The 57,671-nt window shown below is 39.7% G+C and carries 54 protein-coding genes and 1 pseudogene (2 of these 55 running past the window's edge); 50 read left to right on the top strand and 5 right to left on the bottom strand.

Annotated features, from left to right (window positions below; genetic code table 11):
• The 5 genes from V7L95_RS04840 to tagH form a co-directional block, all read left to right on the top strand.
• Positions 1-1,168, top strand: partial view of an alpha-glucosyltransferase N-terminal domain-containing protein gene (locus V7L95_RS04840; protein WP_035389701.1) — the 3' portion only. The gene continues 299 nt to the left of window position 1, outside the view; 1,168 of the gene's 1,467 nt are visible here — the last part of the coding sequence; the start codon falls outside the window, past its left edge; the stop codon is at positions 1,166-1,168.
• 47 nt (positions 1,169-1,215) lie between these two features.
• Complete coding sequence (locus V7L95_RS04835; RefSeq protein ID WP_017359982.1) at positions 1,216-3,486, top strand: CDP-glycerol glycerophosphotransferase family protein; 2,271 nt, start codon at positions 1,216-1,218, stop codon at positions 3,484-3,486.
• Positions 3,487-3,668: 182 nt separating this feature from the next.
• Positions 3,669-6,035 (top strand): CDP-glycerol glycerophosphotransferase family protein, encoded by a 2,367-nt coding sequence (locus V7L95_RS04830; RefSeq protein ID WP_039956073.1) that lies wholly within the window; start codon positions 3,669-3,671, stop codon positions 6,033-6,035.
• A gap of 174 nt (positions 6,036-6,209) precedes the next feature.
• Positions 6,210-7,037 carry an ABC transporter permease gene (locus V7L95_RS04825; protein ID WP_008343200.1) on the top strand — a complete coding sequence of 276 codons (828 nt, stop codon included), beginning with the start codon at positions 6,210-6,212 and terminating at the stop codon, positions 7,035-7,037.
• Positions 7,038-7,056: 19 nt separating this feature from the next.
• Positions 7,057-8,661 carry a teichoic acids export ABC transporter ATP-binding subunit TagH gene (tagH, locus tag V7L95_RS04820; protein ID WP_046344607.1) on the top strand — a complete coding sequence of 535 codons (1,605 nt, stop codon included), beginning with the start codon at positions 7,057-7,059 and terminating at the stop codon, positions 8,659-8,661.
• A 27-nt stretch (positions 8,662-8,688) separates the two neighbouring features.
• Here tagH and galU read toward each other — a convergent pair whose 3' ends face one another.
• On the bottom strand, positions 8,689-9,570 hold the full coding sequence (gene galU / locus V7L95_RS04815) for a UTP--glucose-1-phosphate uridylyltransferase GalU (protein WP_008343198.1): 882 nt from the start codon (positions 9,568-9,570) through the stop codon (positions 8,689-8,691).
• A gap of 268 nt (positions 9,571-9,838) precedes the next feature.
• Between galU and wecB the strand changes: the two genes are divergently transcribed.
• The gene (wecB, locus tag V7L95_RS04810) at positions 9,839-10,978 is read left to right on the top strand and encodes a UDP-N-acetylglucosamine 2-epimerase (non-hydrolyzing) (protein ID WP_017359979.1); all 1,140 of its coding nucleotides are present in this window, start codon (positions 9,839-9,841) and stop codon (positions 10,976-10,978) included.
• Positions 10,979-11,011: 33 nt separating this feature from the next.
• On the opposite strand, the gene V7L95_RS04805 is transcribed toward wecB, so the two are convergent.
• A complete protein-coding gene (locus V7L95_RS04805; RefSeq protein WP_008348305.1) occupies positions 11,012-11,932 on the bottom strand; it encodes a LytR family transcriptional regulator in 921 nt (306 codons plus the stop codon).
• 182 nt (positions 11,933-12,114) lie between these two features.
• On the opposite strand from V7L95_RS04805, the gene V7L95_RS04800 reads away from it, so the two are divergent.
• From V7L95_RS04800 to V7L95_RS04730, 15 genes are all read left to right on the top strand, one after another.
• Positions 12,115-12,438: a hypothetical protein gene (locus tag V7L95_RS04800; protein ID WP_035701604.1), complete on the top strand. Its 324-nt coding sequence runs from the start codon at positions 12,115-12,117 to the stop codon at positions 12,436-12,438.
• Between the two features lie 25 nt (positions 12,439-12,463).
• Positions 12,464-14,572 carry a SpoIID/LytB domain-containing protein gene (locus V7L95_RS04795; protein ID WP_008348301.1) on the top strand — a complete coding sequence of 703 codons (2,109 nt, stop codon included), beginning with the start codon at positions 12,464-12,466 and terminating at the stop codon, positions 14,570-14,572.
• Between the two features lie 22 nt (positions 14,573-14,594).
• A complete protein-coding gene (locus tag V7L95_RS04790) occupies positions 14,595-16,085 on the top strand; it encodes an N-acetylmuramoyl-L-alanine amidase (protein WP_008348299.1) in 1,491 nt (496 codons plus the stop codon).
• Positions 16,086-16,217: 132 nt separating this feature from the next.
• On the top strand, positions 16,218-17,708 hold the full coding sequence (locus tag V7L95_RS04785) for an N-acetylmuramoyl-L-alanine amidase (protein WP_340968294.1): 1,491 nt from the start codon (positions 16,218-16,220) through the stop codon (positions 17,706-17,708).
• A 135-nt stretch (positions 17,709-17,843) separates the two neighbouring features.
• Positions 17,844-18,422, top strand: a complete 579-nt coding sequence (locus tag V7L95_RS04780; protein WP_223255607.1) for a hypothetical protein — start codon at positions 17,844-17,846, stop codon at positions 18,420-18,422.
• Positions 18,423-18,620: 198 nt separating this feature from the next.
• A complete protein-coding gene (locus V7L95_RS04775) occupies positions 18,621-19,280 on the top strand; it encodes an exopolysaccharide biosynthesis polyprenyl glycosylphosphotransferase (protein ID WP_008348294.1) in 660 nt (219 codons plus the stop codon).
• Positions 19,281-19,298: 18 nt separating this feature from the next.
• On the top strand, positions 19,299-20,750 hold the full coding sequence (locus tag V7L95_RS04770; RefSeq protein ID WP_046344602.1) for an MOP flippase family protein: 1,452 nt from the start codon (positions 19,299-19,301) through the stop codon (positions 20,748-20,750).
• The gene (locus V7L95_RS04765) at positions 20,747-21,931 is read left to right on the top strand and encodes a glycosyltransferase (RefSeq protein WP_046344600.1); all 1,185 of its coding nucleotides are present in this window, start codon (positions 20,747-20,749) and stop codon (positions 21,929-21,931) included. The genes V7L95_RS04770 and V7L95_RS04765 overlap by 4 nt, the downstream gene beginning before the upstream one ends.
• Before the next feature lie 75 nt (positions 21,932-22,006).
• Positions 22,007-23,344 (top strand): UDP-glucose/GDP-mannose dehydrogenase family protein, encoded by a 1,338-nt coding sequence (locus V7L95_RS04760; protein ID WP_048001926.1) that lies wholly within the window; start codon positions 22,007-22,009, stop codon positions 23,342-23,344.
• Positions 23,345-23,358: 14 nt separating this feature from the next.
• Positions 23,359-24,288, top strand: a complete 930-nt coding sequence (locus V7L95_RS04755) for an NAD-dependent epimerase/dehydratase family protein (RefSeq protein ID WP_065461165.1) — start codon at positions 23,359-23,361, stop codon at positions 24,286-24,288.
• 39 nt (positions 24,289-24,327) lie between these two features.
• Positions 24,328-25,794, top strand: a complete 1,467-nt coding sequence (locus V7L95_RS04750; protein ID WP_008348285.1) for an O-antigen ligase family protein — start codon at positions 24,328-24,330, stop codon at positions 25,792-25,794.
• 61 nt (positions 25,795-25,855) lie between these two features.
• Entirely contained in the window at positions 25,856-26,533 is a 678-nt protein-coding gene (locus tag V7L95_RS04745; RefSeq protein ID WP_017357858.1) for a hypothetical protein, read from the top strand.
• Positions 26,534-26,557: 24 nt separating this feature from the next.
• Positions 26,558-27,313 (top strand): glycosyltransferase family 2 protein, encoded by a 756-nt coding sequence (locus tag V7L95_RS04740; RefSeq protein WP_008348281.1) that lies wholly within the window; start codon positions 26,558-26,560, stop codon positions 27,311-27,313.
• Positions 27,282-28,529 (top strand): glycosyltransferase, encoded by a 1,248-nt coding sequence (locus V7L95_RS04735; protein WP_017357859.1) that lies wholly within the window; start codon positions 27,282-27,284, stop codon positions 28,527-28,529. The genes V7L95_RS04740 and V7L95_RS04735 overlap by 32 nt, the downstream gene beginning before the upstream one ends.
• A gap of 134 nt (positions 28,530-28,663) precedes the next feature.
• A complete protein-coding gene (locus tag V7L95_RS04730) occupies positions 28,664-29,731 on the top strand; it encodes an MraY family glycosyltransferase (RefSeq protein WP_007499956.1) in 1,068 nt (355 codons plus the stop codon).
• Between the two features lie 37 nt (positions 29,732-29,768).
• Here the strand turns inward: V7L95_RS04730 and V7L95_RS04725 are convergent, their stop codons facing one another.
• Together V7L95_RS04725 and V7L95_RS04720 are read right to left on the bottom strand one after the other, a co-directional pair.
• The gene (locus tag V7L95_RS04725) at positions 29,769-30,866 is read right to left on the bottom strand and encodes an LCP family protein (RefSeq protein WP_007499958.1); all 1,098 of its coding nucleotides are present in this window, start codon (positions 30,864-30,866) and stop codon (positions 29,769-29,771) included.
• Positions 30,851-31,519, bottom strand: coding sequence for a YigZ family protein (locus tag V7L95_RS04720; protein WP_017357860.1), 669 nt, complete (start codon positions 31,517-31,519; stop codon positions 30,851-30,853). The genes V7L95_RS04725 and V7L95_RS04720 overlap by 16 nt, the downstream gene beginning before the upstream one ends.
• A gap of 221 nt (positions 31,520-31,740) precedes the next feature.
• Between V7L95_RS04720 and V7L95_RS04715 the strand changes: the two genes are divergently transcribed.
• From V7L95_RS04715 to V7L95_RS04595, 25 genes and pseudogenes are all read left to right on the top strand, one after another.
• The gene (locus V7L95_RS04715; RefSeq protein WP_003213166.1) at positions 31,741-32,916 is read left to right on the top strand and encodes a sensor histidine kinase; all 1,176 of its coding nucleotides are present in this window, start codon (positions 31,741-31,743) and stop codon (positions 32,914-32,916) included.
• A gap of 64 nt (positions 32,917-32,980) precedes the next feature.
• Entirely contained in the window at positions 32,981-33,670 is a 690-nt protein-coding gene (gene degU / locus V7L95_RS04710; RefSeq protein WP_008348273.1) for a two-component system response regulator DegU, read from the top strand.
• 211 nt (positions 33,671-33,881) lie between these two features.
• Positions 33,882-34,724, top strand: coding sequence for a DegV family protein (locus V7L95_RS04705; RefSeq protein ID WP_007499966.1), 843 nt, complete (start codon positions 33,882-33,884; stop codon positions 34,722-34,724).
• 371 nt (positions 34,725-35,095) lie between these two features.
• Positions 35,096-36,223 (top strand): DEAD/DEAH box helicase, encoded by a 1,128-nt coding sequence (locus tag V7L95_RS04700; protein WP_076821192.1) that lies wholly within the window; start codon positions 35,096-35,098, stop codon positions 36,221-36,223.
• A gap of 64 nt (positions 36,224-36,287) precedes the next feature.
• On the top strand, positions 36,288-36,581 hold the full coding sequence (locus V7L95_RS04695; protein ID WP_017357862.1) for a competence protein ComFB: 294 nt from the start codon (positions 36,288-36,290) through the stop codon (positions 36,579-36,581).
• Positions 36,542-36,745, top strand: a pseudogene (locus V7L95_RS04690) (hypothetical protein); the annotation flags it as partial. The gene V7L95_RS04695 and the pseudogene V7L95_RS04690, both read left to right, overlap by 40 nt.
• A gap of 51 nt (positions 36,746-36,796) precedes the next feature.
• Positions 36,797-37,264, top strand: a complete 468-nt coding sequence (locus V7L95_RS04685) for a ComF family protein (protein ID WP_017357863.1) — start codon at positions 36,797-36,799, stop codon at positions 37,262-37,264.
• Between the two features lie 56 nt (positions 37,265-37,320).
• Complete coding sequence (locus tag V7L95_RS04680) at positions 37,321-37,740, top strand: TIGR03826 family flagellar region protein (RefSeq protein ID WP_017357864.1); 420 nt, start codon at positions 37,321-37,323, stop codon at positions 37,738-37,740.
• Between the two features lie 79 nt (positions 37,741-37,819).
• Entirely contained in the window at positions 37,820-38,083 is a 264-nt protein-coding gene (flgM, locus tag V7L95_RS04675) for a flagellar biosynthesis anti-sigma factor FlgM (RefSeq protein ID WP_003213252.1), read from the top strand.
• An 18-nt stretch (positions 38,084-38,101) separates the two neighbouring features.
• Entirely contained in the window at positions 38,102-38,584 is a 483-nt protein-coding gene (locus V7L95_RS04670; protein ID WP_017357865.1) for a flagellar protein FlgN, read from the top strand.
• Between the two features lie 15 nt (positions 38,585-38,599).
• Positions 38,600-40,120: a flagellar hook-associated protein FlgK gene (gene flgK, locus V7L95_RS04665; protein ID WP_008348259.1), complete on the top strand. Its 1,521-nt coding sequence runs from the start codon at positions 38,600-38,602 to the stop codon at positions 40,118-40,120.
• Between the two features lie 8 nt (positions 40,121-40,128).
• Entirely contained in the window at positions 40,129-41,040 is a 912-nt protein-coding gene (gene flgL, locus V7L95_RS04660; protein ID WP_008348257.1) for a flagellar hook-associated protein FlgL, read from the top strand.
• Between the two features lie 46 nt (positions 41,041-41,086).
• A complete protein-coding gene (locus V7L95_RS04655; RefSeq protein WP_017357866.1) occupies positions 41,087-41,665 on the top strand; it encodes a DUF6470 family protein in 579 nt (192 codons plus the stop codon).
• 28 nt (positions 41,666-41,693) lie between these two features.
• The gene (gene fliW, locus V7L95_RS04650; protein ID WP_017357867.1) at positions 41,694-42,128 is read left to right on the top strand and encodes a flagellar assembly protein FliW; all 435 of its coding nucleotides are present in this window, start codon (positions 41,694-41,696) and stop codon (positions 42,126-42,128) included.
• Positions 42,122-42,346 carry a carbon storage regulator CsrA gene (gene csrA, locus V7L95_RS04645; protein WP_008348252.1) on the top strand — a complete coding sequence of 75 codons (225 nt, stop codon included), beginning with the start codon at positions 42,122-42,124 and terminating at the stop codon, positions 42,344-42,346. Before fliW ends, csrA begins: the two co-directional genes overlap by 7 nt.
• Positions 42,347-42,499: 153 nt before the next feature.
• The gene (flaG, locus tag V7L95_RS04640; RefSeq protein ID WP_007499987.1) at positions 42,500-42,841 is read left to right on the top strand and encodes a flagellar protein FlaG; all 342 of its coding nucleotides are present in this window, start codon (positions 42,500-42,502) and stop codon (positions 42,839-42,841) included.
• A gap of 16 nt (positions 42,842-42,857) precedes the next feature.
• Entirely contained in the window at positions 42,858-44,384 is a 1,527-nt protein-coding gene (locus V7L95_RS04635) for a flagellar hook-associated protein 2 (RefSeq protein WP_017357869.1), read from the top strand.
• A 17-nt stretch (positions 44,385-44,401) separates the two neighbouring features.
• The gene (fliS, locus tag V7L95_RS04630) at positions 44,402-44,806 is read left to right on the top strand and encodes a flagellar export chaperone FliS (RefSeq protein WP_008348247.1); all 405 of its coding nucleotides are present in this window, start codon (positions 44,402-44,404) and stop codon (positions 44,804-44,806) included.
• Entirely contained in the window at positions 44,803-45,144 is a 342-nt protein-coding gene (locus V7L95_RS04625; RefSeq protein ID WP_008348246.1) for a flagellar protein FliT, read from the top strand. Before fliS ends, V7L95_RS04625 begins: the two co-directional genes overlap by 4 nt.
• Before the next feature lie 13 nt (positions 45,145-45,157).
• The gene (locus V7L95_RS04620) at positions 45,158-45,538 is read left to right on the top strand and encodes a hypothetical protein (RefSeq protein ID WP_008348244.1); all 381 of its coding nucleotides are present in this window, start codon (positions 45,158-45,160) and stop codon (positions 45,536-45,538) included.
• Positions 45,539-45,571: 33 nt separating this feature from the next.
• Positions 45,572-47,257 (top strand): methyl-accepting chemotaxis protein, encoded by a 1,686-nt coding sequence (locus V7L95_RS04615; protein WP_017357870.1) that lies wholly within the window; start codon positions 45,572-45,574, stop codon positions 47,255-47,257.
• 189 nt (positions 47,258-47,446) lie between these two features.
• Positions 47,447-48,010 carry a ribosome-associated translation inhibitor RaiA gene (gene raiA / locus V7L95_RS04610; RefSeq protein ID WP_007499992.1) on the top strand — a complete coding sequence of 188 codons (564 nt, stop codon included), beginning with the start codon at positions 47,447-47,449 and terminating at the stop codon, positions 48,008-48,010.
• A gap of 198 nt (positions 48,011-48,208) precedes the next feature.
• The gene (gene secA / locus V7L95_RS04605) at positions 48,209-50,734 is read left to right on the top strand and encodes a preprotein translocase subunit SecA (protein ID WP_008348240.1); all 2,526 of its coding nucleotides are present in this window, start codon (positions 48,209-48,211) and stop codon (positions 50,732-50,734) included.
• Positions 50,735-50,801: 67 nt separating this feature from the next.
• A protein-coding gene (prfB, locus tag V7L95_RS04600) for a peptide chain release factor 2 (RefSeq protein WP_098680723.1) occupies positions 50,802-51,903 on the top strand; the annotation gives its coding sequence in 2 pieces (ribosomal slippage) (positions 50,802-50,873 and positions 50,875-51,903; 1,101 coding nt in all).
• A gap of 124 nt (positions 51,904-52,027) precedes the next feature.
• Positions 52,028-53,821: a M3 family oligoendopeptidase gene (locus V7L95_RS04595; RefSeq protein WP_017357871.1), complete on the top strand. Its 1,794-nt coding sequence runs from the start codon at positions 52,028-52,030 to the stop codon at positions 53,819-53,821.
• A gap of 214 nt (positions 53,822-54,035) precedes the next feature.
• On the opposite strand, the gene V7L95_RS04590 is transcribed toward V7L95_RS04595, so the two are convergent.
• Positions 54,036-54,770, bottom strand: a complete 735-nt coding sequence (locus V7L95_RS04590) for an alpha/beta family hydrolase (RefSeq protein WP_017357872.1) — start codon at positions 54,768-54,770, stop codon at positions 54,036-54,038.
• 189 nt (positions 54,771-54,959) lie between these two features.
• Here V7L95_RS04590 and V7L95_RS04585 point away from each other — a divergent pair, with 189 nt between their 5' ends.
• The 4 genes from V7L95_RS04585 to ftsX all read left to right on the top strand — a co-directional run.
• The gene (locus V7L95_RS04585; RefSeq protein ID WP_007500000.1) at positions 54,960-55,808 is read left to right on the top strand and encodes a YitT family protein; all 849 of its coding nucleotides are present in this window, start codon (positions 54,960-54,962) and stop codon (positions 55,806-55,808) included.
• 48 nt (positions 55,809-55,856) lie between these two features.
• Positions 55,857-56,186, top strand: a complete 330-nt coding sequence (gene cccB, locus V7L95_RS04580) for a cytochrome c551 (RefSeq protein WP_007500002.1) — start codon at positions 55,857-55,859, stop codon at positions 56,184-56,186.
• 382 nt (positions 56,187-56,568) lie between these two features.
• Positions 56,569-57,255 (top strand): cell division ATP-binding protein FtsE, encoded by a 687-nt coding sequence (gene ftsE, locus V7L95_RS04575; RefSeq protein WP_008348229.1) that lies wholly within the window; start codon positions 56,569-56,571, stop codon positions 57,253-57,255.
• Positions 57,248-57,671, top strand: partial view of a permease-like cell division protein FtsX gene (ftsX, locus tag V7L95_RS04570; protein ID WP_017357873.1) — the start only. 467 nt of this gene lie beyond the right edge of the window; only the first 424 of its 891 coding nucleotides appear in the window; its start codon is at positions 57,248-57,250; its stop codon lies beyond the right edge, outside the window. Before ftsE ends, ftsX begins: the two co-directional genes overlap by 8 nt.

The raw sequence follows: 57,671 nt of genomic DNA, 5'->3' as shown, positions 1-57,671 counted from the left end.
CATTCTGCCAGAGAGCGGAAGTAAAAGGTATTATTCGGAGTTTATTGCGGGTGAAGTACCTCAATCCATCAATGAAGCAGTTATCCCGGCAGATACATCGACCATTCAGGTGACGAGATATGAACTGCCTTCTTCCCCAATCTGTATGATTGATCAATATAATGAAGAGCAGCAATTAGTGAAGAGAGAAGAATACAATTGGCAGGGAGCTTTACGCAGAGTTCAAAGCTTTGTTCCTCATACAGGTGCTCTCTATTTAGAAGAATTGATCAAGGACGATGGCAGCATTTTTATGGAGATCATCTATGCTGGTGATGCAAAAAAGAATCCAGTCCGTCACATTAATTGGTATAAAAAAACAGGAATTCAAACATTTACAAAGAAGACGGATATAAAACAACAATGGCTATCCAGCATTCAATTACAAAATGACCGGTTAAAACTGATGGTCACAGAGGACCGGGACCAGGACCGCCATTTGTTTAAAATAGATCAACCGGAATCAACTTATTATGCTGCTTTTGTGCATGAAGCCCATTATGAGGAAAATCCGCACCATATCAATTCTCAATATGGAGAATTATTTAAACAAATAAGAAAACAGCAAGTGGATGCCGTCTTCTTTGGCGATACTAAGCATAAAGAAGATGTTGAGAAGGTTTTAGGAGAACAAACTTATTTCTACCATGTGCCTTCTGATGAAATGTCAGCTTGGAAAACAGTACTTCATCAGATGCTGGAAAACCGTATACGTAAAGATGAGCTGAGAAAGATCGTGGATCGCACGAAATGGGTGCTGCATGATCTTAGCTCTGAACACCATGTTCTTCATCTTCAGCTTAAGATGACAGACGAAATGAGCCAAGCGGATCATGTGGAAATTGATTTTGCAGGATATGATCGAGTGAATGGAGCTAAAATCATTTCTCAAACAATTGATGAGAATGATCAAGTCAGTTTCCCAATTGGTCATTTTCAAACAAAGAAAAACATCGAAACCAACCAAACAAAATTTGTGGATTTTTACATCCGCTTTAAAACAGAAGAACTTCAAGAAGTTTTGCAACGTCTAGAAGTAGAGGGAGAGCTCCTTACCAATAAACCATCTTCAATTGATGGTTGGTCGTATCAAACGAAACAGGGGAACTATTCTTGGAAAGTAAAATAATGATACAAATAACGGTAAGATTTTTGAACAGAGGAGATTAACGATTAATGATTGAAGAGGGAATCCATAAGAAGAGTGTCGTTGAAGGTTTAAAAAATCATCATGAAAAATTGGAAATGCTCGTTCGCATCTACGATGACATGCCATTAGCAGATAGAGAGTTTTATCTGTTTATGAGGGAAAGGGTCTCAAAACAAGAACTATTCCTCCCGCTTGTTCATCAAGAAGAGAATCTATTCAAATTGGTACTGAGTGAAGCATCGCTTCCGCTTGCGTTAGAGCAAGGCCAGACATACAACTTATATGTCACGGACTATCTGAGCGCAAACAAAGAAGAGGACGAAGACGAGCTCGAAGACTCAGCCTATGATTCTGATTCGGAAGAAGAGGATGAAGACGCAAAAGAAGCGGATACCAGCGCGACTTCCGAAATAGAAGAAAAAACACCATATTATAAACGTCGTTTGAAAATGGAAATTGAAACGCCAGAGCTGACATTTTTAGAAAATAAAGAAGCGCTGTTGTATGTTATTCCATATCGTACAGACAAAGGCAATGCTTCATTGAAAATCAAACGGGAGCTCAAAGTTGTGAAATTCCATCACATCGAGCTCAACAAAGAATGCACGCTATCTTTATCTGGGTATGCAGGCGTTCTAAGTGCAGAGCATCCTTATCAGATCAAAGAAGTAAAGCTTCTATTGAAGAAAAATGGTGAGGAACCAGTTGAGCATCGTTTTCCTGTCAAGATGACACATAAAAAAGATGAAGTCATTCAATATCGTGACGACCATCAAACACCACAACTGTATCAATTTTCAGCAGAAGTTCCTTTAGAGGAGTTAACTTATTCCTTAAACAAACGGTTTGTCTATCGCTTCTATTTTGAGTTTATTTGCGATGTTAACGGAGTGGAAGAAACGTTAACAACAACTTCTTTAGTGCTTGGAGATCGTTCAAACAAACTCAAAGGACTTGTTCAAATTCATAAAAGAAACGATGTACCAATTCGATATGAAGTGTACAGAAAGAAAAAAAGACAAACTTTAGGCATCCGAATAAATGATTACACCATGAAGACACGTGCTAAGTACTACGTAAAAAGCAAGTGGAAGAAATTCAAGAAGCAAGTGGGTAAGATTAAAAAAGTTCGCAATCGCCTTGTGACAAGTACTTTCCAAACGACCTTTACACTGGCGAGTAAACTGTCCGTCAAAAAGAAAACCGTTATTTTTGAGAGCTTTAATGGGAAACAATTCAGCTGTAACCCGCGTGCTATTTATGAATATATGAAAGAAAATCACCCTGAATATACGCTGATCTGGAGTGTTAAAAAAGGTCATGAAGCACCATTTAAAGAAAAAGGCATCTACTATATCAATCGTCTGTCATTGAAATGGATTTTTGCAATGGCAAGAGCTGAGTATTGGGTCGTAAACAGTCGTTTGCCGCTATGGGTTCCAAAACCAGAACACACCCAATACTTACAAACATGGCACGGCACGCCATTAAAACGACTGGCGATGGACATGGACGAAGTGCATATGCCTGGAACAAACACGAAGAAGTACAAAAAGAATTTCACGAAAGAAGCATCGAATTGGGATTATCTGATTTCTCCTAATGCATACTCGACCGAAATTTTTACCCGTGCGTTCCAATTCCAAAAGACCATGATTGAGTCAGGATATCCGAGAAATGATTTCCTTCACAATCAAAACAATGAAGAAACAATGAGAGCGCTCAAACAAAAAATGAACTTGCCGCTTGATAAAAAATTGATTTTATATGCACCGACATGGAGAGACGATCAATTTTATAAAAAAGGGCAGTACAAATTTGATTTAGACCTTGATCTGCATGAGCTACGAGCATCTATCGGAGAAGAATATATCATCATCCTTCGTATGCACTATTTAGTAGCGGAAAACTTTGATCTCGGACCATATGAAGGCTTTGCCTATGACTTCTCTCATTACGAAGACATTCGAGACCTTTATATGATTTCCGACCTACTCATTACAGATTACTCTTCCGTGTTCTTTGATTATGCAAACCTTAAACGTCCGATGCTGTTCTATGTACCAGACATCGAAACATATCGTGACAAGCTCAGAGGATTCTACTTCGACTTTGAACAAGAAGCACCAGGACCACTTGTAAAAGAAACATCACGCGTGATTGAATGGGTAAGAGAAACAGAACAGCCGACATTTACATTACCACCTTCATTTACGCCGTTTTATGAAAAATTCTGCTACCTAGAGAGCGGAGAGTCATCGAAGCGTGTGGTGGAAGTAGTGTTTTCTGAAAAATAGTAAAAAAAGTACCGTTCCTCTCATGTAGAACGGTACTTTTTTGTTTTTTTTATTCCATTGTACACATATTTAAAAGTAATGGTAAAAATAAAAAAACATAGAAATTTAACAGTAAACATGCTAAATTTAGATAAGATTATCCGGTATTGTAAATATGCTGAAAATAATATAGAGGTGCTTCAATGTACAAACTTTATCATAATTTTATAGAAATTCTAAATTTAGATGAACATAAGCTAGTAATATATATTGACGAAATAGAGAAGTTGTCCACTTTTGAATTTAAAGAGTTAAATGTAAACGATTCAAAGTGGATTTGTAAAATTGATGTAAAGGATCAAATGATTTTTGAATCCACAATAGATCATTCTAATGAAATGATTTATCTCTATGCTAAGGATCAAAATTTGTATATCTTGAAAGAAAGCTCTGACATGATTCAGCCAAAACAAATACATTCAATTGAAATTAACAATCAATTTGAAAAAATCTATGTTAAACAATTAGGATTAGACCGCTATGGCTTGTACAGTGGAGAAAAGGAACTGTTGTTATTCTCAGGGCTGCTAAATGTAGATGAGATCAATCAAAATTACAAAATGGATTTAGCCATTGATGGAGAAGAAAAAAGATTTGTGGACATCTCCTTTATCATATATGGTCTTTTCCACTTTGTTATTACGTACGATTGTCAAAATAAAGAACTAAATGTTAGAAAAATCTTGTTTGATGTGATGCAGGAACATAAAGATATTGAAGTGACTGTAAATAACCGTAATCAAATCAAAATTCTAAATAAGGTAACTGAGCAAAAGAAAATCGTCAACTTTAGACTCGTTCCTACATATCAGCCGCTTAAGATTTTCGGTAAAGATACATTAGAGCAATTCAAAGAAGATAACATTCTTAATATTCTAGTGATAAATAAACAAAGATATTACATATATGTAAGAACAAATGGTGTTTATTTAGTAAGAGGAAATCCATATCTTGTCACAAAACACACTTCTAGATTACGTATTTTTAGTTTGTTTAATAGCTTCTATGTTTATGGAAGACTGACTCATTACGCATATAATTCAGACCAGAAGTATGAATATCTTTATATTAGAAACTCTGAGCACCAATTGGCGAAATTTACAAGACCATTTAGAAAGATCAAGTTTCTGAAAAGATATGGCTTCTTTAAAATTTCGTTAAATGATCTTGATTTAGATAGCAGAATCCACAATAACTTGTTCGTAGGAAATGATCACCGGATTATCCATAGTTTAAGATTGAAAAAAAGAGATAAAAAGGTTAAGACATATATCACGAAAAAGAATGGGGACAAGCTACAAGTACTAAGAACAAATCTTTTTGGAAATGTCACGTCAACTATTATTCCTTATTCTGAGGAATATTCTTTATTTAGTAAGGTCAAAATAAAAGTAGCGAGCATTTTATCATCGTTTTATAAAGACAAAAAATATGGTGTCAATTTGTTTTTTGAGAAAAAGAGTGACAAAGCAGATGAATCAGCTATTAGGGTTTATGACTATGTTCAAGAGAATTGTCAAACAGACTCAAAGAATTACTTTATTCTCAATAAGAAATCCAGTGCATATCCAGCATTGAAGGCGAAATATGGAAAAGGAATCATTCCGAAATATAGTCTGAGACACTATTTAAGTATTTTTAATGCCAGTTATTTTATTTCAAGTGAGCTATCTAACCATGTTCTGAATGATAGACTATATATTGATCATCTTAGAGAGAGAATCATGAGTGTTCCGCTCGTATTTTTACAGCATGGCATTATGTTTGCTAAGCCAGTTGATAATCCAATGGCTTTTGGATTCCATAAAGACAAGAACCAATACAATATTTATAAATCAGTCATCAGCTCTGAATTAGAAGCCGGTGAGTTTTATAAAATGAACTATGACCGTGATGATTTAATTTTGACCGGGCTTGCGACCTTTGACCATGCAAAGTTAGTAAAGGGTGCAGATAAGATTGCCTTCATGCCAACTTACCGATATTGGGAAGAGGGGCTTATTTATACGAATAGAATTGAGGAAACCTCTTATTATAGAGTTCTAATTAAAATCATTAAAAGCTTTGAAGAAGCAGGCTTGCTTGATCGTCTTTTACTTGTACCGCATAATAAATTTTCACAATATGTGTATCAGAATTTACCGCAGTATAAACATATTATTTCTGATAACCCTTCAGAAGCGCTAAAAGTGTCGAAAGTGTTTATTACAGATTATTCTTCTGCTATTTATGATGCGCAATATAGAGGAGCCTACCCGATCTTTTATTGGGAAGAGAAAGATTACTTAATTAGACAGTACAAGGCCATTCCGCCTGTGAACGAAGAGAATGCACCAGGTCCAATTGCATATAACACTCAAGACCTGATTCGTATTGTCAAACATGCAATCGATCATCAGTATGTGGTAGAAGATGAGTATAAAGAAAAATATTTGAAGATCAATAGCTTTAACGATAATCAAAATACAAAAAGAATTACTGATTTCTTAAAAGAGCATCAAATCATCTAACATCTGAGGGGCCCCCTGAATCTACGATCGCAAGGATTCAGGGGGATTTTTAGTTTCTTGAATAAATGATACGACTTTTGTTATAAGATGAAATGTGAATCGTTATCTGTTACAATTATGAGCGGTGCTTTTTAAAAAAGTGATCCCAAAAACTTATATCTAAGGAAGATTAGAATGAACGCAATGTTGACGATACTGAAGGAGCAAATCAGCTCATTTTCGCTGATTATGCGACTTGCTGTTTATGAAACAAAATCAAAATATCAGATGAATTATTTAGGTGTTTTATGGCAGTTTTTAAATCCATTGATTCAAATGCTGGCTTACTGGTTTGTTTTTGGTTTAGGCATTCGCGGAGGACAGCCAATTGTCATTGGAGGCATGGAGGTTCCATTTATCATCTGGATGCTTGCTGGATTAATACCGTGGTTCTTCATTAGTCCGACGATCCTTGATGGATCAAACAGTGTGTTTAAACGCATTAATATGGTATCAAAAATGAATTTTCCGATTAGTGCGCTGCCGTCTGTGGTCATCATGTCCAACTTGTTCAGCTATTTTGTCATGATGGGTGTCTATCTTATTGTGCTGATTTCTTATGGCATATATCCTGACGCGCATTGGCTACAATATATTTACTACCTTATATGTATGATCGCGTTTATGTTTTCGTTTAGTTTGTTTAATTCAACAATTAGTGTACTCGTAAGGGACTATCAATTTCTTTTACAATCAGTGACACGTTTACTTTTCTTTTTGCTGCCGATTTTTTGGAATATCTCAGAGAAGCTCACTGGAGACAAAGCATGGATAGGAGATATTTTAAGATTAAATCCTCTTTTCTACATTATTGATGGTTTCAGAAATAGCTTGTTAAAGGGAGAATGGTTCTTCCATGATGTGAAATATACGCTTTATTTCTGGCTGATTACGCTTCTTTTTTTAACAGTCGGTTCATTGCTTCATATGAAATTTAGGGATAAATTTGTCGATTTTCTTTAAAAAGTAAGGAGATTATACGATGAAACTAAAGGTTTCGTTTCGAAACGTATCCAAGCAATACGTCTTATATAAAAAGCAGTCTGACAAGATCAAAGGGCTGTTTTTTCCTAATAAAAATGAAAAAGGTTTCTTTGCCGTTCGTGATGTGTCGTTTGATGTCTATGAAGGAGAGACGATTGGTTTTGTAGGGATCAACGGTTCTGGGAAATCCACGATGTCGAACCTTCTAGCGAAAATCATTCCACCGACAAGTGGTGAGATTGATATGGACGGCCAGCCATCGTTAATTGCCATTGCGGCAGGGCTGAACAATCAGTTAAGCGGTAAAGACAACATTCGTTTAAAATGCTTAATGATGGGTCTGACAAATAAGGAAATTGACGATCTTTATGAAAAAATCGTAGAGTTTGCGGATATTGGAGACTTTATAGACCAGCCTGTAAAGAGCTATTCAAGCGGAATGAAATCCCGTCTTGGTTTTGCTATTTCAGCACATATAGATCCAGATATCCTCATTATTGATGAGGCACTGTCTGTAGGAGACCAAACCTTCTATCAAAAATGTGTGGATCGCATCACCGAATTCAAAGAACAAGGAAAGACGATCTTTTTTGTCAGTCACTCCATTAGTCAAATCCAAAAAATCTGTGATCGGGTTGCTTGGATGCATTATGGTGAACTTCGTATGTTTGATGATACGAAAAAGGTTGTGAAAGAGTATAAGGAGTTTGTTGATTGGTTTAACAAGCTTTCCAAGAAAGAAAAAAAGGAATACCAATTGAAGCACAAAGAAGGTCGAAAAGGCGTACAAAAGACAGAGAAGGTGTCTCGTTATCATGAGAACGAGAAACGACGTTCATTTTTTGGACCAGCGTTTCAAGTGACCATGATAGCTGTTTTAACCATCTTACTTGCCCTTTCAATGTTTTCGGATCGCCCGCTTCGTACACTTGCGACATTTGGTGCAATTCCTTCAGGTAAAACAGAGGCGCCCCAGTCAACGAACCATGAGACAAAAGGTGCCCCTGATGATATGAAAAAGATTGATCAACAGGCCATAGTTAAGGCAGATCCAATGACGGTTTATACAGACAGGGCCATGAAAGAAAAGGCAGACGTCACATTATCGTTTGGACAAGAAGTAAAGGCTGTGGCTAAAAATAAACAAGCCGTTCAAATCAAAACAGCATCAGAGACGTATTATGTGAAACCTGATGCGCTACAAAACGCAGATGAATTGAAGCCGTTATCCATCGGACCAGCACAGTTCAATTCCTACGTATCACCCGCATCTGCGGGTTCGTATGAGTACTTACTTTCTTTCCTTGGAAAAGAAGAGTCTGTGCTGAAGCAAAGAATGCAAACACTTAGCTCGGTCAAAAGTGAGCAAGGTGATACCGTTGAGCGGCTGACCACTGAGAAAACCGATTATGTGATTCAAAATGGCCAGGCAAATACGATGGTGTTCCGCGAGATCATGCCTATCTCTCCTTCAACACTTGGACTGACAGAACAGAATGTCTGGATGAATGAGAAACAAACGAAGTTCGCAGTAAAGGGCGAACATAACCTGTTTGTCATTGATAATGAACAGCATACGCTGACCGTTTCAGCGATCAAATAAAAAAGCTGCCGATGCCGGCAGCTTTTTTTAATTCACTTCTTCTTTTTCAAGAAGTTGTTTCATAAATGGAATGAGTTTTTTCTTGAGCTCTTCATCTTGAAGGGCAAACTCTAGCGTCGTTTCAATGAAACCTTGCTTCTCTCCGACATCATATCGTTTTCCTTCAAAATCATAGGCAAATACACGCTGGATGTCATTGAGCTTTTGAATGGCATCTGTCAGCTGAATTTCTCCGCCCGCACCAATTTCTTGTTGATCAAGGTACATAAAGATCTCAGGCGTGAAAATGTAGCGCCCCAAAATGGCTAAATTGGATGGTGCTGTTCCTTGCGGCGGCTTTTCAACAAAGTTTTTCACTTGATAGCGGCGTCCTTCTTGGGTAAGAGGATCAATGATTCCATAGCGATGCGTATCGCTGTCTGCTACCTGCTGAACACCGATCACGGACGAAAGGGTTTTTTCATATTCATCCATCAGCTGGCGAAGTCCAGGTGTTTCGGCTTGGACAATATCATCACCTAATAAAACAGCAAAGGGTTCATCACCGATAAAGTTGCGTGCGCACCAAACGGCATGTCCTAAACCTTTTGGTTCTTTTTGGCGGATGTAATGAATATCTGCAATATTAGAGGACTTTCTCACTTTTTCTAAAAGTTCACTTTTTCCTTTTTCTTCAAGGTTGCGCTCAAGCTCTGGCGCAAAATCAAAATGATCCTCAATGGCTCTTTTTCCTTTTCCAGTGACAATAATAATGTCTTCAATTCCTGATTCAACAGCTTCTTCAATAATATATTGAATGGTTGGTTTATCAACGATTGGCAGCATTTCTTTAGGCATAGCCTTTGTGGCAGGGAGGAAACGTGTTCCGAGACCTGCTGCTGGTATTATGGCTTTACGTACTTTTTTCAATGAACTTTGCACCTTCCTTACATAGATAACCGATTTAATAATCAATGTTAGTTCTTGGTCGTCTTTATAAAGTGTAACTTACAAATCATAGGAAAGACAAATGATTTCACTAAAAATGATTTTTAGATAGTTTACATTTTATATTTTAAATGTAAAGGAGGGTGAATGATAACGTTAATTCAATGTAAATTTCTTTTTTATATCATTAAATTTATCCTCCAAATTGTGTATAATTGAAAGTATTATACTAGGAAAGAGGCATAAACAAGTGAAAAAACTAAATGTAATGACTATTTTCGGTACTAGACCTGAAGCAATCAAAATGGCTCCACTTGTCCTTGAACTTAATAAACATCCACAAATAAATTCAATTGTCACTGTAACAGCTCAGCATAGAGAAATGCTAGATCAAGTTCTTGAGGCATTTTCTATTACGCCAGACCATGATCTAAACATCATGAAGCAGCGCCAAACATTATCTGAAATTACATCAAATGCATTGTTGAAACTAGATCAATTATTCCAAGAGGAAAAACCTGATATTGTCCTTGTTCATGGAGACACCACTACAACCTTTGCAGGAAGCTTGGCCGCATTCTACCACCAAATTTCTGTCGGTCACGTTGAAGCGGGTTTAAGAACACACAATAAATACTCGCCGTTCCCTGAGGAATTGAACCGACAAATGACAGGCACGATTGCCGATATTCATTTTGCTCCTACAAATGAGGCGAAACAGAATCTTTTAATTGAAAATAAAAAAGAAGAGACGATTTGTGTGACGGGGAATACAGCGATTGATGCATTGCAAACAACGGTTACAGAGCAGTATCAACACCCTATTTTAGAGAAAATAGGCACAGATAAAATGATTTTGTTAACGGCTCATCGCAGAGAAAATCTCGGCCAGCCGATGAAAAACATGTTTAGAGCGATTAGACGTATTGTAGAAGAGTTTGAAGATGTTCAGGTTGTATATCCTGTACATTTAAACCCTGCTGTTCGTGATGCGGCTCAGACAGAATTCAGTGATCTTGATCGTGTGCACTTAATTGAGCCGCTCGAAGTAGTTGATTTCCATAACTTCGCTGCTGCCTCGCACTTTATTCTAACGGATTCTGGCGGTGTACAAGAGGAGGCGCCTTCTCTAGGGAAGCCAGTACTAGTGCTGCGCGATACAACAGAACGCCCTGAAGGTGTGAAAGCTGGTACGCTGAAGCTCGCAGGTACAGATGAAGAGACCATTTACAACATGGCAAAACAGCTTCTAGTCGATCAGAAAGAGTACGACAACATGTCAAAGGCGTCTAATCCATATGGTGATGGACAAGCGTCAAAACGAATTGTCGAAGAGCTTCTCCATCGTTATGGTTTAAGTGATGAAAAACCAGCCCCATTCCAATCATAAAAAAAGAAGACTACATTCCTGTAGTCTTCTTTTTTACTGCTCCAAACTATCCTTCAATTCCTTCTTCACTTTCGCTAAACTGCTGTCATCAAGCTGATAGTAATAAATATTATTGATTCGTGCGCCTGTACCTTTCAGCTCGTGCTGTTTCACATTTTGTCTTGCATCACGATAATCATTCATCATCGTCCACATGTCGTCAAAGGACATATTCGTTTTCATGTTGTTTTCAACGACTTTAAACATATCGCCGAATTTCGTAATAGATGAAATGTTAGCGCCTTTTGCAATGATGCCTTCAATGACTTGACGCTGTCTTTGCTGACGGCCGAAATCACCTTTAGGATCTTGCTTTCTCATTCTTGTATAGGCAAGGGCTTGATCGCCGTTCAGGTTAATTTCTCCTGTACCAAATGAATGGCCATCATAGCTGAAAGCAAACGTGCTGTTCACCGTAATGCCGCCAAGTGTATCGACAATGTCTTTGAAACTTTCCATATTCACTTTCACAAAGTAATCCACAGGTACATCAAGCAGTTCCTCTACTGTATCTGCAGCCATTTGTGTACCACCGAAAGCATAAGAGTGGTTGATTTTATCCATTGTGCCTTTTCCGACAATTTTTGTATACGTATCACGGGGGATACTCACCATTTCAGTTGTTTTCGTTTTCGGATTCACTGTCATGTATATTAATGTATCTGCACGGCCTCGGTCATTCTTTCTTTCATCGACACCCATGACTAAAATGGAGATCGGGTCTTTTTTACTTAAATCGACATCTTTGTCACGCTTATCTGACTTCTTTAAGTTCTCTTGAATGCCTGCGACAGTGGATGCGGCTGTATTCCAAAGATGATACGCGTATCCGCCAGTGGCTAATACGAATAAGCCAATAATCGATAAAACAATCCAAAGAACCTTCTTTTTCTTTCTTTTTCTCTCAGCTCTCATAATGTCCCTCACCTTTTCTATGATTCTTCCATGATTATAGGTTTACGAATCTTGATAAACAAGTTATTTTTTTACTCTGAACCTAGATATAGACGTTGTAACAAAAAAAAGGTTTCAAAAAACCTTAAATTTACCTTAAAATATTAAGTTATAAGACGATACAAAGACATGAGGTGAAAAAAATGAAGAAAATCGTCGTTTTACCGTTCTTAATACTACTACTAGGTATCGTGCTCACAGCATGTGGAACGGCTGAGCAATCCTCAGGAGAAAACAAGACAAGCAGTTCAACTCCTCAGGTGCTGGAAGAAAAAGCTGAATTTATTGGAATGGCTGATGCACATACAGTCGAAGTGAAAAAAGTGAATACGACCTTAAGCTATGAATTTACGGATAATTTTAAAGATGTATTAAATGAATTTAAACCAGGTGACAAAGTAGAAATCTCTTACTTTATCAATGACAGTGGTCAAAAAGAAATTCAGAAGATTGAAAAACAGAAGTAAAAAAAGATGGGCGGGATGAACAAAATTGAAGAAAACAGGCATTACACTTATCGTTCTCATGACACTGACACTACTAATTGCACCTTTTCAGTCTGCCATGGCCAGCTCGACAATTTCAGTAAAACTGTCTAACTATATCGGAAACAAAAACAGCATGGATTTCTCAACAACGGGGGAATACAAACTATCAGGATCAAATGTCGCTGTGACGAAAAGATACGACGGCAAAAATCGTTACGAAGTAGCCAATAGTATTGCTTCTGCAGGATGGAAAAATCCTTCAACCGTTGTGATTGTGAGCCGAGATGCTTTTGATCATGCCATTTCTGTATCGCCGTTAGCATACAAATTAGGCGCCCCAATTTTGTACACGAACATTGAAAAGCTAACGAAGACAACTGAAAATCAGTTGAAAAAGATGAATCCTGATAACATCTTAATTGTCGGGAATACGAAAAGTATTTCAACAGCTGCTGAGAAATCAATCAAAAAGTATGGAAAAGTGAGACGCATTAGTGGGAAAGACAAATTTGAAATTTCCCAAAAAATCGCCAAAGAAATGGGTAACTATAAGCAAGCAATTGTTGTCGGCGGGAACTCATTCATGAATGGGATTGCAATTGCATCCTATGCATCGAGAAAAGGATACCCAATCCTATTAACAAAAAAAGATTCCATTCCGTCTTATAAAATGCCAAGTAAAGTCATTATCATCGGCAGTACAAAAAGTACGGGACAAAAAGTAGAAAATCAAATCAAGAAAACCTCACAGGTGACACGAATCAGCGGTGCCAATCGCTACGAATTATCTGTGAATATCATTAAAAAATTAAACATTAATGCAGATAAAGTGTACTTGGCAAAAGCCTCTAGCTATATTTATGCAATGCCTTTGTCGCAATTGGCTGCAAAATCTAACAGTACCGTTGTGTATGTGAAGCCGGATTCTGTCACAGCGTCATTAAAAGCATTGCTGAAAGAAAAAGGTACATATGCTTACCATCTTGCTGGTAGCACAAGTGCGATTACAGATAGTTTAAAAAATTCTTTAGCCAAACAAGTCTATCTGAAAAAAAATCAAAACTACCAATTGAATATTTCTAACGGAAAAATTTCATTAAAAGGCATTAAGACGTATAACACATTAAGAGTTGTTCCTGAGAAATATTCAACCAAAAATGTCCTTCAAATCGCAGGGAAGCCTTACTTAGGTAACGTCAACTTTGCCATTGAATCAGGATATATCAGGCCGACTAATGAAAATATTCCATTTGAAGACTATCTAAAAGGTGTTGTGCCAAACGAAATGCCTGCGAGCTGGCATGTTGAGGCATTAAAAGCACAAGCTGTTGCCGCTAGAACGTATTCAGTGAAAAGTATTGGAAAAGTCGTACCTGATACAACAGCCTTCCAAGTATATGGAGGATATAACTGGTACACAAATTCGACAAAAGCTGTGGATGCCACAAAAGGCAAGGTTCTGAAATACAACAATCAACTTATTTCAGCCACCTATTATTCTAGTAATGGCGGATACACTGAGGCGAGTGAAGAAGTATGGGGGAATGCACTGCCATACTTAGTCGCCAAAAAAGACACAAAAGATCCTGTCAATGCGTGGACACTGAAGTTGTCTAAAAAGCAATTAGGCACTACGTTGACTGCAAGTACAGCAGCTTCTGAGTGGTCTAAGGCAAAAGAAGCCAATGCTGCCGACCTTGCTGGTCTAAAATCATGGCTGTTGAAAAATAAAGAAACAGCTGCATCTGACATGAGAATTGCATCTATTTCAAGCCTGACATTCTCAGGAAAAACAAAAGGTCAGCGTGCGAAGACCGTTTCAATCAAGCTGAATTACCATCTGAAAAACAAAACAGGTACGTATACAGTGAACAAAAGTACAACGGCAAGTATGAAAATGACAGAGTTTAGAACAGTCATGGGCGCAACAAAGGTGAAAAGTACGTTTGCGTCAGTAAAGAATAATACAAATGATTTCACGATTTCAGGAAAAGGCTATGGTCACGGCATTGGTATGAGTCAATACGGCGCCAAAGCTAGAGCTGAATCTGGAAACTCGTATTCTTCTATACTTTCGTTCTACTATCCAGGTACAAAACTAACAAACTATTAAAAGTTAAGGGAGGACACAGAAGATGCGCTCAATGATCAAAACAGCCATCCTCAGCCTCATCGCCATTTTCGTTATTGTTCCAACAGCTTCAGCAGATAACTCGGTCTCCCGAATTGATGGTGGGAGCCGGTATGCTGTAGCAGCAAACGTAGCGAAAAAAGGATGGGGAACAGCAAGTACAGTTGTTTTAGTGGGGAAAACTGCATATGCAGATGCAACAGCAGGAATTCCACTGGCACATCAAAAAAATGGACCAGTTCTTTACACAAATAGTACAAGCCTTTCTGGAGATACAAAAAAAGCCTTAACGGCTTTAAAAACGAAGACAGTTATTGTTTTAGGCAGCACATCAAGTGTGTCAAACAACGTGGTCAATCAAGTAAAGAAAATGGGCATCTCTACACAACGTATTTCAGGAAAAAACCGATATGAGCTATCGGCAAATATCGCGAAAAAAATGAAAACGCCAGCTGGCGTCGTTGTGGTTGAAGGGTCATTCTATGCACATGGAATTGCCATTGCACCTGTAGCGGCACAAAAAGGGTTCCCAATTCTATATACAGATAAAAAGGGCCTTCGTTCTGAAATCGCTTCTGTTGCAAAAGCAAGCAATGTGAAACAAACCATTGTCGTAGGCGGAGAGAATTACGTCACAAAAGCAGCTTATAATCAATTAAAATCTCCAACGCGAATCAAAGGCTCTACTCGTTATGACGTGGCTGCGAATATTGTGAAAAAATACAATATGAGCACAAATAATACCTATGTAGGAAGAGGGTTTGGCTATGCCACTTCATCTTCTGCGGCAGGAATTGCAGCAAAGCAAAACAAAGCATTGCTCCTAACGAATGAAAAGACGCTGCCAAAGGTAACAAGAGCGACGATTAGCAGCAAAAAAATCACCAAATTTACTGTCGTTGGCAGTACAAATACAGTGACACCAACTGTCGTGAATCAATTGAAAAATCCTGTCGTTGGCAAAAAAGTATTCATTGACCCAGGTCATGGCGCTCATGATTCAGGAGCGGTAGGCTACGGATTATATGAGAAGAACTTAAACTTAGATGTAGCCAAACGTCTAAATACAAAGTTAAACAACGCAGGTGCACTTGTGACGATGTCAAGAACATCAGACACATTCGACAGTCTTCAAACACGGGTGAGCAAAGGTGCGTCAGCAAATGCAGATATCTTCATCAGTGTCCATGCGAACTCAAATGATAACAGCAGTGCAAATGGAACTGAAACGTATTATGACAAAACATATGCGGCAACAAACAGCTTGAAGCTCGCGCAAAATATTCAGCCTAAAATGGTCAGTGCATTAGGCACAAGAGACCGTGGCGTGAAGACAGCTGGTTTCTATGTGATTAAATATTCTAAGATGCCAAGTGTTCTCTTAGAAACTGGTTTTGTTTCCAGTCCAGTTGATTCAAATATTTTGAAATCTGCTACTTATAAAGATCGATTAGCGTCAGGTATTTCAAGCGGTGTTTCAGGCTATTTTAGATAAGAAAACATACAGATGAGGGGTGCCTAAGATACACCTCTTAGGCTGCTCGAGAAACGACTCTCGGCAGCCTTTTTTCAAAAGTACATGAAGTGTTTCCGGGGTGAAGGGTTCAAAACCAAGGAGGTTGACTTCATGCGTTCTTATATCAAATGTTTTGTTTTGATTGTGATTTCACTATGTTTATATGCACCATCAGCATTTGCGCAGCACAATGTATCGAAGATTGAGGGAAGTAATCGATATGAGGTGGCAGTTAACGCTGCAAAACGAGGCTGGTCGGCAGCTCCTACAGTTGTTTTAGTAGGCGGTGAAGCTTATGCTGATGCGCTAAGTGCTGTGCCGTATGCCTTTCAGCAAGGAGCCCCAGTGCTGTTAACGAATACTAGCAGTCTTTCAGGTGCAACTAAGTCAGGTCTTCAGCAGTTGAAAACGAAGCGTGTCATCATTCTTGGCGGAACCGCAAGCATTTCGCAAAAAGTCGTAGCGCAGCTAAAAGCAATGAATCTATCCGTATTGCGAATACAAGGAAAGAATCGATATGATTTGGCGGCAAACGTTGCTAAGCAAATGAAGAGTGTTGATACAGCTGTGATTGTGAATGGTTCTGCTTATGCAGATGCTGTGGCGATTGCTCCGTATGCTGCAAAACAGGGCTTTCCTATTTTATTAACCGATGCAAAAGGGCTGCGGCAGGAAACAGCCAATCTATTAAAAAGCAAAGCGGTGAAACGGACGATTGTGATTGGCGGGGAAACAAGTGTCAATCAAGCAGCCTATCAAAAGCTGCCATCACCCGTGAGAATCAGTGGAGCTAATCGGTATGAAGTGGCAGCCCGAATTGCGAAAACATACCCGATGAAGACAACCCAAACGTATATGAGTAACGGCTATGCATATGCCGATGCGGCAGCTGCGGCAAGTACGGCAGCCAAGCAAGGGCAAACCCTTCTTCTTACAGATGCTCAATCTGTGCCAGATGCGATTCGTCGTGTCATTGGGTCTAAAAAGATTTCAACATTTACAGTGTTGGGCGGAACATCAACCATACGAACCAGTGTGATCACACAGCTGAAAAATCATGTGTTAGGTGAAACCATCTTTATTGATCCAGGTCATGGTGCACAGGATGCTGGAGCGGTAGGAAATGGGCTGTTTGAAAAAAACGTTAATCTGGATGTCGCGTTAAAACTGCAAGCAAGGCTCAAACAAGCGGGTGCGCTGACGGTCATGTCTAGAACATCTGATACATTTGATTCCTTGCAAACACGTGTAAGCAAAGGATCACAGGCTGGTGCGGATGTGTTCATCAGCATCCATGCCAATGCAAATGATTATAGCGGTGCAAATGGAACAGAAACGTATTATGATGCGACGTATGCTTCGGCCAATAGTTTAAGGCTGGCACAAAAGGTACAGCCCCAGATGGTGAAAGCCCTTGGCACAAGAGATCGCGGTGTGAAGACAGCAGGATTCTACGTGATCAAGTATTCAAAAATGCCCAGCATCTTGCTTGAAACGGGGTTCGTAACCAGTCCGATTGATGCCAGTATATTAAAATCAACGACTGCCAAGGAGCGGCTGGCTTCAGGAATCGCAGCAGGTGTATCTCAATATTTTGAATAAAATAGATCGGATGAATGATATGTCAAGTTAAAAATACATTTCATTTCAGGTTATTTTTGTTATAATCGAAACATAGAGGGTGGATTTTTCACGTATTTGCCTTCCAATGACAGCAAATCGACAAATCATGAAGAGGTGACGATCTTGAAAAAATTAATCACAATGCCGTTTTTAGTCTTACTTCTAGGAGTAATGCTCACAGCATGCGGCACATCAAATCAGTCAAACGATAACAATACGGATAACAGCAAAAAAGAAACAACTGAAGCAGCAGATCAAAAGAAAGAAAATGCAACAGACGAAAAGACGGAAGACAAGTCTGCAAGTGAAAAAGCAGATGATGAAAGCAAAGAAACAGCTGCTCAAACAGAAGACCAAGCAGGTCAATCTGATGAAGATGCAAAAGAAAGCTCAAGTAAGGAAATCACAAAAGAAGAAACGACAAATGATCAGTCAAAAGCTGAATCTAAAACAAAAAAAGAATCTACAACGAAGAAAAATGAAGTAACCAAAGAAGGCACATATGTCGGTTTGGCTGATGGACATACAATTGCTGTCAACATTGATGGAAAAGAAGTAGCCATTCAATTCGGAAATACATTTTCTAAACAAGTGAACAGCCTAAAAGAAGAATCAAAAGTGAAAGTAACTTATACAAAAGATGCAAACGGAACGCTTAGACTGAAGACGATCGAATCCGTAAAGGCAAAATAAAAAAAGACACGTAGACCCGCAGAAATGCGGGTCTTTTTTACGTTTAAAAGGGCATAACTTGATATAAGGGCACATTCTTAACACACTTTTACAAGACTTAACAGCCCATTTACATTTGCTTAATGTTGCTCTGCTAAACTGACTTTCATAGAACATCTCTTTACACAACAACTACTTTGAATGGTGAGGTGCAGGTCAGTGAGCGCAGAGAAAGCGATGAACCTTTACAGAGAATATGAAGTGAGACGAAACCACTCTTTTGCTTTAACAGAACATATGGTTCGATATTTATTTGCAAAACGTTTCATAGATGTCGTGTTCTCGTTCATCGGATTGATGTTGAGTACGCCAATCATTTTACTGTTTGCCCTTTTAATTAAGCTAGAAACACCAGGGCCAGCCTTTTATATGCAGGAAAGGGTCGGAAAAGACGGTGTCTACTTTAAATTATGGAAGCTCAGATCGATGAGAACCAACGCAGAAAGCGGAGGAGCGAAATGGGCGCAAAAAAATGACCCTCGTATCACCAAAGTGGGGGCATTCATCAGAAAAACAAGAATTGATGAACTGCCGCAGTTTATCAACGTGTTAAAAGGAGAAATGAGTATTGTAGGTCCACGTCCTGAAAGACCAATGTTTACTGCCGAATTTAATCGGACGATTCCAGGCTTTACAAAAAGACTGACAGTGAAGCCGGGGCTGACAGGTCTTGCTCAAGTAAATGGGGGATATGAAATGAGTCCAAGTGAAAAATTATCACACGACTTACAGTATATTCAAAACTTGACATTTTCTCTCGACACGAAGATTATGGTAAAAACGTTAAAAGTCATCGTGACTGGTGACGGAGCCAGATAAGTAAAGTAGGGAAGAGAAATGGCAAGTATGAAAAATCGCCTGCTGGGCGGAGCAAAATGGACAAGCTTGTCCGCATTGATCATTACCATCATCCAAATTGCACAGTTCGCCTTTTTAGGGAACGTAATGTCACTGAAAGAATTTGGACTCGTTGGCATGATCACAACTGTCACAATATTTACACAGATTTTACTTGATCTAGGCATCGGTGCTGCGATCATTCAAAAGGAACAAACGACGGAACGTCAATTATCTACATTATATTGGATCAACTTGCTGACGGGAATTCTCTTGTTTTGTGTATTGATCCTCGCAAGTCCCTTGATTGCCGCCTTTTATGCCAGACCTGAGCTGGAAGGCTTGCTCAAGTTATTATCAATCATGTTTCTCATTGCACCAATTGGTCAGCAATACCAATATATGATGCAGAAAGATTTAGCCTTTAAAACCTTAAGTACGATTGAGACGATAGCGACGATCATTTCGCTGATTGTTCTACTTATCCTAGCCTTTTTTATCAATCCAATTGTGGCCTATGTGGTCTCTCAAGTGCTGCTTCAATCAGGAAAAGGTCTCATGTATGCAGCGGCTTATTGGAAGAAGTGGCGCCCAGCACCCGTTTTCGCATTAGGGGAAGTGAAAGAGTTTTTCTCCTTCGGGGCTTTCCAGCTTGCGTCAAGGCTTGTCAATCGGGCAGGCTCAAATATCGACATGATTTTAATTGGACGGTTTCTTGGAGCAGAGGCATTAGGGATTTACAGCCTGGCTTATCAAATCGTCACAATCCCGGTGCTGAAAATTAACCCGATTGTGACGAGAGTGGCTTTCCCAGTTTTCGCAAAAAGTCAGCGTGATCACTCTAGGCTGCGTGAGGGCTTCCTCAGTATGACGAATATGCTCGCACTCATTAGTTTTCCACTACTCATCGGTCTTGCTGCCGTATCAGATAGCTTTATAGAAGTAGTGTTTGGAGAGAAATGGCTAGTGGCGGTCCCGGTTTTGAATATTTTGTGCATTGTCGGTCTACTTCGTGTGCTGATGAATCCAAATGGTTCCATCCTTCTTGCAAAAGGGAGAGCGGACTTAGCTTTTTATTGGGATACAGGCATGCTCATCGTATATGGATGCGCCTTATATGCAGGAGTCCATACCGGAAGTATATTGACTGTAGCTTGGGTCTACTCAGGGGTCAGCCTGCTGAACTTCATTGTCGGCAGATGGCTGATGGCTTACGTCATTCAGCTAGATATGAAGATGTATGTAAAATCACTCGTAAAGCCTGCTGTCATGACGCTATTAATGGCCGGCTGCGCAGTAGCTGTTCATCAAGGGATGAAGCTGACATCAGCGGATATACTGCTTCAATTACTACTGACAATTTGTTTAAGTGCGGCTTTATATAGCTTGCTGCTTGTCAAAATGTATCCGCAGGTGACAGGGAAATTATGGAGAAGAGGTCGTTCGTCATGAAGGTGCTATGGCTGACAAGTGTATATCCTAGTGAAAAACATCCAAGTGAAGGCGTCTTCCATGAAACGCAAGTGCAGGAGCTGGTCAAACAAGGCGTAGAAGTGAGCGTGATTTGTCCTACCCCTGTCAATCCGCCCATCTTACGGATGCTTAAAGCTTCCTATCGTCAGAGAAAAGATCTTCCCCAGCAGGAAGTGAGGTGCGGAGTACCGGTTTACAGACCGCCTTATACAGCACTGCCTGGACAGCTAAAATGGGCTCAGCCGAGTAAACGAATCGCAGCTTCTGTCCTACGCACAATGGAGCGTTATGATCTGTCACCGGATTTCATCCATGCGCACTTTGCCATGCCGTCTGGCGGCGCAGCAGCTGTGATCCAAAAGGAAGCGAGCATCCCTTATCTTCTGACCTTACACGGCAGTGATGTGAACATCTATCCAAACTATAGCAAAGGGGCGCTTGCAGCCTTTAAAGCAGCAGTAAAACAGGCGTCTGCTGTTCTCACAGTGAGTGAAGAGCTGGCAAAGAAAACACATGACATGACAGAGGTGGATGCACAATGTCTTCCGCTGGGAATTCCGCTCAAGTCATTTTCTAGAACACCAGAGGATCAAACAGCCATCAGAAAGCAGATTGGTTTACCGCTTCACGACAAGCTCGTCGTTTTTGTCGGCCGTTTAGTCAAAGAGAAAGGTTTGCTTGAATTAGCGGAAGCTGTCAGCGGGATGGAGGGTGTAAAAGCCGTCTTTGTCGGAAAAGGCCCCCTCGCAAAGGAGCTGGCCGAACGGGCGGGAGAATCCATTATACTCCCGGGGCAGGTGCCGAATGAACAAGTCAAACATTATTTAATGGCAGCTGACCTGTTTGCCCTTCCATCCTACAGTGAAGGAATGCCGACTGTCGTCCTTGAGGCGCTCGCTTTAAAACTGCCTGTCATCGCAACACGGGTTGGTGGTCTCCCATCACTATTTTCTACCTATCAACATCTGCTCATTGAACCGCGTTCAACGAGTCAGCTAAAAGAAGCGATTCACGCTTATCTTTATGAAAACAGATGGAACGAGCAAGTGAAGAACGATCTTCACCACATCGTCCATACAGATTATTCATCATCACATAATGCTACGCTTCTGATTCAGCAATATGAAAAGGTGCTGAATCAATCAACTTCCACCGTTTAAACAGGATGAAATGTGCAAAGACTGATAGATAAACAGTTTGGAACGACCAATATGCTTTTACTGAGAGGATGAAACATGTTGAAGAAAATTGCTGTGATTGGAACAGGATATGTCGGGTTAGTATCGGGTACTTGTTTTGCTGATATCGGAAATCGCGTCATTTGTTGTGACATCGACGAATCAAAAATCAACAGCTTAAAAAGCGGTCTCGTTCCAATTTATGAACCGGGCTTAAAGGAATTGATTGAGAAGAATACAGAAGAGGGAAGATTGTGTTTTACAACCAATATTCCCGCTGCAATTCGAGAATCAGAGATTATTTATATTGCTGTAGGAACACCAATGACATCTCAGGGGGAAGCGGATTTAACATTCGTGAAAGCTGTGGCTCAAACGGTTGGGGAACACCTGAATGGCTACAAAATCATCGTGAATAAGAGCACAGTGCCAGTTGGAACAGGACGTCTTGTTCAAGCCATTGTTCAAAAGGCTTCACGCAGTAAATATCCATTTGACGTCGTCTCCAATCCAGAGTTTCTGCGGGAAGGTTCAGCTATTCAAGATACGATGAATATGGAGAGAGCGGTCATTGGCTCTACAAGCGCACATGCATCCACGATCATTAAAAAATTGCATGATCCGTTTCAAACAGAAGTGGTTGAGACCAATCTAGAAAGTGCAGAAATGATTAAGTATGCGGCAAATGCCATGCTCGCCACAAAAATCTCATTCATCAATGACATTGCGAACATTTGCGAGAGAGTTGGTGCTGATGTGGAAAAAGTCAGCGAAGGCGTTGGGTTAGACAGCCGGATCGGGCATAAATTTTTAAAAGCAGGCATTGGATTTGGTGGTTCTTGTTTCCCAAAAGATACGATGGCTCTTCTCAAAATTGCCGAAACAGCTGGCTACCGGTTCAAGCTGATCGAATCTGTCATTGAAACTAACAACCACCAAAGAGCCCATCTTGTCAGCAAACTGATGAGTGTGTTCGGTGATATTAAAGGAAAAACGATTTCCGTTTTAGGGCTCGCATTTAAACCAAATACAAACGATATGCGTTCAGCCCCAGCACTAGATATTATCCCAATGCTGAGAGAGCTCGGAGCTTTTGTCAAAGCCTATGATCCAATTGCTTATGTAGAAGCAGAAAGAGAGCTTGGCCCGCAGGCGGTCTTCAGCAATGATCTCTATGAAACAGTGAAAGATACAGATGCTTGTCTTATCTTAACGGAATGGGATGACGTACAGAAGATGGATAAGGATCAGATCAAGCAGCTGCTTCGTTCTCCCATTTTAATTGATGGAAGGAATTTGTTTGATCCAGCAGAAATGAAAGAGAGAGGATTTATTTACCAGTCCATCGGCCGCCCAGGCGTATGGGAAACAGAATTGGTATCGAAGGCACAATAATAGGGGGAACTTGGATGAAGAAAGTATTGGTAACTGGGGGAAGTGGATTTATAGGATCTCATACGGTAGAGGCTTTATTAGAGAAAGGTTATGAGCCCATCGTTCTTGACAACTTTTCAACTGGATCGAAGGAAAATATCGCTCATCTTTCCGTACAATGCATTGAAGCAGATGTCACAAAATCAGAAACGGTCGATTTGATCAAACACATTGCACCAGATTATATCATTCATCTTGCAGCGCAAGTGAGTGTAGCCGTTTCGGTTCAACATTTCGTCTACGACGAAGAGGTCAATATTAAAGGTTCGCTGCATGTGATCAAAGCAGCGGCTGAAGCCGGGGTGGAGAAAGTGGTGTTTGCCTCATCGGCAGCAGTCTATGGAGACCCAGTCTATCTGCCGGTCGACACAGCTCATCCACTGCAGCCTGGTTCACCTTATGGCTTGTCGAAACTGACAGTTGAACGATACTTAGAGATGGCGAAATCACTCTATGATGTGGACTATTGTATTATGCGGTACAGCAATGTATATGGTCCGCGCCAAGACGCACTTGGTGAAGGCGGTGTTGTCTCAATTTTTTCTGATAAGTTTGCAAAACAGGAGGCACCTTTCATCTTCGGAAACGGGGAACAAACAAGAGATTTCATCTATGTAGGTGATCTAGCCGCAGCGAATGTTGCAGCTTTAACAGCTCAATCAAACGTTTGTTTAAATATCTCATGTGGTCATTCCATCACGGTGAATGAGCTGTTTCAAACGATGAAGCGAGTCACGAGATCAGATCTTGAACCGATTTATAAGCCTCAGCGCGCAGGAGATATTGTGCATAGTACATTGGAAAATGAGGAAACGAAACAAGTCTTAACATGGGAGCCTGTTGTGACTTTACAAGAAGGTTTGGCTCGCACCATTTCCTACTATGAACAGGAAGTAAAGGCTTAATCCCTCAAATCGGATGGGTTGCTTAGGAGGAAAATGGGTATGAGTGTGAAACAAACAGCATGGCAAATCATAATCGGATGTATTTTATTAATAGCAGGTATCGGGCTTGTACAAATGGCATCCGCACAGTCTATCGGGTTAAAGAAGATGGTGGTCATTCCGGTTTTGATTGTGGTGCTCATGGTGGCTGCTATATATATGAAGCTCTACATGAATGGTGAGCACATATTCATGTCAGCCATTTACCTTTTAATTGCACTAACATTTCTCAATAACGCTTTCTTCTCTATTAGTGCCGGGTTCTTTAGTCTCTTTCTCTACCGCATCATGCTCTTGGCTGTCTTTGCTTTATTCATATGGCGGATGAGAGACAAAGGAACGTACATATCCCAGTGGCAGCAAATTCGTGTTAAAGGCATTCTTGGTTTTTTCGCTGCATGGTTTCTTTACGGGCTCATCTCACTGCTTTGGGCTCATTCGGTCACAGACGGGCTGAAATATATGTCTCTTCTTGCGATGGGAATGGGTTTTGTCTTTCTTGTGGTCATGTACATTCAGCGAATGGATCAGATCGTGACTTTTTATAGTATTTGGCTAGTCATGACTGTATTTGTGATGGGAATCGGGTTCTATAATCACTTGACCTTGAATCATTTACCGAATACCTCATTGTATCTTGGACCAGCGTATAAACAGCACTATCCTACGGCTGTCTTCTTTAACCAAAATGACTTTGCGACGTTTTTATCTATTAGCTTTTTCTTATATGTGGCGTGCATGCGCCAAATGAAAAATGGTTATATCAAAGCGTTCGGATTACTAGGAGCCATCTTAGCGCTGTATCTTATTTTGTTAACAGAATCGCGCGCCAGCTTGCTTGGCATATTAGCCGGAGCGGCAATCTATGTATGGCTGCTGATGCCTCGCTTTTTAAAAAAGTGGTCCATCATGGCAGCAGGCGGTCTTGTTATCATCTGTATCGCCATTTTTTCAGCCAAAATCTATTCTGTCTTTTATGACTTGTTTCTCGCTTCTCAGGTCGCTCATTCTTTTAGCGAACCACTTCCGTCCAACATTGCCCGGGCGAATTTAATCAAAAACGCCTGGCATTTCTTTACGAATTCATACGGTTTCGGAGTCGGAGCGGGCAATGTGTCTTATTACTTAGCTCACTTTTCTATCTTTGATACAGATCAGGTCGTTGAAGTTCACAATTGGCTGCTAGAGGTAATGACGAATTTTGGGTTTGCCGTCATGCTAGGTTATATCTCAGTGTATGCCTATCTCATGTTCTCACTGTACAAACAATACCAATTGGCTGACACGAGATCAGCCAAGATGATCATTGAAGGTCTATTTGCTGCCATGCTGAGCTTTCTCGTCTCAAGTATCAGTCCTAGTTCCGTCTCGAATTTATATTTCCACTGGGTGTTTCTAGGGCTGGTGATCGCAGCGGTCAATATCATGAAAAATAAACAGCGCTTCAAGCCGTGGGCAAACGTGTGATGCTGATTTTGTATGGCTACACTAGTGAAAAAGCAAATACGTCAATGTTGGGAGAATGAGCATGTCTGGTTTTATGTTAAGAATAGGGAAGCGAATGAAAAAATATATCGTCTGGCTTGTGCTGCTACCTGTCGCATTAGCTGCTTTTGGTTTCTTTTTTGCCAAAGGGACAGTAGACCAGTCTAGTTACACAGCTGCTGTGACCTTGACGCTTGGGAAATATGACGACGGTGTGTATAACAATCTGTCAGAAGTGACATCTCTATTAAAAAGCGATGCATTTCTGAATCAAGCACTCCGTGATGTAAAGGAAGAAGAAAGGCAGGATGTGAAAAATCGTTTGATTCTCACTAACCAGTCCGATACACAATTGCAGTTGTCGTTTACAGATGCTGATCAAGCTCGAGCTTTGGCGGTAGTGAAACAAGTGTCAGATACATTTTTAAAGCAGGACAAAGCCTTATTTACGAAAAGACAGCAAGTCATTGAAAGGAGACTATCCGCTCTTGAAGATGAATCTGTCAGCAATGACTCCAAAGTCGATAAAGAACGATTTTTATATGAATTGGAATCGACAAAGCTCGGGATGAAGCAGGCAAAGATTGTCGATCCTGCCCAAGTACTTGATGAAGGGAACAAAGGTATGTCAGCGAAAAAACGAGCACTGCTTGGACTTGTCATTGGCCTTAGCATCTCGCTTATGTTTGTGGTGTTACCTGAAGTGTTCAAAGAATCTTAATGATGAACTGGAGATGAGTCTTAGGTGAACAATCAACCGTTAGTATCAATTATTACACCGGCGTATAATGCGGAACGTTATTTAACGGATACAGTTCATTCCGTCCTTGCCCAAACCTATTCCAACTGGGAGCTGATCATTGCAGATGATTGCTCAACAGATGGCACAAGGAAGTTGTTAGGGGAATTAAGTCAGACGGACGACAGAATCAACGTCATTTATTTAGAGGAAAACGGGGGAGCCGCTATTGCTAGAAACACAGCCATCAAACAGGCGAAAGGCCGCTTTATCGCTTTTTTAGATAGCGATGATATGTGGAAACAGACAAAGCTCGAAAAGCAGGTCAAGTTTATGTTAGAAAATGATCATGCCTTTACTTTCACGGCATATGACATCATTTCAGAAAATGGAGAGCCATTACAAAAAACCGTCACAGCGCCGGCTCAGTTGAACTACAATGAAGCTTTAAAAAATACGATTATCGGCTGTTTGACGGTGATGCTCGATCTTCAACAAGTAGGACACGTGGAAATGCCAAACATTCGAACAAGGCAGGACTTAGCCACATGGCTCTCTATTTTAAAAAAAGGATTTACTGCCTATGGAATGAGTGAGCCGCTCAGTGAATATCGCATCGTGGGAAACTCGATTTCTAGTAACAAGTGGAAAGCAGCGAAAAAAACATGGTTTGTCTATAGAGAAATTGAGCAGCTTCATTTTGTGAAAGCATCTTGGTGTTTTATGCACTATGCCACAAATGCTGTCAAAAAGCGCTTATAAACAGAAGGGAAAAAAGGTGATAAAGGTGAAAGCAGAGTCGACCATACATGTGATTGTCGCAACGGGAGAATGGGGACACGATGGCCTAAGGTACAGACGGCATCGACTGGCGGAATTTCTTGCATCTGATCCAGAAACGAAAGAGGTCATCTGGGTATGCCCATCTGCCAATCGTCATTTAGCTCCCTTTCAGCCTATAACGGATCGAATGAAGCAAATGACCATTCCTGATGTGCTCAAGAGCAAGTTTTTTCGCTTTGGTCGTTATCAAGATATGTTTTATTTCCATAAATTATCTCCTCTTCTTGAGCATTTGCGTCAAGAAGAAAAGCAGGGCATAGCCGTCTGTTTATGGTATACGTTTCCGGGATTTCCGCTCTTATCTTCTTTATTTGAATGGAAACATATTGTGTATGATTGCAGTGACCTGTGGGGAGAGCCCATCAGCGGAAAAAACAACATTCTCTCTTATATGAGACAGCGAGTCATTGTAAAAGCAGAAAACCGCATTATTAAATATGCACACAGCATTACGTGCTCTTCACAATACTTACATGATCAAATCAAAAAAAGGCTCATGGGTGAACCGAAAGATGTCTTTACAGTCGAAAATGGCGTCGAGTATGATGTGTTTGCAAAAAGCAACCTCCCTAGCAGGGAAGACGTGCTAGAGGGAAGAGAGGGAACGGTTCTTGGCTTTATAGGTGGGATCAAGCCGAAGCTCGATTTTGACATGATCGCTCAAGCTGCTCGCATGCAGCCAGATTGGACATTTTTATTTGTCGGTCCGGATGGAACGAATGGAGATCCATCTTTTCAGCATGCACTCAAACTGCCCAATGTCCTATGGACAGGAGCAGTCGCACCAGAAGAAGTGCCTGCTTATATGAAATTAATTGATGTAGGGATGATGCCATACAAACAGTCTCCTTACAATCAAGCGGTTTTTCCGCTCAAGCTGTATGAATTTTTAGCTGCCGGAATCCCTGTTGTTGGTTTAAATCTTCCATCAACGGAAAGGCTAAAAGAGAATGATGTGTATGAATATGTAGAGGGCGAAGATCCAGCTCTCTTCGTAGAAGCCTGCCAGAAAGTGATCAGTAAAAAAGATGACATGACATGCAGACATCTAAGACAAAGCCGGGCAAAGAAAAAAGATTGGCACGCACTGTTCACAAACATGGTGGAATTAACGAATATTAAAGAAAACGCATAATTCATTCAGGATTGTGCGTTTTTATTTGTTTCTTCTTCTTAGGGGGAGCTTGTGATCATCCTATATTCAATTGTATAATGGAAAGAGCGGCCAATATACAAAATACAGATTTCAATTTAGAAGGAGACTGACCTATGGATTACGAACGCGCCTTATTAGCGTTTTTTGTCTCTCTGGCTACAGTTTTAATTGTGACACCAATCGTCAAAAAGTTTGCAATTAAGATTGGTGCAGTGGACCAGCCGAATAAACGAAAAGTTCATGATAGAGTAATGCCTCGAATGGGCGGTTTGGCGATTTTTATTGGGGTAGCGGCTGGAGCACTAGCAGGCGGGCTGTTTCTACATAATAAAATTACAGCTATATCAGTTGGCGCTGTACTCATCGTCATTTTAGGTATATTTGATGATAAATATAATTTAAGTGCAAAATTTAAATTTCTTGTGCAAGTTCTCGTTGCTTGCTTAATCGTGAGCACGGGCTTAAAAATGGACTTTTTCTCTGTTCCTTTCTTAACAGATCGACTGGAGTTAGGATGGATGGCGTATCCCCTGACTGTACTATGGATTGTTGGGATTACAAATGCGATCAATTTAATTGACGGATTAGATGGACTGGCTGCCGGAATTTCGGTTATCGGTTTAACCACGATTGCCGTCATGGCATTTTCTGCGGACAAGATCCTGATTCTTTCGTTATCTCTTGTCGTCATTGGCAGTACCATCGGTTTTCTTTTTTATAACTTCCATCCAGCAAAAATATTTATGGGTGATACAGGTTCGTTATTTTTAGGCTATATGATCTCGGTCCTGTCACTTTTAGGATTGTACAAAAGTGTTACTTTGTTTAGTGTTGTTGTCCCTGTAATTATTTTAGGTGTGCCTATCTTTGATACGACCTTTGCGATCATCAGACGAATATTGAATAAACAGCCTATCTCAGCACCTGACAAATCACACATCCATCATCGACTGATGGCCTTTGGCTTATCACATCGAATGGCAGTGATTGTGATTTACATGATTGGCCTAGTCTTCAGCTTAAGCGCGATTTTACTGACAAGTGCCACCATTTGGCTGTCATTGATCATCATCTTTTTACTGGTCATGTTTATGCAAGTTATCGCTGAAGTCACTGGTTTGGTGAACGAAGAGTTTAAACCATTTACGAAATTCTACAAACGTATGGTCAAAAGACAATAAAAAACAGCCCGCTTCCAAGGAACGGGCTGTTTTCCTATTATTGTCCTGATGTGCTGGTCGAAGGGGCCTGAGTATCGGCTGACCCTGTTGCATCAGAAGATGAATCGGTTTGTGTATTTGTTTCAGTTGAGGACGATGACTCAGCAGGAAGCTTTAAATGCGTCCTTAACTCATTTTGCACCTCAGCCAAGTTGGTTTGATCTGGCTCAAAGAAGTATGTTCGATTTGGTCCTAAATAAAGGTCTGATCCTTTAATAGATAGTGTTTCAGTATCGTCTCCTTTAAAACCACTATAAATTTGCTGTAGAGCAAGTCCTTCTGTGATGCGGAAGTTGGTTGTTATATGATCACTTACTTCTTTTGCGATATTATCCACGTTTGCAATGTTATGAGGTTTCGCCATTTGATCAATCATGGCACGTAAGATTTGTTTCTGACGATCGTTACGCCCGAAATCACCACGTGGATCTTGTTTTCTCATTCGCGCATAAGCAAGTGCCTCTTCCCCGTTTAAATGCATATTCCCTTTTTTAAAGTAAATCTTTTTCGATTTTTTGACGTCACTTTTTTCATTGAAGTCAAATGGAACGTCTATATCGATTCCCCCAACTTCATCAATGACATCCTTAAAACCGTCAAAGTCCACTGTTGCATATTTGTCAATTGGGATATGCAAGAATTGTTCGACAGTTTCAATCGTTTCGTCTTTACCGCCTTTAGCAAATGCCGCATTGATCTTTACTTTATTTCCCGTTGTGTCACTAGCAAGCTGTACTCGTGTGTCACGGGGGATACTGACCATTTTCATCGTTTTATCCTGAGGATTAATCGTTGCGACGATGAGTGAATCTGAGCGGCCGTGATCACCATTTGTGGCGTAATCCTCTATGCCAACAAATAGGACAGAGAAAGGTTTTTTCTTTATATCAATGACAGCATCACGGAGTTTCGATTTCTCTCCGCGCTCTAATTCATCATAAGTTTTGTCAGCAGCTTGGAGTGTATTCACAATCTTATAAACTGCAAATCCGCCCATGCAGATGAAGAGAAGCAAAAATAAGACCAGAATCCGTTTGAAAATCTTTTTCTTCTTACTCTTTTTCTTTCGTACACGCACTTTTACTCGTTGTGCCATTCATCTGTCTCCTTTATCGGACCAACGTCCTTTTCTAAATAAATCAATTCGCCTTCTTTAGTAACACTCTTTCCATTAGTTAACTCAGTCATCCATTCAATGAACTGCTCTGTTTGTGTTTCTTCTACATACGTTTCAAAAATCACATCTTCTGCATAATGGATGTCTTTTAGCTGAAAAGATGAGGCTCTAAGCTCATTCTCTACCTTTCCAAGCCATGTATAATCTATTGTTGTGTGCATCGTACGCATTAAACAGCGTTCTACCATACCAACATGATTGATTGCTTCAGACACAGATTTTCCGTACGCACGAATTAATCCACCGGCACCTAGCTTAATACCGCCGAAATAACGAGTGACGACAACAACTGTATCTTTTAGCTTGCGTTTTTTTAGCACTTCAAGCATGGGTACCCCTGCCGTACCACTTGGTTCACCATCATCATTTGCTTTTTGAATCAGATCATGTTCACCGATCAAATAGGCGGAACAATTATGAGTGGCGTTCCAATGTTGTTTTTTTATGGATTGTATAAAGGCTTGTGCTTCTTCTTCTGAGACAGCACGTTGTATATGACAAATAAAACGTGATTTTTCAATGACGATCTCATGCTCGCCACGGCTTTTGACTGTGAGATAGCGGTTCAGCAAAAGACATACCCTCCTGACAAGCAAATTGTAAGGCTAGAGAAAATTTGCATTGGTTTTAGAATTTTACAGCGTATTTTGTTATGATGATAGGAGCGGAAAAAGGGTCGTCATAAAAATTTCATGATTTATACGCATTCTTTCATTATAATTCGACATAAAATGCAGATCAATGACATTTATAATAAAAAAAGATGACATCACTGTTACGGGAGGGAAAAGCCATGACAACACCTAAAATGGATCCGAAGTTATTGGATTCAATCATCATGAAAATGCTAAGTACAGTTGATGGCAGTAAGGACGAAGTATTTAGAATCGGCGAACAGTCCCGTCAACAATATGAAAGCCTAGTAGAAGAGCTTAAGCAAATTAAACAGCAAGTCAACGAAGTAATTGATTTTGGGGATAAACTAGAAGTACATACGAGACATGCTAGAAATCGATTATCTGAGGTCAGCAGAAACTTCAACAAATTCAGCGAAGAAGAAATACGAGAAGCCTATGAAAAAGCACATAACCTGCAAGTAGAATTGACCATGATCCAGCAGCGCGAAAAACAGCTGAGGGAAAGAAGAGATGATCTCGAAAGACGATTGTTAAGCTTACAAGACGTCATTGAACGTTCAGAAACGCTTGTGAGCCAGATTACGGTCGTCCTCAACTACTTGAACCAAGATTTACGTCAGGTCGGTGTTTTACTTGAAGATGCTCAGGCAAAACAAGATTTTGGACTAAGAATTATTGAAGCCCAGGAAGAAGAGCGCAAAAGGGTATCACGAGAAATCCATGATGGACCTGCTCAGATGCTGGCAAACGTGATGATGCGTTCAGAACTAATAGAACGGATTTTTAGAGACCGTGGAACAGAAGAAGGCTTTAAAGAAATTAGAAGTCTAAGACAGAATGTGCGAAATGCACTGTACGAAGTGAGAAGAATCATTTATGATTTAAGACCAATGGCTTTAGATGATTTGGGTCTCATTCCGACACTGCGAAAATACTTAAACACAATTGAAGAATATGATGGAAAAACCAAAATTACGTTCCAGTGCTTAGGTGATACTGAAAGCGAAAGAATTGCTTCTCAATTTGAAGTGGCACTATTTAGACTAGCTCAAGAAGCTGTCACAAATTCTTTAAAGCATTCTGAAGCTGAAGAAATCTCTGTGAAGGTTGAAGTGACGAAAGACTTTGTCACCTTAATTATCAAAGACGATGGAAAAGGCTTTGATATGAAGGATGTTAAAACAAATAAAAACAAATCCTTTGGGTTACTTGGTATGAAAGAGCGCGTAGACTTACTAGAAGGTAAAATGACCATAGACTCAAAAATAGGTCTAGGGACATTCATCATGATTAGAGTACCGTTAACATTACAAAATAAAATTGTAAAATAGAGACAAAAGACATATTGACCATAAAGTTCAGGTGTAGAACAATAAACATGGGGAGGCGTAGCTTGTGACTAAAGTAAATATTGTAATTATCGATGACCACCAATTATTCCGTGAAGGTGTCAAACGGATTTTAGATTTTGAACCTACTTTTGAAGTAGTTGCAGAAGGAGACGACGGTGACGAAGCTGCACGTATCGTAGAACACTATCATCCGGATGTTGTCATTATGGACATTAATATGCCGAATGTAAATGGTGTGGAGGCTACAAAACAGCTAGTAGAGCTTTATCCCGAATCAAAAGTCATTATCCTATCTATTCATGACGATGAAAACTATGTGACACATGCATTAAAAACAGGAGCAAGAGGCTACTTGTTAAAAGAAATGGATGCAGATACCCTCATTGAAGCAGTAAAAGTAGTAGCTGACGGAGGCTCCTATTTACATCCGAAAGTCACTCATAACTTAGTAAATGAATTCCGACGCTTAGCAACAAGCGGCGTTTCAGCACATCCACAGCACGAGGTATATCCTGAAATTCGCAGACCACTTCATATCTTAACAAGACGTGAATGTGAAGTTCTTCAAATGTTAGCTGACGGAAAGAGCAACAGAGGTATTGGTGAGTCGCTCTTTATTAGTGAGAAAACAGTCAAAAACCACGTGAGTAACATTTTGCAAAAAATGAATGTAAATGACCGTACTCAAGCTGTTGTTGTAGCAATTAAAAACGGCTGGGTAGAAATGAGATAATGTTCCGGACAAGTACTCCTTTTTCGCCTGTTTTTAGTTCTCTCACATTCAAGTTAGAGAGCAATGATAGGCAGGTAAGGAGTCTTTTTCGGATATAGCGGGCTTGCCTATTGATTAGGCAAGCTTTTTTGATTAGTATTATAAATCTAGTGAAAAACAATGATCATTCTTTTTTAAAAAGCAACTTAACGGATAAGGAAGGTATTTAAGAATGAAAATAGCCGTTGTAACAGACAGTACTGCTTATATACCACAAGAACTACGTGATAAACATCATATTCATATGATCCCTCTGAATGTCATCTTTGGTACTGAATCATACCGTGAAGAAGTAGAAATGGATTGGAAGACATATTATGAAGAAGTCAAGAAACATAAAGATCTTCCAACAACCTCTCAGCCTGCTTTCGGTGAACTTATAGAATTATATGAAAAACTTAGCGAAACATATGATGCTGTGATTAGTATACATCTGTCAAGCGGAATTAGTGGAACATACAATAGTGCGGCCTCAGCGAATGAACTAGTTGACGGAATCGACATTTATCCGTTTGATACAGAGACTAGCTGTATGGCGCAAGGTTTTTATGTGTTAGAAGCTGCTGAAAAAATCCAAGATGGTGCTTCTCCAGAAGAAGTGATTTCCCATCTCAATTATCTGAAAGAAAATCAAAGAGCTTATTTTATGGTAGACGATTTAACTCATTTACAACGAGGCGGCAGATTAAATGGTGCTCAGGCTTTTATTGGAAGCCTCTTAAAGGTAAAGCCTATCTTGCATTTTGACAACAAGCTAATTGTCCCTTTTGAGAAGATTCGTACACGCAAAAAAGCCATTTCACGTATTTTTGAATTATTTGATGAAGATGCATCACGTGGTGTTCCAATGAGAGCAACTCTGATACATGGTAATAGAGAAGAAGAAGCAGATGAATTAATTGCGCACTTATTAGAAAAGTATCCTCATGTTGAATTTTATAAAAGCTACTTTGGTGCCGTGATTGGCACTCATCTAGGCGAAGGCTCTTTAGCACTTGGCTGGATCATTAGGTAGATATCAAAATCCCCTTTTCTCATGGAAAAGGGGATTTGTTTTTCTATTTTTACAATTAGACGAAAGGCCTTCTCTTTGTACATAATGGGTCAACATGAATGGAAAGGTAGTGCGTGAAATTGAATCTGGAAAAAGCAATGGAACTCAGTCACAAGCTACAATCAAGGCACCTTCTTCCTGTTGAATGTCAATGTACACAGTCCGAATTGGAGTGGCTGGAGAATCAAGGATTTATCCATAGAACACCTGCAGTCGATAGGGTGGCGAGTGGTTTGATCTGCTGCCGGTGCGGTGTATCAAACAAGCGCTACTTTGCCCTCTCTCCGTGTGAAACATGTAAAAAAGACTGTGTATACTGTAGATCCTGCATCATGCTGGGAAAAGTAAGCGAATGTGGCTTTCTCTACGAATGGACGGGTCCACAAAAGAAAGAAACAAGACAAGTTGAATTAACATGGCAGGGAGAGCTTTCTAAAGGGCAAAAGAGAGCGTCCGATAGGCTAGTAGAAGCAATCCAAAACAAATTTGATCTGCTCGTTTGGGCTGTTTGTGGTGCGGGGAAAACGGAGGTGCTTTTTCATGGAATAAAATATGCGCTAAATAACGGAATGAGTGTTTGTATTGCGACGCCTAGAACCGATGTTGTACTTGAGCTTGAACCTCGAATGAGAAAGGCATTTCAAGGACTGAATATAGCTGCACTTTATGGCGGGAGTTCTCAAAGATTTCAAATGGCGCCGCTTATGATCGCTACAACCCATCAGCTAATGAGATATAAAAACGCCTTTGATGTCCTCATTGTAGACGAAGTCGATGCTTTTCCTTATTCAATCGATGAACGGCTTCAGTTTGCTGTTTTAAAGTCAATGAAAAAAACAGGAGTTAGAATTTACTTAAGTGCCACACCATCTAAAAAAATGCAAAAAGATGTTGCTCGTAGACAATTAGAAGCGATCAAAATTCCTCTGCGCTTCCACCAAAAACCGTTACCTGTCCCAACATTTCAATGGGTTGGAGATTGGAAAAAGAGATTAAAAAGAAATCGGCTTCCAGCATCTACAATGAACTGGCTGCATGAACATATCACAAAGAAAAAAAGAGTGTTACTCTTTGTTCCTTCTATTTCTACTATGAAGAAGGTAACTCATATTCTTCAAGTTCAAGATGTAAATGTACAGGGTGTTTCTGCGGATGATCAAGAAAGGAAGCAAAAAGTCCAGCATTTCAGAGATCATAGATACGATGTATTGGTTACAACAACTATTCTAGAAAGAGGCGTTACCATTCAAGATGTTCAAGTGGGCGTATTAGGTGCGGAATCTCCTATTTTTACAGAAAGTGCACTTGTTCAAATTTCTGGTAGAGCAGGGAGACATCCAGATTTTTTTAACGGAGACGTGTACTTTTTTCATTTTGGCTTAACGAGAAGTATGAAACAAGCAAAGAAACATATCGTAAAAATGAATAATACAGCTGAAAAAGAGTTTTCTGAAAAATAGTGTGGGTTCAACTAAATCATGGTACATTATATTCACAAAACACAAATGGCAGGAGAGACAAAATATGCTACTCAACGCAAAAGAAATACTACTTAAAGAAATTCTCTATCAATATCTCAACCAATTAAACATGATTTGTCATTGTGAAAAATGTATAGAAGATGTATTAGCCATTTCTCTAAATCAAGTGAAACCGCAATATATAACAGATATCGATAAAATATCCTACAGTAAATCCGAGATGGTGGATAAACAGAAAAATACAGCGATGCTCGTCATTCTGACAGAAGCTGCTTCAACGGTCACTACATATCCAAGGTGCGAAAATCATTTGCCGTTGAACAAAGAAAAGCATTGATTTGTCCAATTTGTGAGAGCCATTTTGTGGCTGCTTTTACATGGAAATCATTCCTACTATTAAATGAAGATCGTTTATGTGTAGCATGTAAGAACCACCTCATGAAGATTCAAGGTCCTACTTGTCCCAAATGCGGAAGAGCGCAATCAAATGATCAATTGTGTCATGATTGTTCAAGGTGGAATAAACGACGGGATTTTGCTGAGATTCTTGTAATGAATCGGTCTGTTTATGCTTACAACGACTTTATGAAAGATGTTCTAGCTCGATTTAAATTTCGAGGTGATACGGCTTTAGCTGATCTATTTAAAAAAGATGTACAGTCAGCGTTTAAACGTTCTTTTTCAATCAAAGAACCGGTGCTTGTCCCAATTCCTTTGAGTAAAGAGAGATTAAAGGAAAGAGGATTCAATCAGTCAATGATGCTTGCTTCCATGATTGGCGGACCTATATTGGAGCCACTTATAAAAGTACATCAAAGGAAGCAGTCTAAGAAAAGAAAAAATGAACGTTTACATCAACAGAAGTTGTTTCAATTAAGGCAGGCAAACCCGATCGTTCTAAAGGATATCATATTAATCGATGATATTTATACAACTGGGGCGACAGTCTATCATGCAGCAAAAATTTTAAAAGACGCAGGCGCCAAAAGTGTTTCCTCTTTTACGTTGATTCGTAGTTAAAAATCATGACAATCAACCGATATTAAGAAAAGAAAATAACGTAAGGGGTTTTGGTTATGAATCAATTGGCAAACTGTCCACAATGTAATCAGTTATTTTTAAAAACCACCATCCAAACGGTTTGTAACAAATGCTTTGAAGAAGAAGAACGTTCTTTTGATATCGTTTATAAATTCTTGCGTAAGCAAAGTAATAGACAATCAACCATTGCTGAAATAGTAGACGCAACAGAAGTTGATGAAGAATTAATCCTGAAATTTATCCGTTTGAAAAGACTTCAAATTAGTCAATTCCCGAATATCAATTATCCTTGTGAAAGATGCGGCCAACCGATCAGGAAAAACAAGCTGTGTAGCCATTGTGAAAAGGATATAAAGACGCAAATCAGCCAAATGGACCAAGAAGAAGAGCGTAAAAGGGAGATTGAATCTAGGAAAAAAGACACCTATTATGCCATTAATCCTAAAAACGACTGATTCCCTAAACTAAGTTGCAGTTTGGTCGATAAAATGGATAGAATCAAGACAGACTGTAACGGAAAGCGAGAGGAATCCCGTGAAAATTAATCGATATGGAACACAACCAGTAAATCCTTACAAGAAAACATATGAAAAACAAACGTTGCAATCGAATCAAGCAAAATCAACTGACAAAGTCGAAATTTCTAAAAAGGCAATCGAAATGCAAAAGGTGCCGAATATCATGAAAGAACGTCAAGATAAAATAGACCAAATTAAAAAAAGCATTGAAGCCGGAACATATCAAGTAGATACAAAAGGCATTGCAGATAAAATGTTGAATTTTTATAAACAACAATAACAAAAGGGAGTAGCGTGAATGTCAGTAAAAATAATGATTGAAGAACTGCACCGTCTCTACGGATTACATGAACAGCTTCTAAAGCTGTCTAAGAATAAAACAGAAATGCTGAAAAATAACGAGATCGATGCTCTTTCAGAGGTTCTGAACCTTGAGCAAAAATATATTCAGGCCATTTCACAATTAGAAGAAAGGCGGATTGAAGCAGCAGTTCAATTTTTACAAAGTGATCAATCGCCGACAATCACCGCATGTATCGAAAAAGCTACAGGAACGGATCAAGAAGAGCTTATTTCGTTATATGAGAAGCTGAATGACATCATGGTGGAACTGAAAGATGTAAACGAACTGAACAAACAGCTTATTCAGCAGTCACTTCAATTTATTTCACTGACATTCGATCTTGTGAATCCTAACAAAGAAAATATGAATTACGGACAAAATGGTCTTGAGAGTTCAAAGCCTAAACAGCATAGGGCTTTGTTTGATTCAAAGGCGTAAACAAGGAGGATATCTATGGGTTCTACATTCATGGGACTAGAAACGGCAAAAAGAGGAATCACAGCCCAGCGTGCAGGGCTTTATGTCACATCAAACAACGTATCCAATGCAAATACTGATGGCTACTCAAGACAAAGAGTTACCTTTAAAGCAGAGAATCCTTACCCAGTGATTTCTGTTTATGATGGCAAGACATACGGCCAAATGGGGACAGGTGTCCAAGTTGGAACTGTTGAAAGAATTCGAGACAGCTTTTTAGATCTTCAGTATAGAGATCATAACAATAATTTGTCTTATTATGCGACGAAGTCTGATGCTCTTTCACAAATGGAAGGAGTGATGAATGATTTGACAGATGAAGGCTTGAATAGAGCCTTCGATAATCTCTGGAAATCATTACAAGTCTTATCGGAATCGAAAAATGCTGATACTGCTTCAGCCCGTACAGTTGTTAAGACAAGTGCTCAGGCTTTAGTAGATCAATTCCGCCTGCTAAATTCTTCTTTAACAACGATACAAAAGAATTTAAAAACTGAACTTGATTCAACGGCAAAAAATGTGAACACCCTATTAACTCAAATTGATGAAGTGAATAAACAGATTGCAACAGTTGAGCCAAATGGTTATCTTCCCAATGATCTTTATGATACGCGCGACGCTCTTATAGATCAGCTTTCCTCACTTGTTGATATTAAAGTGAGCTACAACCCTTCTGGAGGAAATGCTCTGGAAATTGCTGAAGGAACCGTTAACATCGACATTATCGGTGCTAATGGACAATCTGCTGGAACAATTTTAAATGGCATTACCAATGAAAAATCTGAATTGCAACTTTCCTATGATAATACGACGGGACTTGTTAACTCACTCCAATTTGGAACGACAACCATCGCAGCTGATCAATTACAAGTGAATGGTAAAGTGAAAGCACTTGTTGAGGCGTATGGCTACATGTCTAATGGAGATGAAAAAGGCATGTACCCGGATATGCTTGCTGAGCTGGATGAAGTAGCAAAAGTATTTATGGATACTTTTAACGACGTCCATAAGCAAGGGTACACGTTAAATGGCACAAGTGGACAAGACTTTTTCGATATTGAGAATAACAATGATTTGAATAAAGGCTTGGCAGCACGTATCAAAGTGAGTGACGTGATTTTAGCATCGACAGATAACATTGCTGCATCTCTTAATCAAACGCAAGGTGATGGTTCGAATGCTACGAAATTAGCTAATATTCAAAACTTAAAATTGCCAATCGGCGGAACTACCACTACGATTCAGGATTACTATCAGAATGTTATTGCTGAAATGGGGATACAAGCTAAAAAGAACATGACCCTTGAAAGCAGTTCAGCTGCTCTTGTGAATTCAGCCAATGAACGCAGGATGTCAACTAGTGCTGTATCTATAGATGAAGAAATGACGAACATGATTCAATTTCAGCATGCGTATAATGCAGCAGCAAGAATTATGACGATGCAAGACGAAGTATTAGATAAAATAATAAACGGCATGGGAGTCGTAGGAAGGTAAGGTAACTGATGCGAGTCACGCAAAGTATGATTTCTCAAAATTCACTTCGAAATATTAGTAAAAGTTATGAAAAACTCTCTAAAATTAATGAGCAGGCACAGTCTGGAAAACGTTTCACAAAAACGTCTGATGATCCTGTGGCAGCAGTGAAAAGTCTTCAGTATAGTACAGCCATGTTTCGAAATGAGCAATACCAAACTAATTTAAATGAGGCACGAAACTGGATTGATACATCTGAAACAAGTGTCACTGAAATCATTGATATCATGTCGAATATACGAGATAAAGTACTCGATGCGGCCAATGGAACAAAACAGCCAGAAGATTTAGCTGCTATCGGGGTAGAAATTGGTCAGATGAAGAATCAAATCATTGATGCAATGAACACGCAGATGTTAGGTAAGTTTGTTTTTAATGGGACGAATACAAATGTTAAACCAGTTGTAGAGAATGCAGATGGTACATTTACATTTAACTTTGAAAACTATACAGATGCAAACGTGGTTCAATCGAACATTTCTGATGGAATCACATTAAATGTGAATTCAAATCCTCTTTCAGCTTTTGGTGGGCAATCTGCCAGTGGTCAAAATGTCATTGAAATGCTGACTGATTTAGAAAACTCATTAAAAAATGGAACGTTTACAAATTCAGATGATGCATTAGGAAATATCGATCAGTTTAAAGAAGTGATGAGTGCTGAGCGTTCAGATCTTGGGGCTAGATCCAATCGTATCGACTTAGTCGGGAGCCGTTTGACTTCGCAATTTGAAGTGCTGAAAAAGGCTAAATCAGATGCCGAAGATGTAGAAAGTGAAAAAGCCATTCTTGATCTTCTTCAACAAGAGACTGTGAATAGAGCTGCTTTAGCGACGACAGCTAAAGTGATTCAGCCATCCCTTGTCGATTTCTTAAGATAAGAAAAAGCATCCGTTGGGTGCTTTTTTGCATCATGGAGGTGAACCTATGCAAATTCCTAAATTGTTAATGGAGCAAACTTATGCGAAGCTACAAATGTCGACAACCCCTTCCAAGCAAGAAGTAGAGCAGCCAAGAGCGGAGCTTGAGATTCAGCAGCCAAGAGCTGTCATGAATATCACAAGGACACCGTCGAAATTAACCATAGATCAAACCGAGGCATTTGCCGATATGGATATTAAGTCGATTTTTAGGCGTTCAGAGGAATGGGCGGCTGAGGGGAAACGTGCGATTGGAGAAGGAATGGGGCGTAGAGCGGAAGAAGGAAGTGAACTCATCAAGATCGAGAATGGTGGGAATGCGATTGCTGAGTTTGCGAAAATCAATGGCGGTCCTTCAGCAAAACAATTCAACATCGGTGTGATTCCTTCATTTTTTAGTGTGAAAATTCACTATCAGCCATCTGAACTTAAAATTGATGTGGAGCCGCAAAAAGCTATTATAGAGGCAACACCTCATAAACCAATTGTTAACTACGAGCCAGGTAAAGTTCATATTGATATGTTACAATACCCAGAATTAAAAATAGAAGTTGACGAAACAGGTCAAAATGGTGATAAGGTATAGTTAAGAAAAATGAAAAAGGTCGTGAATTATGATCATTCAAACAAAATACCATGGCGAAGTGACGATTAAAGAGGAGCAAATCATTCACTTCTCTAATGGGATACCAGGATTTCTGGATCAAAAACAATTTGTCATTTTACCTTTATCAGAAGAATCCCCATTTTTAGTTCTCCAATCTTTGATAAATGCAGAACTAGGCTTTATTGTCAGCAGCCCATTTTTGTTCTTCAATCAATATGAATTTGACTTAGAAGAATCGGTTGTAGACATTCTTGGGGTAGAAGATGCCGATGATGTGGAAGTCATGGTTATTTTAACAATGGGATCTTCTATTGAAAAAACGACAGCCAATTTAAGAGCGCCTATTATTGTGAATCGGAAAAACATGAAAGCCAAGCAGGTCATTTTGCATGATTCAGCCTATCATACAAAACATTTGCTAGAGGTGGCTTCCTCATGTTAGTTCTATCTCGTAAATTAAATCAATCGATTCAAATAGGCGACGATATTGAAGTCAAAATTATTGCGATTGAAGGCGATCAAGTAAAAGTCGGAATTGAGGCTCCTAAGCATATTGATATTCACAGGAAGGAAGTATACCTGTCTATTCAAGAAGAAAACAGCCGTGCTGCTAGCTTGTCCTTCGATCTACTTTCTCAATTATCCTCACAAAAAAAGTGAGGATTTTTTTATCCTATTTGTCTATCCTTCTCCGTGTGAAACCGTAGAAGTACACCATCTATATGAAACTTTAACAAATCGGTCCATCTATATTTAATTTAATAATTCAAAGCCGATATAAAAGATAGATTAAAGCACAGGAGCTGAATAACTATGTCTGTTGGTAAGTTGACTTCGCTAGAGCCACTGATTGATGCATTTCAAACCCGTGTTACGAATCATCAAAATGACAATGCAAACACTGATTTACAAGCAAATGGAAAAGTCGTTTCAAAAGAAGAAATTGAGAAAACGCTTCAAGGAGCAAATAAGCTGATTGAACCTACTCAATTTCATCTTCAATTTGAATTGCATGAAAAACTCAATGAATATTATGTCAAAGTCGTAGATAACCAAACCGAAGAAGTCATTAGAGAGATTCCTTCCAAAGAATGGCTTGATTTCTATGCGGCAATGACAGAGATTGTCGGTTTATTTGTCGATAAAAGAATGTGAAGGGAGAACATAAACCATGGTTAATCGAATTACTGGATTTTCAAATGTATTTGATATTGATGAAATCGTCTCAAAGCTAATGAAAACTGAGCAAGCACCACTTGATAAAATGACACGCCAGAAACAAACACTTGAATGGCAAAGAGACAGCTACCGCGAGGTCAATTCAAAGGTTAAAGAATTAGATGATCTCATTGCCAAACTAAATTTAACATATCCGAGCACTTATGGCGCAAAAAAGGTCACAAGCTCCAATGAATCTGCTGTCACAGCAACTGGCTCAACAAATGCTACCTCTGGCTCGATTAATGTGACCCAACTAGCGACAGCATCCGTATTCAAATCTTCTGGCACATCTGGATTTACTGCTGCAAACGGTACGTTCACGTTTGAGGTGACGACACCAGATTCTACAACACCTAAAACAGTGACCATTAATACAACTGATACAGATACCCTTGATTCAATCGTGTCAAAATTGAACAATGCTCAACTAGGTGTCACGGCTTATAAAGGCCAGATCTTTGATGGAACCAACTACGTAGATACGATCGCTCTGACTTCGCGTACGACTGGTGAAGGTGTCAGTATTAAGGCAGCAGATGGCAATTCCGCTTCATTTTTAACGCAATTAGGCTTCCAAGTGGATGGAGATAATAAATTAGTTGCGACTACTCAAGGGCAGAAAGCGCAATACGAAATTAATGGTCTCAAAATGGAAAATAACAATAATACCTTCACGCAGGCTGGTATCACATATGAGCTGAAAGGAACAACAGATAAGCCTGTCAGCTTGAACGTTTCAACAGATGTCGATGCCATCTTTGATAAAATTAAACAATTTGTTGATAAATACAACGAACTCGTTGAACTGGTCAATGGTAAAGTGAATGAAAAGCGAAATAGAGACTATCAACCATTAACGGCTGAAGAGAAAAAAGCCATGTCTGAAAAAGAAATTGAGTTATGGGAAACAACCGCTAAGTCTGGCTTACTGAGAAGTGATTCTATTTTACGAGCTGGTGCCTCTAAAATAAGAAGTGATTTTTATGCTGATATTACGACAAGTGATGGGAATAAAATTCACATGACACAAATCGGTATTTCTACTTCATCCTCGTATAAAGATGGCGGGAAGCTTGAATTAATTAATATTAATGGAGTAGAGAAATTAAAAAAAGCCATTGAAGAAGACCCAGAAAAGGTAAGACAAATGTTTATCTCTGGTTCTTTAAATGTTGATTCTAAAGACAAAGACAAAGCACAGCAGCAATATAAAGAACAAGGAATCATCTATCGCGTCAAAAATTCCTTATCAGCCTTCACGAAGAGTATTCAAACAAAAGCTGGTAGTACAACAATGGAGCTAAAAGAATATGGACTTGGTAAGGATTTAGATTCTTTGACAAAACGAATGGATACATTCCAAGATCGTTTAAAATTAGTGGAAGCTCGTTACTACAAAAAGTTTAACGCCATGGATAGTGCGATTCAAAAGCTAAACAACCAATCTGGCTATCTTTCTCAACTGCTTGGACAATAATTGGAGGTTTATAACATATGGCAATTCAGAACCCTTATGCCGCCTATCAGAAAAATTCTATTGAGACCGCAACACCGGCCGAGTTAACGCTTATGCTTTATGAAGGATGCTTAAAGTTTATTAGACTAGCAAAGCATGGCATTCAAAAAGAAGATGCTGAAATGAGAAACTTGAACCTGAAAAAGGCTCAAAACATCATCCAAGAATTAAATGTTACCTTAAATCGTACGTATGATGTATCAAAGAGCATGGCAAGTATGTATGACTACATCTATCGAAGACTGATTGAAGCCAATCTGCAAAATGACGAAGAGATCCTGAATGAAGTAGAGCAATATGTGACTGATTTCCGAGATGCTTGGAAGGAAGTCATTCAAACCGATCGAAAAGGGCGTCACCACTCTATTGGGGGATCTCTATGAGTATTGTGGACCAACTGCACGACCAAACGTTAAAAATGGCAGCGGAAATAGAGGCCAACCCGCAAAGCGAAACACTCGTTGAAGACTTTGATGCTTTTTTAGTTGAGAGAGACGAACTAATGAGAGACATTCAACATGAGCTTTCCGTTCAAGAAAAAGAGAAAATCAAAGAAATCATTCAAACAGATCAACTGATGGCCAAGCAGTTAACGGAGATTCAAAATGGGATCAAGGCAGATATTCAAGCCATTCAACGTAAGAAAACAAAACAGCTGAATTATCAAAATCCGTATCAGCCCATGACAAGTGACGGCGTATACTACGATAAACGGAAATAAATAGGTGAGACCTGTGGCGTATCGTTCAGATGACTATATTTTATTAACCACATATTATGACCTTCTATATACGATAGAAGAGAGTCTAAAATATTTAGATGAAATTGAGAAGGATTTCGCTAAAACAGAAGGGGATCGGATCTTTAATGATCTGATCCATGCCTTCTTTCATTTAGAGACAACACACCCGCTTCTGCTTTCAATTATTGAAAATGAGCACTTTGCCAAGACGATTCGATCGTTTGACCAAATTTTTTTAAGTTTCGATATACTAGCTTTCTATACATTCCCTTCAAATCACTTCCAGTCATTCCTTACATCATATTTTATACCTGAATATAGAAAGTGGATGGATGAAATACATGCCTGTATGAGGCCGTATGTCATTCATTAATTTTTGTTCAATTCAGACCATTCGGAGGAATTTATGAGACTAAAAAATCAATTTTTATTTGGGCTTATTGTCATATGTATATTGTTTGTCAGTATTTTAGGATTTTCTAGCTTTATCTACTACAAAACAGATCAATCGTATAAAGCACTCCTCACCAAAGAAGTGAAGCTGTACCAGACCTCGCTGGAATTAGAAGCACTGCTGCAAAAACAGGAAGCACAAATCAAAACGTATGTGGTTGTTCAAGATGCTGAAAATTTACAGAAGATTGAGCAAACATATGAAGAAATCAATAAGAAAACAACTGAAGCATCAAAAATGAGCACCGTTAAACAAGCAAAAAATCTGTTAGATCAAATTTCTGAAAAAAATTATCTTTACTACACCTCAACAAATCGATTATTTAATTCATTGAATATGCAAAATCAAAAAGAATTCAACACCCGCCTCAGTCAAGAATTACAACCTATCGAACAAGAAATACATACCTTTACAAAAGAATTTGCCCAAACACAATTGAAACAGCGGGATCAAAAAATCAGTCAGCTCAATGAAGAAAGTAACCAATTATTGCTGACACTCATTCTCGTTAGCGCAGCGATTATAGTCGGCTTTTTAGTCATTGGCACAAGGTTTGTTCATCGTATGACAAAACCGATTGTCTCTGTCACACATGCAGCAAGAAGAATGGCAGATGGTGACCTCACACTTGAAGAGATTGAAGTAACCTCTAAAAATGAAATTGGCCAGCTCGGTACGGCTTTTAACCAAATGACAGCTCATTTGCGTCAGCTCATCCTACAGGTGCAAAATGGATCAAGGCAATTAGCTGATTCTGCTGCGCAATTTGAAGAAACCATCAGTCAAACCATTTCGGCTAGTGAACAGACGTCTAGCTCGATTGAACAGGTCAGTGAAGCTTCACGTGAACAATCGGATGCAGTAGGAAAAGTAGCTTCGGCGATTCAAGAAGTCTCGACTGGTATGCATAATGCGGCTGAACATACGTCTGATGTTTCGGGTCACTCAATTTCAGTGACTGAAAAGGCTGAAGAGGGCGCATCCCTCATTCAACAATTTGTGAAACAAATGAGTTCTATTAAGGAATCTGTGAATGAACATCATTCTACAATGGCCAATGTACAAGTACAGTTTACCGGCATTCAAGACCTGCTGGGGAATATTCATGCCATTGCAGATCAGACAAATTTACTTGCTTTAAACGCAGCCATTGAAGCAGCAAGGGCTGGGGAACATGGACGAGGTTTTGCGGTTGTTGCAGATGAAGTCAGAAAGCTGGCGGAAGAATCAAGTCAGCTGACTGATCAAATTAGTCAGTTACTCGCCAACGTGAACAAAGATACTGAAAGATCGTCTCAATCTATGACGAAAGTGGAACGAGATGTAGCAGAAGGTGTGAAAGTATCGCAATTGTCTGAACAGAGCTTTCAAGAAATTCTGGCAGCCATTCGTGATATCTCGATGAAAGCAGAGGAGCTTTCAGCCACGACGGAGCAAATCTCAGCTAGTACAGAAGAAATTTCTCAAACAATTGGTGTGATAGAAGAAGGAGCCAAGCGAAATTCTGAGGAAACAGAGTACATGTCGGCGGCTGTTGAAGAATCACTAGCGGCGAATGAGGAAATGAAAGCAGCTGCGGAAGATTTAAAATCTTTGTCTCAATCACTGAAAACATCTATTTCATCTTTCAAGATTTAACAGCGCCATGGTCTTTTTCAAGAATCAATCGAATATATATTCATCACCTATCAAGTAAAAGCTGAAGCACCGCAGGATTCGACAAATTTCAATAAAAATTCACATTTTTTTTACGTTTGAGCAGGAGAAAAGGAGGGAAAAGTAGAAATAAGTTTACATATCCTTAATTTTAAAGGAGGCGTTCTTTACATGAATTACAATGTCCGAGGAGAAAACATCGAAGTAACACCTGCACTAAGAGATCATGTCGAGAAAAAAATTGGAAAGTTGGAGCGTTATTTTGAGTCAGATGTTGATGCTTCAGTCAACGTGAACTTGAAATTTTACAACGATCAAGAATCTAAAGTTGAGGTTACCATTCCAATGACTGATCTAGCACTTCGAGCAGAGGTGCATAATGAGGATATGTACAATGCAGTAGACCTAGCAACCAGTAAATTAGAACGTCAAATTAGAAAACATAAAACGAAAGTGAACCGTAAATTCCGTGAGCAAGGTGCGAAAAAGCATTTATTTGCTGGAGGAAACGGTGCGTCCGAAGTAGCAGTTCAAGATGACGAAGAGATTGATGAAACAGAAATCGTCAGACAAAAACGCTTCAATTTAAAACCAATGGATAGCGAAGAGGCCATTCTCCAAATGAACATGTTAGGTCACAGTTTCTTTGTCTTCACAAATGCTGAGACAAATTTGACCAATGTGGTATACCGCCGAAATGACGGCAAATATGGACTCATTGAGCCGAACGCTTAATCATTCGTTCCTTTTGATCCGAAAATGACCTAAAAAAAGTAAACCCGTTCCCTTCATTAGGGGCGGGTTTTTTGTGCTAAATCATTGCAAATTCTTTGGAAATCAAGGAAGGTATGGTATGATAAATGCAGGTAAATATGGACCTGTCAAACTTTTGAACATGCCGAAAAATTGCATGAAATAGAGGAGCGTTATTATATGCTTGGAATCTTAAACAAAGTGTTTGATCCTACGAAACGTACGATCAGCCGATATGAAAAAAAGGCAAATGAAATCGAAGCTCTCGCTCAAGATTTCGAGAAATTATCTGACGAGGCTTTACGAAATAAAACGATCGAATTTAAAGAAAAACTTGAAAAAGGACAATCTGTAGACGACCTTTTGGTTGAAGCATTTGCAACGGTTCGTGAGGCTTCCCGCCGCGTGACAGGAATGTTCCCATTTAAGGTGCAGCTCATGGGGGGGATTGCCCTACATGAAGGGAATATCTCTGAGATGAAAACAGGTGAAGGTAAAACGTTGACATCAACGATGCCTGTTTATTTGAATGCTCTTTCTGGGAAAGGCGTCCACATTGTAACAGTCAACGAATATTTGGCAAGCCGTGATGCACAGGAAATGGGCAAGATTTTTGAATTTCTAGGATTAACAGTTGGCTTGAACTTAAACAGTTTAGACAAAGATGAAAAAAGAGAAGCGTACGCTGCTGATATCACATATTCAACAAACAATGAGCTTGGCTTTGATTATTTACGAGATAACATGGTGCTGTACAAAGAGCAAATGGTTCAAAGACCACTTCATTATGCCGTCATCGATGAAGTTGACTCCATCTTAATTGATGAAGCGAGAACACCTCTTATTATTTCTGGACAAGCTGCAAAGTCGACGAAACTTTACGTACAAGCAAATGCCTTTGTTCGTACGTTAAAAATAGAAGACGATTTCACTTATGATATTAAAACAAAAAGTGTACAGCTGACTGAAAGCGGAATGACGAAGGCGGAAAAAGCATTCGGCATCGAGAACTTGTTTGATGTCAAACATGTCGCTCTTAACCATCATATCGCGCAGGCTCTTAAGGCACATGTTGCGATGCAAAAAGACGTTGATTATGTTGTGGAAGATGGACAAGTCGTTATCGTTGACTCCTTCACAGGACGTTTAATGAAAGGACGCCGCTATAGTGAAGGTCTGCACCAAGCCATTGAAGCAAAAGAAGGTCTTGAAGTGCAGAATGAAAGCATGACACTTGCAACCATTACGTTCCAGAACTACTTCCGTATGTATGAAAAGCTATCTGGTATGACAGGTACAGCGAAAACGGAAGAAGAGGAATTCCGTAACATTTACAATATGCAGGTTGTCACAATCCCAACCAATAAACCGGTTGTGCGTGATGACAGACCTGATTTAATTTACCGCACAATGGATGGCAAATTTAAAGCAGTAGCTGAAGACGTCGCACAGCGTTATATGACAGGACAGCCGGTCCTTGTCGGAACTGTTGCGGTTGAGACATCTGAATTAATTTCAAAACTGCTTAAAAATAAAGGCATCCCTCATCAAGTGTTAAACGCGAAAAACCATGAGCGAGAAGCACAAATTATTGAGGAAGCTGGACAAAAAGGTGCCGTCACAATTGCGACAAACATGGCGGGACGTGGAACAGACATCAAGCTTGGCGAAGGTGTGAAAGAACTAGGCGGTCTTGCTGTTATTGGGACAGAGCGTCATGAATCACGCCGTATTGATAACCAGCTCCGTGGTCGTTCTGGTCGTCAAGGAGACCCAGGGATTACTCAATTCTATCTCTCAATGGAAGATGAATTGATGCGCCGATTTGGTGCAGAGCGGACAATGGCGATGCTTGATCGCTTCGGTATGGATGACTCTACTCCAATTCAAAGTAAAATGGTTTCAAAAGCTGTTGAATCTTCTCAAAAACGTGTTGAGGGGAATAACTTTGATTCCCGTAAGCAGCTTCTGCAATATGATGATGTTCTTCGTCAACAGCGTGAAGTCATTTACAAACAGCGTTTTGAAGTCATCGATTCTGATAACTTGAAATCGATTGTGATCAATATGATTCAATCGTCTATTGAGCGGGCTGTTGGATCTTACACGCCGAAAGAAGAACTTCCAGAAGAATGGAAACTAGATGGTCTTGTTGAATTAATCAACACGAACTATTTAGATGAAGGTGCCATTTCGGTCAAAGATATCTTCGGTAAAGAAGCAGATGAGATCACCGAATTCATCATGGAGCGGATTAAAGAGAAATATGATGCAAAAGAAGAGACATTTGGCGATGAACAAATGCGTGAATTTGAAAAAGTCATCGTTCTTCGTGCAGTAGATTCGAAGTGGATGGATCATATTGATGCAATGGATCAGCTGCGTCAAGGAATCCATTTACGTGCATATGCACAAACCAATCCGCTTCGTGAGTATCAAATGGAAGGATTTGCGATGTTTGAGCATATGGTCGCTTCAATTGAAGATGACGTCGCTAAATATGTGCTAAAATCAGAAATCCAAAACAACCTAGAACGTGAAGAAGTCGTTCAAGGACAAACAACTGCTCATCAGCCTCAAGAAGGCGATGAGGAGAAAACAGTGAAGAAAAAGCCGGTGCGTAAAGTGGTGGATATCGGAAGAAACTCACCATGTCACTGCGGAAGCGGCAAGAAATATAAAAATTGTCATGGGAAGACAGAATAAGTAATGGAAAGAGGTGAAAACCTCTTTCTATTCATGTCAGCCCCCATACATCTATGAGGTGAAGGATATGGAATTAGTAGAAATTAGACAAGAGCTTGAAAATATGGCTAGCAGGCTAGCTGATTTTAGGGGGTCTCTTTGACCTCGATACAAAAGAAGCGAAAATTGCAGAGCTTGAGGCCACGATGTCAGAGGCTGACTTTTGGAATGACCAGCAAAAAGCGCAAGGTGTCATTAATGAAGCCAATGCACTGAAGGATTATGTGAATACATATCATGAGCTCAGTGAATCTCATGATGAGCTGCAAATGACGCATGATTTATTAAAAGAAGACTACGATGAGGATCTTCATGCAGAGCTTGAAAAAGAACTGAAGAACTTAACAAAACAATTTAACGAGTTTGAATTGCAGCTTCTTTTAAGTGAACCGTATGACAAAAACAATGCCATTCTTGAGCTTCACCCGGGTGCAGGTGGAACGGAATCACAGGACTGGGGATCGATGCTCCTCAGAATGTATACCCGCTGGGCAGAGCGCAGAGGCTTTAAGGTCGAAACACTTGATTACCTTCCTGGTGATGAAGCAGGAATTAAGTCTGTGACATTACTGATTAAAGGACATAACGCTTACGGTTACTTAAAAGCAGAAAAAGGTGTCCATCGTTTAGTCCGTATTTCTCCATTTGATTCATCTGGCCGTAGACATACATCTTTCGTTTCCTGTGATGTCATGCCAGAATTTAATGAAGAAATTGATATCGATATTCGTACAGAGGATATTAAGGTGGATACGTATCGTGCAAGTGGTGCAGGGGGTCAGCACGTCAATACGACGGACTCTGCGGTTCGTATCACACACATCCCAACAAATGTCGTCGTGACGTGCCAAACGGAAAGATCCCAAATCAAAAACAGAGAACGTGCAATGAAAATGCTGAAATCTAAGCTTTATCAAAAACGGATCGAAGAACAACAGGCGGAATTGGATGAAATCAGAGGAGAACAGAAAGAAATTGGCTGGGGAAGCCAAATTCGCTCGTATGTCTTCCACCCATATTCCCTTGTGAAAGACCATCGTACCAACACGGAGATGGGAAATGTTCAAGCGGTGATGGATGGAGATTTAGATTCCTTTATCGATGCGTATTTACGTTCAAAATTATCATAAAAACTCGGCTTCTTGCCGGGTTTTTTTAATTGTGAGAAAATATAATGAATATAAAGGAATACATATGCCATACTGACTCTATATCCTTTGTATGATGAAATTAGCAATTAAAGGGGGAAATAATTTGGGATTAAAACCATTACAAGAGACGTGGGATTTAGATGCCTTTTTTAAAGGAGGCAGTTCTTCATCAGAATTTATCACATACTTAGAGCATATACAGCAGCTATTAGATGAGTTACGACAAAAGGTAGATGCCTTTTCAAAAGAAGATACACAAATTGAAAAAAAGTTAACAGCTGTCCTTGAAACGTATGAAATCACATATAAAAAATTAGCACAAGCAGGTTCATTTGTATCCTGTCTACAATCTCAAAATACAAAGGATATGAAGGCGGGCAGCCTCCGAGGGTCTATTGCCAAGCTGGAAGCTGAATTAGGAACCATTCTAGCAGGGTTTGATCAATCACTTGCTGAGATTCCTATTAGCCAGTGGGAAGAATTAATGGATTCAGCCGCTTTCTCAGCTGTTCGTTACATATTAAATGAACGAAGAGAACATGTGAAAGATCAACTGCCTGTTGAACAGGAAACACTCATTCAAAAACTAGCAGTAGATGGGTATCATGCGTGGGATGAACTTTATTCTAGCTTGGTGAACAAAATTACCATTCCATTTGAGCAAAATGGTGAAACACAAATGATCTCTGTAGGCCAAGCAGAAAATGCGATGGATGATTCAGACCGTGAAGTGAGAAAAGCCGTGTATCATAATTTAGAACATGCATGGACACAGGATGAACATTTGTTTGCAAGCACACTCAATCATCTCGCTGGTTTTCGTCTACAAGTATATGAAGCCAGAGGATGGGATCATATATTAAAAGAGCCTCTTGATATTTGCCGGATGAAACAAGAGACGCTCGATACAATGTGGTCTGTCATTGATGAACATAAACAGCCATTCATTGAATATTTACAACGTAAAGCTGACATGCTTGGGGTTGATAAACTGAGCTGGTTTGATGTGGGGGCGCCTATTGGAAGTGAGACAAAGACCTATTCTTATCAAGACGCAGCCGCTTTTATTATCAAGCATTTCGCAGGGTTTGGAAAAGAGCTTGCTGCTTTTACTGAAAAAGCTTTTAATGAACGCTGGGTAGAAGCTGAGAATCGCCCAAACAAACGAGTGGGCGGTTTCTGTACGAATTTCCCTGATAGCGGAGAATCACGTATTTTTATGACCTTCTCAGGGACTCCTTCCAATGTAGCGACACTAGCACATGAGCTTGGTCATTCGTTCCATCAGGAAGTCATGCAGGATGTTCGGATGTTGAATCGTAAATATGCGATGAATGTAGCTGAAACTGCGTCGACATTCGCTGAAATGATTGTGGCAGATGCTTCATTAAAAGAGGCGGCCAATGAAGAAGAGCGTCTCAGTTTGTTAGAGGATAAGCTGCAGCGCAGTGTGGCATTCTTTATGAATATTCAATCACGCTTCTTATTTGAACAACGCTTTTATGAAGAGCGCAAACAAGGAGAAGTGCCAGCTGACCGCTTGAATGAGTTGATGGTAGAAGCACAGAAGGAAGCCTTTGGCGAATCTTTAGATGAATATCATCCGCATTTTTGGGCGTCTAAACTGCATTTCCATATTACAGGTGTCCCGTTTTATAACTTCCCTTACACCTTCGGGTACATGTTCTCGTTAGGTATTTATGCAAAAGCATTGCAGGCTGGGGCATCATTTGAAGAGAAATATATTGCGCTATTAAAAGATACAGCGTCAATGACTGTAGAAGATTTGGCATATAAGCACCTAGGTGTCGACCTGACTCAAAAAGCATTTTGGGAAGAGGCCATTTCACTGGCTGTGGCAGATGCTGAAGAGTTTTTAGAAGCGACGAAGGCATAAAAAATGAAAAGCTCCCATTACGGGAGCTTCAGCGTGTAGACAAACCCTCGCATTCGTTGTCAGTCCTGCGCTTCGGTGCTCACGAATGTCAAATTCGCTCCGCGCCGATGCTCGTCCTTCCTAGACTGCAAAGGTTTTCTATCACGCTGAAAAGAAGACAAAGGGCTAAAATCAAGTTCATTTTAGCCCTTTGTCAACAATCTGGCAGCTCCCATTACGGGAGCTTTTTTGCTGGTTTTAACCATTCCAGCATCGTCTGAACGATGTCTTTTTGTTGCGTGAGGACTGGAATGTCTGCAGGCTGATCCCCTTTTTGTTTGCCATACATGCCAAATTGAGCATGATTACCGCCTTTTATCTCATGATACACCGTTTGAGAAGGCAGCTGCTTTTGCGATTTTTTGATTTTTTCTCGTGTTGCGAGACCATCTTTTTCGCCTGAAATAGATAATACTTGCAAGGAAGCCTGTTTCAAATCATCTGATGCAGGATAGGAGGCAAGGAAAAAGAGGCCGTCCATCTTGCTTTGATTTTTCTCTGCATACATAGCGGCAGCTGTTCCGCCTAGCGAATGTCCGCCAATGTACCAATGCTTGATGGCCGGATGACTTTTGAGGATATCGTCTGCTTTCTTCGTATTAAATATTGCGAAGGAAAATGGCATGTCTGGGATAAAGACCGAATAGCCTTTCTTCATCAGCGCATTCCCAAGATAGGCATACGCAAGAGGTTCAACTTTTGCCCCAGGATATAGAATGATGCCAGTATCGCTTTTCGATGCTTCAAATGAATATACCCCGTTTTTATGATCGACCTGCTCAATGTTCATCTGCTTTTTTAACGCTTCCGATGGTCCATATGTAAAGCGGCTCCATGTATAGAAAGCACCAAAAGCTAAGATGATGAGTGCAAGTAATGTAATACCGGTGATCTTCAGTATTTTCTTCATCGTATGTCCCTTCTTTCTCATGTACATATTAAATATACCATCATTTACTCTTCTGCCAAACGGCAAGTACGCTGATCCGGCTGTGTGATAAAGTATTAATCCATTAGCACTGCATTTGGCTGTTATTTACAATCCGAATGAGAGGGCTTAAAATAGGTGTGCATTCAGAAGTAACGGAGGAAGAAAGACATGAAGCAGGAACATTCTCAATTTTGGATTGAAGTGAAAAATTATGTACTCATTTTAATAGGATCAGCTATCGTAGCGGTTGGCTTTAATACGTTATTATTACCAAATCAGATTGCTGCTGGCGGTGTGAGTGGAATCAGTACCATTATGCAATCATTCGGTTTTGAAGCTGCATATGTACAATGGGGTCTCAATATTCCGCTCTTTATCGCAGGCTTTTATTTATTAGGTGGAACATTTGGGGTAAAAACGCTCGTTGGTTCTGTCTTTTTACCTTTAATGGTGTTCTTAACAAGACACATTGCTCCTGTCACCCATGAAGCACTGCTCGCCGCAATATTTGGCGGTGTAGTGATTGGGATCGGGATTGGGCTCGTTTTCCTCGGCAATGGTTCAACGGGAGGAACGGCACTTGCGGCCAAAATCATCAATAAATATACAGGGCTGACGTTAGGTACTTGTTTAGCGATGATGGACGGTTTGATTGTTTTGGCGGCCATGACTGTTTTTGGGATTGAAGAAGGACTGTACGCTGTGATCGGAGTGTTCATTTCTAGCAAGACGATTGATGTCGTACAGGCTGGCTTTAGTCACTCGAAGATGGCTATGATTATTACGGGCCATGAGGATGAGGTCAGACAGGCGGTGTTTGATCAAATTGATCGTGGTGTAACGAAGATTTCAGCAGTAGGTGGGTACACCGACCATGACCGGCCTATTTTAATGTGTGTTGTAGGGCAGTCACAATTCACAAAGTTGAAACAAGTGGTAAAAGCGATCGATGCATCAGCGTTTGTCATCGTCATGGATGCAAAAGAGGTGCTGGGTGAGGGTTTTAAAAGGGCGTAAACAAGGATATAATAACGTTGACCAAATGATTGTAAGGGAGGGAAATACATGAAAAAGAGCGGATTAACGCTTCTTTTTGTCGCTATGCTTTTTGTACTTGCGGCCTGTGGAGGAAATTCAAGCAGCAGTGACAAAGAAGGCAGTAAAAGTGCTTCAAATGTGAGCAGTGGTGAAGAGATTTATCAGCAAAACTGTATTGGCTGTCATGGAAAAGACTTATCTGGCGGAGGCGGCCCAAGCCTGAAAGAAGTCGGGAAGAAATATAATGAAAGCCAAATTGCAGATATTGCCCAGAACGGTAAAGGATCTATGCCAAGTGGAATGGTAGATGAAAAACAAGCAAAAGAAGTCGCCAAATGGCTTGCAGAGAAAAAATAAAACCTTTGTCTAATCGACAAGGTTTTTTTATTTTCTATTTGTAGAAAAAGACTTTTGGATAGTATGAAAACGTATTATATTAAATTTTATTTAAAAAATAAGGGTAAAAAGACATGTTTTTCGGTTTTGGTTGCTCTATTTACCTTTTATTTATAAGTTTTGAAATATAAATGTAATACCATTGCGTCGATTCATGACGTATAATTGGAGTTGTTGAAATTTAGACGATTCAATTTTTTCATCTTTTTGGATGAAAAGGACATAAATTGCTTGTGCGTATCGAAGGGTATGTGCGTGACCATACATAACGTTTTTTGACGAGAAGTGTCAGAACATCATGATAAGCTGTTTGACAGCGAATAAGAAAAGATTAGGTGATTACATGATTGAAATGAAGGAAGTCTATAAGATCTATCCTAATGGTGTAAAGGCGATCAATGGAATCAATGTCTCTATCCATCCAGGAGAGTTTGTGTATGTTGTTGGTCCCAGTGGCGCTGGTAAATCCACGTTCATTAAAATGATGTATCGTGAAGAGAAGCCAACCAAAGGAAAAATCTTAATTAATAACAAAGATTTAGGCTCGATGAAGGAAAAAGAAATTCCTTACGTGAGAAGAGAAATTGGCGTAGTATTCCAAGATTTCAAACTACTTCCAAGTCTCACGGTCTTTGAGAACGTGGCATTTGCTCTTGAAGTCATTGGTGAACAGCCAAGTATTATTAAGAAAAAAGTGCTTGAGGTACTTGATTTGGTGCAATTAAAGCACAAAGCTCGTCAATTTCCAGATCAGCTTTCCGGCGGTGAACAGCAGCGTGTATCGATCGCTCGTTCGATCGTCAATCATCCTGAGGTTGTCATTGCAGACGAACCGACAGGAAACCTTGATCCAGATACTTCATGGGAAATCATGAAGACGCTCGAAGAGATTAATAACCGCGGAACAACAGTCGTCATGGCGACACACAACAAAGAGATTGTAAACAGCATGAAGAAACGCGTCATCGCAATCGAAGATGGAATGATTGTGCGTGACGAAGCAAGAGGGGAGTACGGAATTTATGATTAAAACTCTCTCGCGGCATTTACGTGAGAGCTTCCGTTCACTTGGAAGAAACACGTGGATGACATTTGCATCAATTAGTGCGGTCACTGTCACATTGATTTTAGTTGGGGTTTTTCTTGTCATTATGCTCAACTTGAATAACATGGCATCGAACGCTGAGAAAGAAGTAGAAGTAAAAGTTCTCATCGATTTAACTGCGAATCAAAAGCAGCAGGATGAATTAAAAGCAGAAATTGAGGAGATTCCTGAAATTAGTGATGTGAAATACTCATCCAAGGATGATGAACTAAAAGCACTGATTAAAAGCTTTGGTGAAAATGGACAATCTATGGGACTGGTTGATCAAGAAAATCCATTGAATGATGCGTTTATTGTGAAAACAACAGATCCCCACGATACACCAAAAGTAGCGAAGAAAT

This window comes from Bacillus sp. PPSBB_11, from assembly GCF_038023285.1.
Classification (GTDB): Bacteria; Bacillota; Bacilli; order Bacillales; family Bacillaceae; genus Bacillus; species Bacillus altitudinis.
This window is presented reverse-complemented; position numbering and strand designations above follow the sequence as displayed.

Bases quoted from the DNA above. Each gene is read 5' to 3' on its own strand.
- V7L95_RS04765 (WP_046344600.1), top strand. From the start codon at position 20,747: ATGAAGGTGCTATGGCTGACAAGTGTATATCCTAGTGAAAAACATCCA.
- V7L95_RS04700 (WP_076821192.1), top strand. From the start codon at position 35,096: ATGCTGGGAAAAGTAAGCGAATGTGGCTTTCTCTACGAATGGACGGGT.
- tagH (WP_046344607.1), top strand. From the start codon at position 7,057: ATGAAACTAAAGGTTTCGTTTCGAAACGTATCCAAGCAATACGTCTTA.
- secA (WP_008348240.1), top strand. From the start codon at position 48,209: ATGCTTGGAATCTTAAACAAAGTGTTTGATCCTACGAAACGTACGATC.
- V7L95_RS04585 (WP_007500000.1), top strand. From the start codon at position 54,960: ATGAAGCAGGAACATTCTCAATTTTGGATTGAAGTGAAAAATTATGTA.
- V7L95_RS04750 (WP_008348285.1), top strand. From the start codon at position 24,328: ATGAGTGTGAAACAAACAGCATGGCAAATCATAATCGGATGTATTTTA.
- fliS (WP_008348247.1), top strand. From the start codon at position 44,402: ATGGCAATTCAGAACCCTTATGCCGCCTATCAGAAAAATTCTATTGAG.
- V7L95_RS04805 (WP_008348305.1), bottom strand. From the start codon at position 11,932: ATGAGAGCTGAGAGAAAAAGAAAGAAAAAGAAGGTTCTTTGGATTGTT.
- V7L95_RS04625 (WP_008348246.1), top strand. From the start codon at position 44,803: ATGAGTATTGTGGACCAACTGCACGACCAAACGTTAAAAATGGCAGCG.
- raiA (WP_007499992.1), top strand. From the start codon at position 47,447: ATGAATTACAATGTCCGAGGAGAAAACATCGAAGTAACACCTGCACTA.
- V7L95_RS04715 (WP_003213166.1), top strand. From the start codon at position 31,741: ATGACAACACCTAAAATGGATCCGAAGTTATTGGATTCAATCATCATG.
- V7L95_RS04695 (WP_017357862.1), top strand. From the start codon at position 36,288: ATGCTACTCAACGCAAAAGAAATACTACTTAAAGAAATTCTCTATCAA.
- V7L95_RS04590 (WP_017357872.1), bottom strand. From the start codon at position 54,770: ATGAAGAAAATACTGAAGATCACCGGTATTACATTACTTGCACTCATC.
- V7L95_RS04685 (WP_017357863.1), top strand. From the start codon at position 36,797: ATGAATCGGTCTGTTTATGCTTACAACGACTTTATGAAAGATGTTCTA.
- V7L95_RS04705 (WP_007499966.1), top strand. From the start codon at position 33,882: ATGAAAATAGCCGTTGTAACAGACAGTACTGCTTATATACCACAAGAA.
- V7L95_RS04830 (WP_039956073.1), top strand. From the start codon at position 3,669: ATGTACAAACTTTATCATAATTTTATAGAAATTCTAAATTTAGATGAA.
- cccB (WP_007500002.1), top strand. From the start codon at position 55,857: ATGAAAAAGAGCGGATTAACGCTTCTTTTTGTCGCTATGCTTTTTGTA.
- V7L95_RS04725 (WP_007499958.1), bottom strand. From the start codon at position 30,866: ATGGCACAACGAGTAAAAGTGCGTGTACGAAAGAAAAAGAGTAAGAAG.
- flgK (WP_008348259.1), top strand. From the start codon at position 38,600: ATGGGTTCTACATTCATGGGACTAGAAACGGCAAAAAGAGGAATCACA.
- flgL (WP_008348257.1), top strand. From the start codon at position 40,129: ATGCGAGTCACGCAAAGTATGATTTCTCAAAATTCACTTCGAAATATT.
- V7L95_RS04730 (WP_007499956.1), top strand. From the start codon at position 28,664: ATGGATTACGAACGCGCCTTATTAGCGTTTTTTGTCTCTCTGGCTACA.
- V7L95_RS04680 (WP_017357864.1), top strand. From the start codon at position 37,321: ATGAATCAATTGGCAAACTGTCCACAATGTAATCAGTTATTTTTAAAA.
- V7L95_RS04655 (WP_017357866.1), top strand. From the start codon at position 41,087: ATGCAAATTCCTAAATTGTTAATGGAGCAAACTTATGCGAAGCTACAA.
- V7L95_RS04755 (WP_065461165.1), top strand. From the start codon at position 23,359: ATGAAGAAAGTATTGGTAACTGGGGGAAGTGGATTTATAGGATCTCAT.
- V7L95_RS04800 (WP_035701604.1), top strand. From the start codon at position 12,115: ATGAAGAAAATCGTCGTTTTACCGTTCTTAATACTACTACTAGGTATC.
- V7L95_RS04745 (WP_017357858.1), top strand. From the start codon at position 25,856: ATGTCTGGTTTTATGTTAAGAATAGGGAAGCGAATGAAAAAATATATC.
- V7L95_RS04735 (WP_017357859.1), top strand. From the start codon at position 27,282: ATGCCACAAATGCTGTCAAAAAGCGCTTATAAACAGAAGGGAAAAAAG.
- V7L95_RS04825 (WP_008343200.1), top strand. From the start codon at position 6,210: ATGAACGCAATGTTGACGATACTGAAGGAGCAAATCAGCTCATTTTCG.
- csrA (WP_008348252.1), top strand. From the start codon at position 42,122: ATGTTAGTTCTATCTCGTAAATTAAATCAATCGATTCAAATAGGCGAC.
- fliW (WP_017357867.1), top strand. From the start codon at position 41,694: ATGATCATTCAAACAAAATACCATGGCGAAGTGACGATTAAAGAGGAG.
- V7L95_RS04670 (WP_017357865.1), top strand. From the start codon at position 38,102: ATGTCAGTAAAAATAATGATTGAAGAACTGCACCGTCTCTACGGATTA.
- ftsE (WP_008348229.1), top strand. From the start codon at position 56,569: ATGATTGAAATGAAGGAAGTCTATAAGATCTATCCTAATGGTGTAAAG.
- V7L95_RS04760 (WP_048001926.1), top strand. From the start codon at position 22,007: ATGTTGAAGAAAATTGCTGTGATTGGAACAGGATATGTCGGGTTAGTA.
- V7L95_RS04635 (WP_017357869.1), top strand. From the start codon at position 42,858: ATGGTTAATCGAATTACTGGATTTTCAAATGTATTTGATATTGATGAA.
- V7L95_RS04790 (WP_008348299.1), top strand. From the start codon at position 14,595: ATGCGCTCAATGATCAAAACAGCCATCCTCAGCCTCATCGCCATTTTC.
- V7L95_RS04785 (WP_340968294.1), top strand. From the start codon at position 16,218: ATGCGTTCTTATATCAAATGTTTTGTTTTGATTGTGATTTCACTATGT.
- V7L95_RS04770 (WP_046344602.1), top strand. From the start codon at position 19,299: ATGGCAAGTATGAAAAATCGCCTGCTGGGCGGAGCAAAATGGACAAGC.
- V7L95_RS04835 (WP_017359982.1), top strand. From the start codon at position 1,216: ATGATTGAAGAGGGAATCCATAAGAAGAGTGTCGTTGAAGGTTTAAAA.
- flaG (WP_007499987.1), top strand. From the start codon at position 42,500: ATGTCTGTTGGTAAGTTGACTTCGCTAGAGCCACTGATTGATGCATTT.
- V7L95_RS04615 (WP_017357870.1), top strand. From the start codon at position 45,572: ATGAGACTAAAAAATCAATTTTTATTTGGGCTTATTGTCATATGTATA.